At 68.6% G+C, this 56,348-nt stretch carries 51 protein-coding genes and 2 pseudogenes (2 of these 53 cut by a window edge); 24 read left to right on the top strand and 29 right to left on the bottom strand.

Going from position 1 to position 56,348, the window contains the following annotated elements:
• From hutG to AQ610_RS32850, 12 genes and pseudogenes are all read right to left on the bottom strand, one after another.
• Positions 1–426 carry the 5' portion of an N-formylglutamate deformylase gene (gene hutG / locus AQ610_RS06600; protein WP_009913019.1) on the bottom strand. The gene continues 381 nt to the left of window position 1, outside the view, so only the first 426 of its 807 coding nucleotides appear in the window; the start codon lies at positions 424–426; its stop codon lies off the left edge, out of view.
• A 173-nt stretch (positions 427–599) separates the two neighbouring features.
• Positions 600–1,982, bottom strand: a complete 1,383-nt coding sequence (locus AQ610_RS06595) for a formimidoylglutamate deiminase (RefSeq protein ID WP_006025903.1) — start codon at positions 1,980–1,982, stop codon at positions 600–602.
• Between the two features lie 13 nt (positions 1,983–1,995).
• On the bottom strand, positions 1,996–3,219 hold the full coding sequence (gene hutI / locus AQ610_RS06590) for an imidazolonepropionase (RefSeq protein WP_006025902.1): 1,224 nt from the start codon (positions 3,217–3,219) through the stop codon (positions 1,996–1,998).
• Positions 3,216–3,869, bottom strand: coding sequence for a HutD/Ves family protein (locus AQ610_RS06585; RefSeq protein ID WP_043282407.1), 654 nt, complete (start codon positions 3,867–3,869; stop codon positions 3,216–3,218). Before AQ610_RS06585 ends, hutI begins: the two co-directional genes overlap by 4 nt.
• Positions 3,869–5,557, bottom strand: coding sequence for a urocanate hydratase (gene hutU, locus AQ610_RS06580; protein WP_045554830.1), 1,689 nt, complete (start codon positions 5,555–5,557; stop codon positions 3,869–3,871). The genes AQ610_RS06585 and hutU overlap by 1 nt, the downstream gene beginning before the upstream one ends.
• Positions 5,558–5,599: 42 nt before the next feature.
• Positions 5,600–6,295: a histidine utilization transcriptional repressor HutC gene (hutC, locus tag AQ610_RS06575; RefSeq protein WP_006025899.1), complete on the bottom strand. Its 696-nt coding sequence runs from the start codon at positions 6,293–6,295 to the stop codon at positions 5,600–5,602.
• A gap of 4 nt (positions 6,296–6,299) precedes the next feature.
• Positions 6,300–7,823, bottom strand: coding sequence for a histidine ammonia-lyase (hutH, locus tag AQ610_RS06570; RefSeq protein ID WP_009913032.1), 1,524 nt, complete (start codon positions 7,821–7,823; stop codon positions 6,300–6,302).
• A gap of 320 nt (positions 7,824–8,143) precedes the next feature.
• Positions 8,144–8,935, bottom strand: a complete 792-nt coding sequence (locus tag AQ610_RS06565; protein ID WP_043282403.1) for a 4'-phosphopantetheinyl transferase family protein — start codon at positions 8,933–8,935, stop codon at positions 8,144–8,146.
• A gap of 99 nt (positions 8,936–9,034) precedes the next feature.
• Entirely contained in the window at positions 9,035–10,045 is a 1,011-nt protein-coding gene (locus AQ610_RS06560) for an alpha/beta hydrolase family protein (RefSeq protein WP_006025896.1), read from the bottom strand.
• A gap of 554 nt (positions 10,046–10,599) precedes the next feature.
• Complete coding sequence (locus tag AQ610_RS06550; RefSeq protein WP_009913036.1) at positions 10,600–11,313, bottom strand: autoinducer binding domain-containing protein; 714 nt, start codon at positions 11,311–11,313, stop codon at positions 10,600–10,602.
• 677 nt (positions 11,314–11,990) lie between these two features.
• Entirely contained in the window at positions 11,991–12,593 is a 603-nt protein-coding gene (gene cysC / locus AQ610_RS06545) for an adenylyl-sulfate kinase (RefSeq protein ID WP_006025893.1), read from the bottom strand.
• 99 nt (positions 12,594–12,692) lie between these two features.
• Positions 12,693–13,446 (bottom strand): annotated as a pseudogene (locus tag AQ610_RS32850) (FAD-binding domain-containing protein); the annotation flags it as partial.
• 454 nt (positions 13,447–13,900) lie between these two features.
• On the opposite strand from AQ610_RS32850, the gene AQ610_RS06530 reads away from it, so the two are divergent.
• The 8 genes from AQ610_RS06530 (at position 13,901) to AQ610_RS06495 (ending at position 23,863) form a co-directional block, all read left to right on the top strand.
• On the top strand, positions 13,901–15,067 hold the full coding sequence (locus AQ610_RS06530) for an alkane 1-monooxygenase (RefSeq protein ID WP_006025890.1): 1,167 nt from the start codon (positions 13,901–13,903) through the stop codon (positions 15,065–15,067).
• Positions 15,068–15,564: 497 nt separating this feature from the next.
• On the top strand, positions 15,565–17,853 hold the full coding sequence (locus AQ610_RS06525) for a nitric-oxide reductase large subunit (protein WP_006025889.1): 2,289 nt from the start codon (positions 15,565–15,567) through the stop codon (positions 17,851–17,853).
• 80 nt (positions 17,854–17,933) lie between these two features.
• Complete coding sequence (locus tag AQ610_RS06520; protein ID WP_006025888.1) at positions 17,934–18,260, top strand: metal-sulfur cluster assembly factor; 327 nt, start codon at positions 17,934–17,936, stop codon at positions 18,258–18,260.
• Positions 18,261–18,282: 22 nt separating this feature from the next.
• A complete protein-coding gene (locus tag AQ610_RS06515; protein ID WP_045554829.1) occupies positions 18,283–19,371 on the top strand; it encodes a DUF8744 domain-containing protein in 1,089 nt (362 codons plus the stop codon).
• Positions 19,372–19,524: 153 nt separating this feature from the next.
• Positions 19,525–20,748: an NnrS family protein gene (locus AQ610_RS06510; RefSeq protein ID WP_006025886.1), complete on the top strand. Its 1,224-nt coding sequence runs from the start codon at positions 19,525–19,527 to the stop codon at positions 20,746–20,748.
• Between the two features lie 383 nt (positions 20,749–21,131).
• Entirely contained in the window at positions 21,132–22,895 is a 1,764-nt protein-coding gene (locus tag AQ610_RS06505; RefSeq protein ID WP_006025885.1) for a ribonucleoside triphosphate reductase, read from the top strand.
• 2 nt (positions 22,896–22,897) lie between these two features.
• The gene (nrdD, locus tag AQ610_RS37875; protein ID WP_075644971.1) at positions 22,898–23,125 is read left to right on the top strand and encodes an anaerobic ribonucleoside-triphosphate reductase; all 228 of its coding nucleotides are present in this window, start codon (positions 22,898–22,900) and stop codon (positions 23,123–23,125) included.
• A gap of 18 nt (positions 23,126–23,143) precedes the next feature.
• A complete protein-coding gene (locus tag AQ610_RS06495) occupies positions 23,144–23,863 on the top strand; it encodes an anaerobic ribonucleoside-triphosphate reductase activating protein (RefSeq protein WP_009913049.1) in 720 nt (239 codons plus the stop codon).
• Between the two features lie 29 nt (positions 23,864–23,892).
• Here AQ610_RS06495 and AQ610_RS06490 read toward each other — a convergent pair whose 3' ends face one another.
• Genes AQ610_RS06490 through AQ610_RS06470 form a run of 6 tightly spaced genes read right to left on the bottom strand, consistent with a single transcriptional unit; the run spans position 23,893 to position 28,209 of the window.
• Positions 23,893–24,351, bottom strand: a complete 459-nt coding sequence (locus AQ610_RS06490; protein ID WP_043282482.1) for a putative zinc-binding protein — start codon at positions 24,349–24,351, stop codon at positions 23,893–23,895.
• Between the two features lie 54 nt (positions 24,352–24,405).
• Positions 24,406–24,885, bottom strand: coding sequence for a ubiquinone anaerobic biosynthesis accessory factor UbiT (ubiT, locus tag AQ610_RS06485; protein WP_009913050.1), 480 nt, complete (start codon positions 24,883–24,885; stop codon positions 24,406–24,408).
• Between the two features lie 55 nt (positions 24,886–24,940).
• A complete protein-coding gene (locus AQ610_RS06480) occupies positions 24,941–25,828 on the bottom strand; it encodes a U32 family peptidase (RefSeq protein ID WP_009913051.1) in 888 nt (295 codons plus the stop codon).
• Positions 25,829–25,868: 40 nt separating this feature from the next.
• The gene (gene ubiU / locus AQ610_RS06475) at positions 25,869–26,903 is read right to left on the bottom strand and encodes a ubiquinone anaerobic biosynthesis protein UbiU (protein ID WP_006025879.1); all 1,035 of its coding nucleotides are present in this window, start codon (positions 26,901–26,903) and stop codon (positions 25,869–25,871) included.
• Positions 26,900–26,995, bottom strand: a complete 96-nt coding sequence (locus tag AQ610_RS38065) for a dioxygenase (protein WP_080595009.1) — start codon at positions 26,993–26,995, stop codon at positions 26,900–26,902. Before AQ610_RS38065 ends, ubiU begins: the two co-directional genes overlap by 4 nt.
• Positions 26,992–28,209: an NAD(P)H-dependent flavin oxidoreductase gene (locus tag AQ610_RS06470; RefSeq protein ID WP_006025878.1), complete on the bottom strand. Its 1,218-nt coding sequence runs from the start codon at positions 28,207–28,209 to the stop codon at positions 26,992–26,994. The genes AQ610_RS38065 and AQ610_RS06470 overlap by 4 nt, the downstream gene beginning before the upstream one ends.
• Positions 28,210–28,442: 233 nt before the next feature.
• Between AQ610_RS06470 and AQ610_RS06465 the strand changes: the two genes are divergently transcribed.
• Positions 28,443–29,765 (top strand): hypothetical protein, encoded by a 1,323-nt coding sequence (locus AQ610_RS06465; RefSeq protein ID WP_043282481.1) that lies wholly within the window; start codon positions 28,443–28,445, stop codon positions 29,763–29,765.
• On the opposite strand, the gene AQ610_RS06460 is transcribed toward AQ610_RS06465, so the two are convergent.
• The 3 genes from AQ610_RS06460 to AQ610_RS06450 all read right to left on the bottom strand — a co-directional run bounded on the left by AQ610_RS06460 (position 29,742) and on the right by AQ610_RS06450 (position 34,034).
• Positions 29,742–30,431, bottom strand: coding sequence for a Crp/Fnr family transcriptional regulator (locus AQ610_RS06460; RefSeq protein WP_009913058.1), 690 nt, complete (start codon positions 30,429–30,431; stop codon positions 29,742–29,744). The two genes, AQ610_RS06465 and AQ610_RS06460, sit on opposite strands and share 24 nt — an antisense overlap.
• 69 nt (positions 30,432–30,500) lie before the next feature.
• Positions 30,501–31,952, bottom strand: a complete 1,452-nt coding sequence (gene hemN / locus AQ610_RS06455; protein WP_006025875.1) for an oxygen-independent coproporphyrinogen III oxidase — start codon at positions 31,950–31,952, stop codon at positions 30,501–30,503.
• Positions 31,953–32,111: 159 nt separating this feature from the next.
• Complete coding sequence (locus AQ610_RS06450; protein WP_006025874.1) at positions 32,112–34,034, bottom strand: methyl-accepting chemotaxis protein; 1,923 nt, start codon at positions 34,032–34,034, stop codon at positions 32,112–32,114.
• 434 nt (positions 34,035–34,468) lie between these two features.
• Here AQ610_RS06450 and AQ610_RS06445 point away from each other — a divergent pair, with 434 nt between their 5' ends.
• From AQ610_RS06445 to sufT, 7 genes are all read left to right on the top strand, one after another.
• Positions 34,469–35,665, top strand: a complete 1,197-nt coding sequence (locus AQ610_RS06445) for an NnrS family protein (protein WP_006025873.1) — start codon at positions 34,469–34,471, stop codon at positions 35,663–35,665.
• 356 nt (positions 35,666–36,021) lie between these two features.
• Positions 36,022–37,476 (top strand): Fe-S cluster assembly protein SufB, encoded by a 1,455-nt coding sequence (gene sufB, locus AQ610_RS06440; RefSeq protein ID WP_006025872.1) that lies wholly within the window; start codon positions 36,022–36,024, stop codon positions 37,474–37,476.
• Positions 37,477–37,506: 30 nt separating this feature from the next.
• Positions 37,507–38,277 (top strand): Fe-S cluster assembly ATPase SufC, encoded by a 771-nt coding sequence (gene sufC, locus AQ610_RS06435; protein WP_043282398.1) that lies wholly within the window; start codon positions 37,507–37,509, stop codon positions 38,275–38,277.
• 4 nt (positions 38,278–38,281) lie between these two features.
• Complete coding sequence (locus AQ610_RS06430; protein WP_006025870.1) at positions 38,282–39,520, top strand: SufD family Fe-S cluster assembly protein; 1,239 nt, start codon at positions 38,282–38,284, stop codon at positions 39,518–39,520.
• Positions 39,513–40,751, top strand: coding sequence for an aminotransferase class V-fold PLP-dependent enzyme (locus tag AQ610_RS06425; RefSeq protein WP_009913073.1), 1,239 nt, complete (start codon positions 39,513–39,515; stop codon positions 40,749–40,751). The genes AQ610_RS06430 and AQ610_RS06425 overlap by 8 nt, the downstream gene beginning before the upstream one ends.
• Complete coding sequence (sufU, locus tag AQ610_RS06420; protein WP_006025868.1) at positions 40,748–41,239, top strand: Fe-S cluster assembly sulfur transfer protein SufU; 492 nt, start codon at positions 40,748–40,750, stop codon at positions 41,237–41,239. Before AQ610_RS06425 ends, sufU begins: the two co-directional genes overlap by 4 nt.
• Complete coding sequence (sufT, locus tag AQ610_RS06415; RefSeq protein ID WP_009913074.1) at positions 41,236–41,784, top strand: putative Fe-S cluster assembly protein SufT; 549 nt, start codon at positions 41,236–41,238, stop codon at positions 41,782–41,784. Before sufU ends, sufT begins: the two co-directional genes overlap by 4 nt.
• Before the next feature lie 49 nt (positions 41,785–41,833).
• On the opposite strand, the pseudogene AQ610_RS31760 reads toward sufT, so the two are convergent.
• Positions 41,834–42,077, bottom strand: a pseudogene (locus tag AQ610_RS31760) (hypothetical protein).
• Positions 42,078–42,168: 91 nt separating this feature from the next.
• On the opposite strand from AQ610_RS31760, the gene AQ610_RS06410 reads away from it, so the two are divergent.
• Positions 42,169–42,654, top strand: coding sequence for an RrF2 family transcriptional regulator (locus AQ610_RS06410; protein ID WP_006025866.1), 486 nt, complete (start codon positions 42,169–42,171; stop codon positions 42,652–42,654).
• Between the two features lie 118 nt (positions 42,655–42,772).
• Here the strand turns inward: AQ610_RS06410 and AQ610_RS06405 are convergent, their stop codons facing one another.
• Complete coding sequence (locus tag AQ610_RS06405) at positions 42,773–43,198, bottom strand: bacteriohemerythrin (RefSeq protein ID WP_009913077.1); 426 nt, start codon at positions 43,196–43,198, stop codon at positions 42,773–42,775.
• A gap of 253 nt (positions 43,199–43,451) precedes the next feature.
• On the opposite strand from AQ610_RS06405, the gene AQ610_RS38060 reads away from it, so the two are divergent.
• The 6 genes from AQ610_RS38060 (at position 43,452) to AQ610_RS06380 (ending at position 48,783) form a co-directional block, all read left to right on the top strand.
• Entirely contained in the window at positions 43,452–43,601 is a 150-nt protein-coding gene (locus AQ610_RS38060) for a ubiquinol oxidase (protein ID WP_308411141.1), read from the top strand.
• A complete protein-coding gene (gene cyoA, locus AQ610_RS06400; protein ID WP_045554828.1) occupies positions 43,586–44,476 on the top strand; it encodes a ubiquinol oxidase subunit II in 891 nt (296 codons plus the stop codon). The genes AQ610_RS38060 and cyoA overlap by 16 nt, the downstream gene beginning before the upstream one ends.
• 3 nt (positions 44,477–44,479) lie before the next feature.
• Positions 44,480–46,492, top strand: coding sequence for a cytochrome o ubiquinol oxidase subunit I (gene cyoB / locus AQ610_RS06395; protein WP_006025863.1), 2,013 nt, complete (start codon positions 44,480–44,482; stop codon positions 46,490–46,492).
• Positions 46,492–47,097 (top strand): cytochrome o ubiquinol oxidase subunit III, encoded by a 606-nt coding sequence (gene cyoC / locus AQ610_RS06390; RefSeq protein WP_006025862.1) that lies wholly within the window; start codon positions 46,492–46,494, stop codon positions 47,095–47,097. Before cyoB ends, cyoC begins: the two co-directional genes overlap by 1 nt.
• Positions 47,098–47,430, top strand: coding sequence for a cytochrome o ubiquinol oxidase subunit IV (gene cyoD, locus AQ610_RS06385; RefSeq protein ID WP_006025861.1), 333 nt, complete (start codon positions 47,098–47,100; stop codon positions 47,428–47,430).
• A 189-nt stretch (positions 47,431–47,619) separates the two neighbouring features.
• Positions 47,620–48,783 (top strand): fatty acid desaturase, encoded by a 1,164-nt coding sequence (locus AQ610_RS06380; RefSeq protein ID WP_231748952.1) that lies wholly within the window; start codon positions 47,620–47,622, stop codon positions 48,781–48,783.
• A gap of 179 nt (positions 48,784–48,962) precedes the next feature.
• On the opposite strand, the gene AQ610_RS06375 is transcribed toward AQ610_RS06380, so the two are convergent.
• Together AQ610_RS06375 and AQ610_RS06370 are read right to left on the bottom strand one after the other, a co-directional pair.
• A complete protein-coding gene (locus AQ610_RS06375; protein WP_006025859.1) occupies positions 48,963–49,757 on the bottom strand; it encodes an ABC transporter substrate-binding protein in 795 nt (264 codons plus the stop codon).
• A gap of 267 nt (positions 49,758–50,024) precedes the next feature.
• Positions 50,025–50,933: a LysR family transcriptional regulator gene (locus AQ610_RS06370; RefSeq protein ID WP_006025858.1), complete on the bottom strand. Its 909-nt coding sequence runs from the start codon at positions 50,931–50,933 to the stop codon at positions 50,025–50,027.
• A gap of 120 nt (positions 50,934–51,053) precedes the next feature.
• Here AQ610_RS06370 and AQ610_RS06365 point away from each other — a divergent pair, with 120 nt between their 5' ends.
• Positions 51,054–51,665 carry a glutathione binding-like protein gene (locus tag AQ610_RS06365; protein ID WP_006025857.1) on the top strand — a complete coding sequence of 204 codons (612 nt, stop codon included), beginning with the start codon at positions 51,054–51,056 and terminating at the stop codon, positions 51,663–51,665.
• 51 nt (positions 51,666–51,716) lie between these two features.
• Here AQ610_RS06365 and astE read toward each other — a convergent pair whose 3' ends face one another.
• The 4 genes in view from astE to astA are tightly spaced (at most 13 nt apart) and all read right to left on the bottom strand, a layout consistent with a single transcriptional unit that may run on beyond the window.
• Positions 51,717–52,766, bottom strand: a complete 1,050-nt coding sequence (gene astE / locus AQ610_RS06360; protein ID WP_006025856.1) for a succinylglutamate desuccinylase — start codon at positions 52,764–52,766, stop codon at positions 51,717–51,719.
• Positions 52,750–54,090 carry an N-succinylarginine dihydrolase gene (gene astB, locus AQ610_RS06355; RefSeq protein ID WP_006025855.1) on the bottom strand — a complete coding sequence of 447 codons (1,341 nt, stop codon included), beginning with the start codon at positions 54,088–54,090 and terminating at the stop codon, positions 52,750–52,752. Before astB ends, astE begins: the two co-directional genes overlap by 17 nt.
• A 13-nt stretch (positions 54,091–54,103) precedes the next feature.
• Positions 54,104–55,567 (bottom strand): succinylglutamate-semialdehyde dehydrogenase, encoded by a 1,464-nt coding sequence (gene astD / locus AQ610_RS06350; RefSeq protein ID WP_006025854.1) that lies wholly within the window; start codon positions 55,565–55,567, stop codon positions 54,104–54,106.
• Positions 55,568–55,571: 4 nt separating this feature from the next.
• Positions 55,572–56,348, bottom strand: the 3' portion of a protein-coding gene (gene astA, locus AQ610_RS06345; protein WP_009913095.1) for an arginine N-succinyltransferase. Its footprint extends 273 nt past the window's final position; only the last 777 of its 1,050 coding nucleotides appear in the window; the start codon falls outside the window, past its right edge; its stop codon occupies positions 55,572–55,574.

The raw sequence follows: 56,348 nt of genomic DNA, 5'->3' as shown, positions 1-56,348 counted from the left end.
CTTCAGCCGCTGCAGCTCGCCCGCGAGCGCATCGTGATACGGCGCCCAGTAGCGCGCGCGGCGGCGCGCGATCTCGGTGACGGTCGGCTCGCTGCCGTGCGCGTACAGCGGCGCCTTGTCGAACGTATCGACAGGCACGAGGCCCGTCGTGTCCTGGCCCGGGTAGAGATTCGCATCATCGGGCGGACGGTTCAGGTCGACGACATAGCGCGCGTGCGACGGCACGAGCACCGACGCGCCGAGCCTCTTCGCGAAATCGTACAGACGCTCGAGATGCCAGTCGCAATCGTCGACGTGGCGCGCGACGGGCGTCATCGTCGCGGCGATGTCATCGGGAATGTGAGTGCCCGCGTGCGGTATCGACACGAGCAGCGGCAGCGTGCCGCGATGCAGCGTGAATACCGGCGGATGCGATGCGGTGTTCATGATCGTTCGACCTCGTTGATGATGCGGCGAGCCGCACGGCTCGCCGGCCATTCTTGCGGCGCACGCGGCGGCGGGCCGCCGCGCCGGATGCCGAACCTATCCTAACCGCGTTGCGAAGCGTCCGCGTTGCCGCCCCTTCGTAGCGCCCTGCGTTCGCGCAACGCGGCCGCGCTTTAGCTCAATAGCTGCGCAAGCGCCGCGCGGTATCCGGCATACGCCGCCTCTTCGTCACGATGCCGGCGCGCGCTCACCACCTGCTCGCCGCCGACGTACACGTCGAGCACCGGCGTGTCGCCATGCTCGGCGAACACCGCGCCCGACAGCCACGTGTCGCTGCCGTGCTCGGCGATCGACGGATGCGCGGGATCGAGCACGATCCAGTCGGCGCGCCGGCCTGCCTCGAGCGCGCCGACGGGGCGCCCGGCCGCGCGCGCGCCGCCCGCGAGCGACGCGGCGAACAGGCGGTCCGCCACGCGCGGCTGCGCCGCATCGGCAAGCACGTTGCGCTCGCGCCGCGCGAGCCGCTGCCCGTATTCGAAGAGCCGCAGCTCGGCGCGCCAGTCGACGCTCGCGTGGCTGTCCGAGCCGATGCCGATCGCGCCGCCCGCCGCGAGATAGTCGACCGCCGGAAAAATGCCGTCGCCGAGGTTCGCCTCGGTCGTCGGACACAGGCCCGCGATCGCGCCGCTGCGCGCGAGCGCGTGCGTCTCGGCGGCGTCGAGATGCGTCGCATGGACGAGACACCAGCGCGCGTTCACGTCGAAGCGGTCGATGAGCCACTGCACCGGCCGCGCGCCGTGCGCGCGCACGCAATCGTCGACTTCCGCGGTCTGCTCGGCGATGTGGATGTGCACCGGCGCGTCGGCCGGCAGCGCGCCGACCAGTTCGCGCAGCCCGCTCTCCGACACCGCGCGCAGCGAATGCGGCGCGATTCCGTAGCGCAGCCCGCCGTGCTCGGGCAGTTCGCCGCGCAGCGCGCCGAGAAGCGCGAGCAGCGCGTCCGGCGTGTTGATGAAGCGGCGCTGGTCGTCGCGCGGCGCACGCTCGCCGAAGCCGCTGTACTGATACGCGACGGGCAGCATCGTGATGCCGATGCCCGCGTCGCGCGCCGCGCCGACGACGCGCGCCGCCAGTTCCGCGAGCCGCGGATAGCGCGTGCCGTCCGGCGCGTGATGCACGTAATGGAATTCGCACACCGACGTGTAGCCGCTTTTCAGCATCTCGACATAGAGCCAGCGCGCGACCGCGGCGAGCGCGTCGGGCGTGATCTTCAGCGCGAAGCGGTACATCAGGTCGCGCCAGCTCCAGAACGTGTCGGACGGATTCGCGCGATATTCGGTGAGCCCCGCCATCGCGCGCTGGAACGCGTGCGAATGCAGGTTCGGCATGCCGGGCAAGAGCGGCCCGCTCGCGCGCGCGACGCGCGCGGGCGCCGCCGCGTTCGCGCTCACGTCGACGAGCGCGCCCGTCGCATCCCAGCGCAGCAGCACGTCGCGCTGCCAGCCGCCGGGCAGATACGCATGCTCGGCAAACAACATCGATTCGATCATCGTCATGCTCGTCTTCCGGTCAGCGCACTTCGCGCGCGAACACCGTCACGCCGCCCTTCACGACCCGCTCGCACAGCGGCCGGCCGAACCAGTACGCGAGCTCCGCGAGCGTCGATACCGCCCACACCGCGAAGTCCGCCTGCCGCCCCGGCGCGAGCGAGCCGTGCCGGTCGCCTGCGCCGAGCGCCGCCGCCGCATGGCGCGTGACGCCGAGCAGCGCCTCCTGCGCCGTCAGCTTGAAGAGCGTGCAGCCCATGTTCATCGTCAGCAGCAGCGACGTGAGCGGCGAGGTGCCCGGATTGTGGTCGGTCGCGAGCGCGATCGGCACGCCGTGGCGGCGCAGCAGATCGATCGGCGGCAGCTTCGTCTCGCGAATGAAGTAGTACGCGCCCGGCAGCAGCACGGCCGTCGTGCCCGATGCGCGCATCGCCGCGACGCCCGCCTCGTCCAGATATTCGAGATGATCGGCCGACAGCGCGCGATAACGCGCGGCGAGCGCGGCGCCGCCGCCATTTGACAATTGTTCCGCGTGCATCTTGACGGGCAGCCCGCGCCGCGCGGCCGCCTCGAACACGCGCTCGCTCTGCGCGAGCGTGAAGCCGATCCGTTCGCAGAACACGTCGACCGCGTCGACGAGCCCTTCGTCGGCGAGCGCGGGCAGCATCCGCTCGCAGACCTCGTCGACGTATTCGTCCGCGCGGCCCGCGTATTCCGGCGGCAGCGCGTGCGCGCCGAGGAACGTCGTGTAGACGCTCACCGGAAAGCGCTCGCCGAGCTGCCGCGCGACGCGCAGCATCCGGCGCTCGCTCGCGAGCTCGAGCCCGTAGCCGGACTTGATCTCGATCGCGGTCACGCCCTCGGCGAGAAGCGGCCGCAGCCGCGCGGCCGCCTGCTCGACGAGCGTCGCCTCGCTCGCGTCGCGCGTCGCGCGCACGGTCGACACGATCCCGCCGCCGCGCTGCGCGATCTCTTCGTAGCTCGCGCCCGCCAGGCGCTGCGCGAACTCGTCCGCGCGCTGGCCGCCGTAGACGAGGTGCGTATGGCAGTCGACGAGGCCGGGCGTCACCCATGCGCCGCGCAGGTCCTCGCGCGACCAGTGCACGTAGCCGGCCGGCACGTCGCTCGCGCGCCCGGTCCACGCGATCGTGCCGTCGCCGTTCACCGCGATCGCCGCGTCCGCGATCGTGTCGTTCGGGTCGCCGTGCGCGCACAGCTTCAGGTTGTGCCAGAGAGTCGATTTCATCCGCTCGAGCCTTGTGCATTGTCTTGAAGAAGCGTCACGCCGACCGCGAGGAGCGCGCCGTCGCCGCGAACCGCGCACCGCAGCTCGCCGTTCGCGGGCGCTGGCGCGTCGATGCGCAGCGTGTCGAACGCACCCAGCGCGACGCTCGCGCCGCCGCCGAGGTCGACGACGGGCGCGCCGCTCGCGCAGAACAGCAGCACGGTGTCCGCGCGCAGCGCGTGCGCCGCGCCGCCGCGCCATACGTCGACGCCGCCGCGCGCGGCGTCGCGCCGGATCATCAGATTGAAGTCGCGCGTCGGGCCGTCGTGCAGCTCGGCCGCGATCGCCGCCTCGCCCGCGAACGCGGCGCGATCGAGCGGCGCGCGCAGCGCGTGCCGCGCGCCGTCCGCGCCGACGAGCGTCATCCCCGCGCCCGCGAGCAGCACGAGCGTGCGGTCGACGCCGGGAAAGCGCGAGAACGGCCCCGGCTCCGCGACGTCCGCGACGCTCACGCGCCACGCGAACGCGTCGAGCGCGCCGTGGCCGGCGCCCTCGCGCGGCGGATGCGCGGCGATCTCGCGCGTCACCCCGCCGCCGTTCTTCCACGGCGACGCAACGAGCGCGTCCGCGCGGATCAGCGTCGCGCGCATCGGGGACGGCGCGGCCCGCATCAGCGTCCGAGCATCGGCAGCTTCAGGCCCGCTTCCTTCGCGGTGCGCTGCGCGAGCTCGTAGCCGGCGTCCGCGTGACGCATCACGCCCGTGGCCGGATCGTTGAACAGCACGCGGCCAAGGCGCTCGTGCGCGGCATCGGTGCCATCGGCGACGATCACGACGCCCGCATGCTGCGAGAAGCCCATGCCGACGCCGCCGCCGTGATGCAGCGACACCCACGACGCACCGCCCGCCGTGTTCAGCAGCGCGTTCAGCAGCGGCCAGTCGCTCACGGCATCCGAGCCGTCCTTCATCGCCTCCGTCTCGCGGTTCGGGCTCGCGACCGAGCCGGTGTCGAGGTGGTCGCGGCCGATCACGACCGGCGCCTTCAGCTCGCCGTTCCTCACCATCTCGTTGAACGCCTGGCCGAGGCGATAGCGATCCTTCACGCCGACCCAGCAGATCCGCGCGGGCAGCCCCTGGAACGCGATCCGCTCGCGCGCCATGTCGAGCCAGTTGTGCAGGTGCGCATCGTCGGGGATCAGTTCCTTGACCTTCGCATCGGTCTTGTAGATGTCCTCCGGATCGCCCGACAGCGCGACCCAGCGGAACGGCCCCTTGCCTTCGCAAAACAGCGGCCGGATGTACGCGGGCACGAAGCCCGGGAAGTCGAACGCGTTCTCGACGCCCATTTCCAGCGCCATCTGGCGGATGTTGTTGCCGTAGTCGAGCGTCGCCGCGCCGCGCGCCTGCAGCGTCAGCATCGCGCGCACCTGCGCCGCCATCGACTGCTTCGCCGCGCGCACGATGCTCTGCGGATCGACCTTCTGCGCCTCGCGCCACTGCTCGACGCTCCAGCCCTGCGGCAGGTAGCCGTTGATCGGATCGTGCGCGCTCGTCTGGTCGGTCACGCAGTCCGGCGTGATGCCGCGCGCGACGATCTCCGCGAACACGTCGGCCGCGTTGCCGAGGAGGCCCACCGACACCGGCTTGCCCGCGCGCTTCGCCTCGTCGATCATCGCGAGCGCTTCATCGAGCGTCTTCGCCTTCCTGTCGACGTAGCGCGTCTTCAGGCGGAAGTCGATCCGCGATTCGTCGCACTCGACCGCGATCATCGAGAAGCCCGCCATCGTCGCCGCGAGCGGCTGCGCGCCGCCCATGCCGCCGAGCCCGCCCGTCAGGATCCAGCGGCCCGCCGGATCGCCGTTGAAGTGCTGGTTCGCGACCGCGAAGAACGTCTCGTAGGTGCCCTGCACGATCCCCTGGCTGCCGATGTAGATCCAGCTACCCGCCGTCATCTGGCCGTACATCATCAGGCCCTTGCGGTCGAGCTCGTTGAAGTGGTCCCACGTCGCCCAGTGCGGCACGAGGTTCGAGTTCGCGATCAGCACGCGCGGCGCGTTCTCGTGCGTGCGGAACACCCCGACCGGCTTGCCCGATTGCACGAGCAGCGTCTCGTCGCCGTTCAGGTCTTTCAGCGACGCGAGGATCTGGTCGAAGCAGTCCCAGTTGCGCGCCGCGCGGCCGATGCCGCCGTAGACGACGAGCGCGTGCGGATGCTCGGCGACCTCCGGATCGAGATTGTTCTGGATCATCCGGTACGCGGCCTCGGCGAGCCAGTTCTTGCAGGTCTTCTCGCTGCCGCGCGGCGCTCGGATCACGCGGGTCGGATCGAGGCGCGGATCGATGTGTTTCGGGTGGTTCATCGCAACTGCTCCCGGAAAAGGATGTGAAGGTTCGTCAAGCGTTCAGAAATGGCCGGTGAAGCGATAGCGGCTGCCCGGATGCCAGAGGTTCGCGACCGAGGCGACGACGCCCTGCGACCACGTGCGCCGATGCAGCACGAGGCACGGTTCGGCTTCGCTCATCTCCAGCTCCTCGCGCATCGCGCGATCGGGCATCGCCGCCTCGATCCGGTACTCGACGCGCTGCAGCGGCGCGACACGCGTCAGGTACTGGTTCGGCGTGATCGCCGAGAAATCCTGCTCCGCGTAATCCGCGGCGACGGCCGGATTGACCCAGCGTTCCTCGAGCTGCACGGGCTCGTCGTTCTCGTAGTGCAGCATCACCGAGCGGAAGAGCCTCGTGTGGAGCGGCACCTGCATTTCGTCGGCGAGCGCCTCGTCGGCCTTCATCGTGACGAGGTCGAGCACGCGCGCATGATGCTTGTGGCCGCGCGCGGCGACTTCGTCGGAGATGCTGCGGATCGCGACGAGCGTCGATTCGTATTTCGGCCGCGCGACGAACGTGCCCGCCCCCTGGATGCGCGTGAGCACCTGCTCGGCCGTCAGCTCGCGCAGCGCGCGGTTGACGGTCATCCGCGCGACCTTGAACTCGCGCGCGAGCTCGTTCTCGGACGGCACCTGATCGCCTTCCGCCCATTCGCCGGCGTGAATGCGCGCGAGGATGAAGTCCTTGATTTCCTGATAGGCGGGTGTGCTCATCGTCTTATTGTTCCGATTCGAACGACAGCGGGCTCAGCGTCGCGAACGCGCGCTCGCGCACGCGCCGCGCGATCACCGCGATGTCGGGCGCGAAGTAATGGTCGAGATCGTAGTGCGCGACGTCCGCGCGGATCGTCTTCATCGCGTGCCGCAGCGCCGGGCTCGTTTCGTGCGGCGCGCGCAGGTCGACGCCCTGCGCGGCGGCGAGCAGCTCGATCGCGAGAATGTTCGCGACGTTCTCCGCGATGTCCGCGAGCTTGCGCGCGGCGAACGTCGCCATCGACACGTGGTCTTCCTGGTTCGCCGACGTCGGCAGCGAATCGACCGACGCCGGATGCGCGAGCGTCTTGTTCTCCGACGCGAGCGCGGCGGCCGTCACGTGCGCGATCATGAAGCCCGAGTTCACGCCGCCGTCCTTCACGAGGAAAGGCGGCAGGCCGGAGAGCGTCGCGTCGATCAGGAGCGCGATGCGGCGCTCGGCGAGCGCGCCGATCTCGGCCACCGCGATCGCGAGATTGTCGGCCGCGAACGCGACGGGCTCCGCGTGGAAGTTGCCGCCCGACAGCACCTCGCCCGTGTCCGGGAAGATCAGCGGGTTGTCCGACACCGCGTTCGCTTCGACGAGCAGCACGCCGGCCGCGTGGCGGATCTGGTCGAGGCACGCGCCCATCACCTGCGGCTGGCAGCGCAGGCTGTACGGGTCCTGCACCTTGCCGCAGTCGCGGTGCGACACGTTGATCGCCGAGCCGTCGAGGAGCGACCGGTACGCGGCGGCCGCGTCGATCTGGCCGCGATGGCCGCGCAGCTCGTGGATGCGCGCATCGAACGGCTTCACCGAGCCCGCCGCCGCGTCGACCGACAGCGCGCCCGACACGAGCGCCGTGCGGTACAGGTCTTCGATCGCGAACAGGTTGTCGAGCGCGAGCGCGGTCGACGCCTGCGTGCCGTTCAGGAGCGCGAGGCCCTCCTTCGCTTCGAGCGTGAGCGGCGCAAGGCCCGCGACGCGCAGCCCGTCCGTCGCGCTCGCGCGCTCGCCGCGGATGAACACGTCGCCGATGCCGAGCAGCACCGCCGACATGTGCGCGAGCGGCGAGAGATCGCCCGATGCGCCGACCGAGCCCTTGACCGGGATGAGCGGCAGCACGTCGGCGTTGAACAGCTTGACGAGCGCGTCCATCACGACGCGGCGGATGCCCGAGTGGCCGCGGCCGAGGCTCGACAGCTTGAGCGCCATCAGGAGGCGCACGGCGGGGCGCGCCATCGGCTCGCCGACGCCCACCGCATGCGACAGCACCAGGTTCTTCTGCAGCAGCTCGAGCTGATCGTGCGGGATGTGCGTGCTCGCGAGGCGTCCGAAGCCCGTGTTGATGCCGTACGCCGGCTCGCCCTTCGCGGCGATGTCGGCGACGGCCTGCGCACCCCGGTCGATCGCGGCGAAGCTCGCGGGGTCGAGCGCGATCTGCACGTTCTCGCGGGCGATCCGGCGCAGTTGCGGGAGAGTCAGGCGGCCTGGGGTCAGCGTGATCATGAAGGGGTCCTGTCTATACAAGTTTTCGGAATGAGACGAGTGTAGTGATTCGATGTTGTATAGACAACTTGTTTTTCAAAAACCGGGGCTAGGAGTTTCCCCTAGGGCCGGCGCGCTCGTGAGCGCAGTCGACGCCGCGATGATCCGCGATAGCTCGCGATCGCCGGTGATCGCCGGTGATCGCCCCTTGATGGCCGCACGCATCGCAATCGCCATGCAAGGCCGTGAGGAATCCGCCGGCCACGGAATGGCGCGGGGCATGGCGGGACGACACAACGGGGCGAACGCCGATGCCAATCTCGCGCCGCCGCGCACCGCGGCTAGAACGCCCCCTGCCCGGCGCGCCGCCACGCCAAGCAGGCCGCATAGCCTGCGGGCGCGTCGAGCCATGCGGCGTCGAACGCCGCCACGCCGCTCGCGGCCGACGTCGGATCGACGACGCCGACGACGGGCGCGCGGCCCGCGCCCGGCGGCGCGCCGCCGGCGAGCACCGAAAACGCGGTCAGGCCGCCGCCGATCCCCGTGCCGAGCGCCTTCAGCAGCGCCTCCTTCGCCGCCCATACGCGGTAGCACGCCGATTCGCGTTCGTCAGCGGGCAGCGCGTCGATCGCCGCGGCGTCCACGGGCGCGAACGCCGAGCGGCCGAGCGACCTCCAGTCGACGCCCGCCCGCCGCGCCTCGATGTCGACGCCGACACGCGCGGCGCGGCTCCATGCGATCAGCGCGTGCGCGCCCGAATGCGATACGTTGAAGTCGAGCGTCGGCGCGCGCGCCGCATGCTCGGGCGCGAGCCGCGGGCGGCCCGACGCGTCGGCGACGATCCGCAACTCGGCGGGCGGCAAGCCGAGCGCCGCGCCGATCACGCCGCGCACGACGGCGCGCGTCGCGGCGCTGCGCAGCGTGTCCTCCGCGCGCATGAAGCGGTGAGCGCGCTCGCGCTCGGCGTCGCTCAGCCACGCAAGCGCGCATGTGCGGTGCGCGGCGTCGAAATCGAAATCGAGCCGCACGAGCCGCACGCCGGCGCGTTGCGCCGCCGCGGGCGGCGACAGTTCGACGGCGCGAAAGGCGGCGTCGGTCGGGAACGGCAAGGCGGCGTCGGTCGATTGGCGCATCGGCGGCGGTGCACGTCGTGCAGGCGGTGGAAAGCGCTCGATGGTAACGGATCTTCGCGCGCGCCGGCCGCAGCCGGCCGCGGCCGTCTCTCGCGCCGCTCAGCCCGCGGCCGTCCGTCCTGCCGCTTCGTCGCGCGCCGCGAGCCCGCGCTCGGGCGGGGACGACTGCCGATAGACGTCGCCCGGCGTCCCGGGCGCGAGCGCGCCCGTCTTCAGCCAGCCGAGCGCGATCGGCCAGAGCGTCGGTTCGAAGCGGCTGTGGAAGAACGCGAAATGCCCGATCGACGCCGCGCCGATCTGCTCGGGCGCGATCCGCAGATGCGTGACCGCGCTGCGCGTGTAATAGCCGAGCAGGCGTTCGACCGCCTCGACGCTGCCGAACTCGTCGTCCGACAGGCCGATCGCGAGCATCGGCGCGGTGAGGCGCGTGAAGCGCTCGACGAGCTCGCGCCGCGCGTCGGGCGTCTCGTCGAGCGGCGCGCGCACGTACGCGTCCTCGAAGCGCGGCCGGCTGCGGCTCCACGACAGCGCGACGCCGCGCGGCGTATCCTCCATCCAGCCGAGCCGCTTGGCCGGAACGTAGCCGAACACGCGTGCGAGAACCGGCATCGCGAGATGCCATTTGATCAGCATCCGCAGCCGGTGCGAGCCCGCGTAATCGCGCCAGTACGCATATTGCGAGCCGACCGTGAGCACGCGGCGCACGAGCGGATTCGACGCCGCGAGCCCGAGCACGACGCCGCCGACGCTGTGCGCGACGACGTCGACTGGCTGGCCTGCAAACGTGCGCGCCGCATATTGCAGCACCGCGTCGCAATCGAGGCGGCCCCAGTCGAGCCAGGTCGCGTGAAAGCCGGCGAGCGAGGCGGGCCGCGATTCGCCGATGCCGCGATAGTCGTAGACGAGCACGTCGCTGCCGTGGCTGAACAGATACGCGGCGAAGCGGAAGTAATAGCGGCAGCGCACGGACGTCGCGCAATTGACGACCGTCACCGGCCTGCCCGCCGCAGGGCCGCGATGCCGCCACGCGAAACCGCGCACGGGAAAGCCGTCGGCGGCGGGCGCGATGAAGGGCTCGGGCGGAATGGCGTCGGGTTGCGGGTCCGGCATATCTATCGTCTCCTTATATCTTCGATTTGTCGGGGCGGGGCGCCGCGCGGCCGTCCGCTCTCGTCAGTCGGCCGCGGACCGGCGGATGCACGTCCGTCGATCGCCCGCCGCAATCGGGCGGCATCGCGATGCTGCGACGCCGCGCGGGCACGGCGACGCGCGCCGATGCGCCGCCGTCCGCTCAGGTTCCGCATTGCTGCGGCCCCGGATATCGCCGCGCGGACATCGCACGGCCGAATGGCCCGAATGGCCCGAATGGCCGCCGCCTGAATGGCCGCCGCGACGCAGCAACGATACGTTACTCGATTTGCGCGAAGCCGGCAGCGAGCCGCGCCCGGTCGGGAAACGGCGGCGCGCGGTGAGCGGAACGCGCGCGCGACCCAATATGCGCCGGCCCATACCTGCCGTCCCGAGCCGCGAGCGAACGGTGGCGATATTGCGCGGACGCCGAAACGCACGACGCGGCGCGGTGCGCCGAACGCCGCCGGCCGGAATCGTCGCCCGATGCCGGGTTGCGGCGGCGTACCGGTACGCCGGGCTTTGCCCGCCCCCGCTCAACTCAACAACCCGAGCATCGCCGCGCGCACGACGGCCGCGGTCTTGTTCGCGGTCCTGAGCTTCAGGATCGCGTTCTTCACGTGGAAGTTCACCGTATCGACGGAAATCGCGAGGATCTTCGAGATCTCGCCGGACGTCTTGCCGTCCGCCGCCCATTTGAGCACCTCGACCTCACGCTCGGTCAGCCCGCGCTCCGGGTCCGCCATCAGCTTCGGCAACATCATGCGGCCGAGCGCGGCGTGCGCGGTGCGCACGAGCCAGCGCATCCGGTATTCCTTCGCGTCGAGCTCCGCCTCCGTCACCGGCCCGCGCGAGCGGACGAGCGCGAGCATGCCCATGCCGCCGTATGCGTCGAAGCTCGATTGCGCCCAGCCGAACCGCAGTCCGAACGACTGCGCCTCGACCCACATCTGATGCGAGGACGCAAACAGCGTCTCGCTCAGGACGACCGGCTGCTGCGATCGGCGGCCGTGCGCGAGGATCGGATCGATGTCGAGAAAACCCGCCTCGACGTAGCGCCGCTTCCATTGCTCGGGAAAATTGCTGCGCGTCTCGATGCGCGGCCTGGACAGCGGCCAGGGCACGCGCAGCCCGTATGCGCAGTATTCGAAATCGAGGGCCGTCGTCGCGGTTTCGATGCTCCGAAACGCCTCTTCCTCGGATCGTGCGCTGTCGAGCCCCGCCAGCAGATCCTCTGCCCAATTCCCCATCGCCGCCCTCATCGGACCTCCATGCTCGGGCAAGCCGAAGTTTCTCGCGTAGCGGTACGATGCGCCGCGCCCGACGCGGCAATGCGAGGCAAGATCAACCGGCCCGAATGATCAGCATGTATTTATGATTGATTGTGCTTATGCGGTTTGCGTTTTCGTGTAATGCGATTCGAATTACACATGCGCGGCGACCTTCGGGCAAATGAGATTTTTTCATTCCCCAAAACGGCCCCATACGCTGCTCGAATAGCCGAAGAAATCGCTCAATGCTTGCTCGGATTATTCACGCGCGACGCCAGAACATCTCAAAAAAGCCTTTGTGCAGGCATCGGCGGAGCGGGCGAAAAGCGAGTGAAAAGTGGGCGAAAGATAATGGGTGCATCGACACGCGCAGCGAGTGCGGCTTGTGTGATATCGCAATTTTTAACCAAAAAGTAAATCGGCGCATTGCGACGCGAGGCACGCGCGACGCATTCGTCAGTTGAATGACGCGCGCCGCGTGCGAGTCGGCAGATGACGAACGTCTGCCGACGGACAGCGCGACACGCCTGCCGGCGGCGCGCGATCGAACGGGAACGAGCAGGAAAACGAGCGCTGCGGCAAGCGCCGGGAATGCGCCGCGTGATCCGCTGCGCGGGCGGCAAGCGAGCCCCCGCGCGTCGCGAATCGAACGTCCGTCAGCCGAGCGCCGTGGCGGGCGCGGATGCGGCGGCGGCGAGTTGCGCCGGCAACGCGTTCAGCCGCGCAAGCTGCGCCATGACTTCGGCGAGCGAAAAAGCGACGCTGCAGTTCGTCGTGTCGATCAGGATATCGGGAGCCACGGGCGGCTCGTACGCGCCCGACACGCCCGTGAACTGCATCAGCCGCCCCTGCTCGGCGCGCGCGTACATCCCCTTCGGGTCGCGCGAGCGGCACACTTCGAGCGACGTCGCCACGTAGGCCTCGAAGAAGCCTTTCCCGACGATCGAGCGCGCGAGATCGCGATGCGCCTGCAGCGGCGAGATCGTCGCGACGATCACGACATAGCCTTCGCGCTGGAACAGCTTGGCGACGTGCGCGAAGCGGCGGATGTTCTCCAGCCGGTCGGCGTCGGAAAAGCCGAGATCGGCGCAAAGGCCGGCGCGCAGCGCATCGCCGTCGAGCACGACCGCCTTCGCGCCGCCCTCGATCAGCCGGTTCAGCAGCGCGTTCGCCGTCGTCGTCTTGCCGGCCCCCGGCAGCCCCGTCATCCATACGACCGGAGCGACCGCCTCCGGCGGAAAACCGCCCATCATGTCCATGCGTTAGCCTCTTTCAAACTCCCTTTGGCACGAGGTGAGAGTTTAACCACTGAAAAAGATAAAAAATGCGCTCTTCCCGGATTATTGCAGACGAATTAATTACAAAAGATTAAATGCTCCAGCACCGGCTTCATCGGGTTGTCGCAAATGGAGTCGAGCGCGCGGCGTCGTGCGCCGGCGCGCGGCGTCGTGCGCGACGATCGGCATCGGATAGGTGTCGCCGAGCCGCACGCCCGCCGCGGCGAGCTGCGCGGGCGGCGCGGCCCAGGGCTCGCGGAGCGCGGCCGGCGGCAAGCCGGCCAGTTCGGACGCTCAGCGCCGCACGTAGGCGCCGTCCGGATCGAACCGCCTCCCCTGCGCGACCGGATTGAAGATCCGGAAGTACGGCGCGGCGTCCGCGTCGACGAGCGTGTCCCGGAACCACGCGTCGCCCACCCGCCAGTCGATCAGCAGATGCTTGACGAGGAACGACGTGCAAACCGTCCGCGCGCGATTGTGCATCCCGCCCGTCGCCCGGAGCTCGCGCATGCCGGCATCGACGAACGGATAACCCGTTGCGCCGCGCCGCCACGCGGCGAGCGCGGCGGGATCGTCGCGCCACGGCATCCCGTCGAGCGTGTGACGCAGGCTGCGGCGCGGCAGGTCCGGAAAACGATAGGGCTGAGCCCAGCAAAACTCCCGCCAGCCGAGCTCGCTCAGAAACGTGTCGAGATCCGCCTGCGTCGCCGCGCGGTGCGCGCGTCCTCGCCGAAACGCCACGCTTCGCGCAAACCGCCCGCCCAGTCCGGGCGCTCGGCTCGAGCCCGAGCGCGTCGAGCTCGATCACGGGGCGCCCCGACTCGGCGGCACGCGCGAGCGCGGGATGACGGTACACGCGCAGATCATCGCGAAACCCGACGACGGCGGGCGCGGCCGGGACGGATGAAGACAACGGACGGACTTCGATGAAAGACAAACGAAACAAAGTCAACGCGGACCGACCGTATCGGGCGCGGCGCCGCGCGCTCAAGCTTCGTGCACCGCCCCCCCAAAATTTACGGAATTACCCTCGGTTTTACGCGTCGTCCGTTCGGCAATCATGGAATACGCGGACGTTTGAATCGACCCCCGACGCAAGCGGTATCGCAACGCCTGCCGGCCGCGCCGATGTTTGGAGGCCGCGCCCTATTCCGAATGTTTGGCTGAACGATAATTGAACACGTATAAATCAGCGCAACGGGCATGAACCCGTCGGCGCGAACGGCGATCGCTTGCGCAAGCGATCGATCGGAGCGCAACAAAATCGGTACCCGACATGGAGGGAGACAATGGCAATCCGGCAACCGGCGTCGGCCGACTGGACCGACACGAAACGCTATTGGTGGCTGCTCGGCGCGCTGACGATCACGCTGCCGCTCCTCGCCGCGCTCCTCGCGCTGTCGACAGGCTGGCATATCTTCTGGTGGTTCGGGCCGCTCTTCGCGTTCGGCGTCATTCCGGTGCTCGATCTGCTGATCGGCGTCGACAGCGAGAATCCGCCCGAATCGATCGTGCCCCGGCTCGAAAGCGACCGCTACTATCGCCATGTCGTCTATCTCGCGACCTTCGTTGTCTACGTCGCATTCGCGGGCGCGATCTGGATCGTCGGCACGAAGCCGCTCGCATGGTACGACTATCTCGGCTTCGCGCTCTCGCTCGGCGCGGCGACCGGCATTTCGATCAACACCGCGCACGAGCTCGGCCACAAGACGAGCCCGCTCGAGCGCTGGCTCGCGAAGATCACGCTCGCGCCCGTCGCGTACGGCCACTTCTTCGTCGAGCACAATCGCGGGCACCACGTGCGCGTCGCGACGCCGAACGATCCCGCGAGCGCGCGCTACGGCGAATCGTTCTGGGCGTTCCTGCCGCGCACCGTGACGGGCAGCATCGCCTCCGCCTGGCGGCTCGAGCGGGAGCGTCTCGCGCGAGGCGGCCGCCCGGTCTGGTCGTGGCGCAACGAGGTGCTGCAGGCATGGGCGATGACGGTCGCGCTATGGAGCGCCGCGATCGCGTTCGGCGGCGCGAAGGTGGCGCCGTTCCTGCTGATCCAGGCGGCCTACGGCGCGTCGCTGCTCGAGGTCGTGAACTATGTCGAGCATTACGGACTCGGCCGCAAGCAGTTGCCGACCGGACGCTACGAGCGCTGCACGCCGCAGCATTCGTGGAACAGCAACCACGTCGTGACGAACCTGTTCCTCTATCAACTGCAACGCCACGCCGATCATCACGCGAATCCGACGCGCTCGTATCAGGCGCTGCGGCACTTCGACGATTCGCCGCAGTTGCCCGCCGGCTACGCGGCGATGATCCTGCTCGCGTACGTGCCGCCGCTGTGGTTCCGGGTGATGAATCCGCGGGTCGTTGCGCACTACGGCGCGGACATGGCGCAATCGAACATCAAGCCGTCGATCCGGCAGAAGGTGCTCGCGAATCTGGCGATCGCGAACACGCCATGATTCGATGACGCGCCGGGACGCCGCCCCACGGCGGCCCGGCGCGCGGACGCCGCGACGCTTTGCGTTCGCGTTTCGTTGCTTCGCCCGCATTGCTTCGCCCCTCTCGCGCTGAACGACCGCAACCGCCTCGCCTGAATCGCGCTTTTTCCGACCGCGAAACGCCGCCGTCCCTGGCATACACGGCGCTCACGTCGCACGCGCGCCCATCGCCGCCATACCTCGCGCCGCGACGTCGCGCCCGCCCGCGACCAATTGACACGCCGCCTTTCCCGCCACGCCCGGCGGCCCAATATCGGCGCGCCTGAGCGGCCCGCGCGATGCGGCGCGCAACGCCGTCGCGCCGCCCTGTCGCGGCATCGAGCCTTTACAAGCGCATGGCCGTCTCATACCATCCGCCAAAACATACATTCTTTGCACATGTTTAATCGACGGCCTGTCGCGCCACCGTCGCATTGAACGTTTTTCTCCACATTCACCCTCTTGAAAGGAGAGAGGTCATGCGCTCCACACGTCGTTCATGGGCATGGCTCGGGCTCGTCTGCCTCGCGTCATTCGCCGTCCTGCTATGGCTCGGCAGAGACATCTATCTCGCCGCGCCGCCGATACCGAACACGGTCGTCAGCGAAAATGGGCGCGTCATTTTCACTGGCGAGCAGATCAGGCTCGGTCAGCAGGTCTGGCTCGCATCGGGCGGCCAGCAACTCGGCACCGTCTGGGGGCACGGCAGCTACGTCGCGCCGGACTGGTCGGCGGACTGGCTGCATCGCGAAGCGCTCGAGCTGCGCGACGCGTGGGCGCGCCAGCAATTCGGCGCGCCGTACGAGAAGCTGCCCGTCGATCAGCAAGGCATGCTCGATGCGCGCCTGAAGCATGAAATGCGCGCGAACCGCTATGACGCCGCGAACGATCGCCTCACGCTGTCGGATGCGCGCGCGGCGGCGGCGCAGCGGGTCGCCGGGCACTACGAAGCATTGTTCGGCGCCGATCCGTCACTCGACACGCTGCGCGACCAGTACGCGATGACGGCAGGCTCGGTGCCGGGCGCGGCCGACCGCACCGCGCTCGCGTCGTTCTTCTTCTGGTCCGCGTGGTCGGCGACGACCGACCGTCCCGGCGAAACGGGCATCACGTATACGAACAACTGGCCGCACGAGCCGCTCGTCGGCAACACCCCGACCGCCGCGAACGGCATGTGGTCGATCGCGAGCGTGATCATCCTGCTCGGCGCGATCGCCGCGATGGTCTGGTATCACACCGCGCACGGCGAGCACGATGCGCCGCTCGCCGTCCCGACCAACGATCCGCTCTTCAACGTGAAGCCGACGCCGTCGATGCGCGCGACGAAGAAGTACTTCTACGTCGTGATCGGCCTGCTGCTCACGCAGGTCTTCATGGGCGCGATCACCGCGCACTATGCGGTGGAAGGCCACAGCTTCTTCGGCATTCCGCTCGCGGACGTGATGCCGTGGGTCGTGAGCCGCACGATCCATACGCAGTTCGGCGTCCGCTGGATCGCGACCGCGTGGCTCGCGACGGGCCTCTACATTTCGCCGCTTCTGTCCGGCCGCGAGCCGAAGCTGCAAAAGCTCGGCGTCGACGTGCTGTTCTGGGCGCTGATCTTCATCGTCGTCGGCTCGACCGTCACCGGCTGGCTCGGCTCGCTCAAGCATCTCGGCACGAACTTCTCGTTCTGGATCGGCAATCAGGGCCTCGCGTACACGAGCATGGGCCGCGTCTGGCAGATCCTGCTCTTCGTCGGCCTGCTGTTCTGGCTGTTCCTGATGGGCCGCGCGCTGATGCCCGCGCTGCGTAACAAGGCGACCGAAGGCCGCGGCCTGATCGGCATGGTGTTCCTGTCCGCCGCGTGCATCGGGCTCTTCTATGCGTCGTCGCTCGCGTGGGGGCAAAACACGCACTACTCGATGATCGAGTACTGGAGATGGTGGCTCGTGCACCTGTGGGTCGAAGGCTTCTTCGAAGTGTTCGCGACCGCGGTGATCGCCCTCATCTTCGCGCGCCTCGGCCTCATCCGCTTCGAAAGCGCGAACCGCGCGATCGTGATGGAGACGATCGTGTTCCTGTTCGGCGGCATTCTCGGCACGCTGCACCACCTGTACTTCACCGGCACGACGACGTCGATCATCGCGGTGGGCGCCGTGTTCTCCGCGTGCGAAGTGGTGCCGCTCGCGCTCGTCGGCTTCGAGGGCTGGCAGACGTATCGCAAGTCGCACGCCGCGCCGTGGATCCAGTCGTACAAGTGGGCGATCCTCTGCTTCGTCGCGGTGGGCGCGTGGAATACCGTCGGCGCGGGCCTGCTCGGCTTCTCGATCAATCCGCCGATTTCGCTCTACTACGTGCAGGGCCTGAACATGACGCCCGCGCACGGCCACGCCGCGCTGTTCGGCGTGTACGGGATGCTCGGCATCGGCCTGATGCTGTTCTGCCTGCGCGGCATGTCGGCGCGCGGCGCGTGGAGCGACGGCCTGCTCAAGCCCGCGTTCTGGCTGCTGAACGTCGGCCTCTTCATGATGGTGTTCGTGTCGATCCTGCCGTCGGGCATCTATGAAGCGTATGCGAGCGTGACGAAGGGCCTCTGGTACGCACGCTCGCCGGAAGTCGTGCACGCGCCGATCATGAACGCGCTCGTGTGGCTGCGCGTGCCGGGCGACATCGTGTTCGCGTTCGGCGTGCTGTATCTCGGCTGGTTCGCGCTTCGCCTGCTGCGCCGGCCCGCGCCGCCGCAGCCCGACGAGCGCGCCGTCGGCCAGGCCGCGCAACGCATGTAAGCGCCGCTCTCGCGCCGCCGGCGGGCCGGGCGCATCGCACGGCCCGCCGGCCTCCTCTCCTCCCTCCGTCCGGAGCAATCATGCCGAATGCCTCAGCAATCCGAAGCGAAACGCCCGACGAGCTCGCGCTGCGCGACGTCATCGATCCGGAGATCGGCGTCAACATCGTCGACCTCGGTCTCGTCTACCGGATCGAACGCACCGAAGAGCGCATCGTCGTGACGATGACGATGACGTCGCCCGCCTGTCCGATGGCGGGCGTCGTGATCGACGACGTGCAGGCGACGCTCGGCGACGCCACCTCCGATGCGCTGCCCGTCGACGTCGATCTCGTCTGGGAGCCGCCGTGGGCGCCGAAGATGATGAGCGACGCGGCGCGCGAGCAGATGGGCTGGCCGATCGCGTAACGCGCTTCACGCCCTCGACGTCGTGCCCGCCGCCATGCAACCGGCCGCTTCGTTCGCCCGCCCGATCGTCCGAGCGACGGCGGGCGGCGTGATCGTCGCGCTGCTCGCGTGCGGCGTCGCGACGGGTCTCGCGCGGCTCGGCGCGCCCGCGCCAGCGCATGCCGTATCGAGGCTCGCGTGGCACGGCGTGCTGATGATTCCGGTGTTCTTCGGCGCGGTGATCGGCATCGAGCGCGCGGTCGCGCTCGGCGCGCGCTGGGCGTATCTCGTGCCGGCGATGGCCGTCGCGGCCGGCATCACGTTGCTTGCAGGCGCGCCGCCGATGCTCGCCGCCGCGCTGCTGGCCGGCGCGGCAAGCGTCGCGCTCGCCGTCAACGCCGCGGTGCTGCGGCGGCAAACCGCGCTGTTCCTGTGGGTGCTCGCCGCGAGCGTCGGATGCTGGTGGGCGGGCGATGTCGTCTGGCTGCTGACGGGCGATCCGTTCGCGGCCGTTGCGTGGTGGCTCGCGTTCCTGATCCTGACGATCGCCGCCGAGCGGCTCGAGCTCACGCGCGTGCGCCCGCTGCCGCGCGGCGCGAGCGCCTGCTTCTGCGGCATCGCCGCGCTGCTGCCCGTCGCCGCCGCGCTTGCGCCGTGGCAGCCGCTGCCCGCGCTGCGGCTGTTCGGCGCGGGCGAACTGCTGCTCGCGTCGTGGCTGATCCGCTACGACGTCGCGCGCCGCACGGTGCGCCAGCGCGGCCTCACGCGCTTCATCGCCGTCTGCCTGCTGTCCGGCTACGGCTGGCTCGCGGTGAGCGGCGCACTCGGCCTGACCGGTGCGCTCGCGCCCGGCCATCCGGCGCACGACGCCGCACTGCACGCGCTCACGCTCGGCTTCGTGTTCTCGATGATCCTCGGGCACATGCCGATCATCGTGCCGGCAGTCACACGGCTGCGCGTCGCGTACCGGCCGTTCTTCCACGCGCCGCTCGCGCTCTTGCACGCAGCCGTCGCGCTGCGCGTCGCGGGCGGTCTCTTCGATGCGTTCGCGCTGCGGCGCGCGGGCGGCGAAATCGCCGCGCTCGCGCGCCGTTCGACGAGGCCTAGCAGCAACGGCAAGCGAGCCGGCTAGTTCACCGCATCTGTCGCGTCAACGCGCGAACGCGACAGCCTTGCGCGCGGACAAAGATGCGGCCGCGCAATCCAATCTTGTCGCAGCACATGCGCGCGCTTCTTCTCCTATCATGCATCACGAAAGCAACATATCGGAAAATGGAGGAACGCCATGCCGCTCGTCCGCTCGACGGACCACAACGCGCCCGCGCAGCCCGACGGCCGCCGCGCCGCGCTGTGGTCGACCGGCTTCCGGCCCTTCTATCTCGGCGGCGCCTCTTTCGGCGCGATCGCGATGCTCGCGTGGCTCGGCGCGCTCGCGGGCCGCGACTGGGCCGGCCACGCGCCGCCCGCGAGCGGCCTCTTCTGGCACGCGCACGAAATGGTCTTCGGCTTCGGCGGCGCGATCGTGTCCGGCTTCCTGCTGACGTCGGTGCGCACCTGGACGTCGACGAACCCCGCGCAAGGCCCGTCGCTCGCCGCGCTGTGGCTGCTGTGGCTCGCCGGCCGCGTGCTGATGTGGACGGGGCCCGGCTGGGCCGCGGCCGCGGTCGACGTCGCGTTCCTGCCGGCGATCGCCTATGCGCTCGTCCGCGCGCTGATCGGCGCGAGGAATCGGCACGGCATCTTCCTGCCCGTCGCGCTCGGCATGCTCGCCGTGCTCAACGCGCTCTTTCACCTGTGGCTCCGGCAAGGCCACGCCGACTGGGCGCTGCGCTGCGTCGAGCTCGCCGCGGGGTTGCTCGTGCTCTTTATCGTCATCATCGGCGGGCGCATCATTCCGTCGATCGCGACGGCCGCGCGGCCCGAGCTCACCATCGGGCAGTGGCGGATCGTCGAATCGTCGGTGATGCCGGTGACGCTCGCCGCGCTGATCGCCGACGCGACGGCCGCCCCCGCGCCCGCGATCGCCGCGCTCGCCGGGGCGGCGGCCGCGCTGCACGCGGCGCGGCTCGCCGGCTGGCGCTTCTGGGCGACCGGGCGGCGGCCGATGCTGTCGATCCTGCACGTCGCCTATGCATCGATCGCCGCCGGCTTCGCTCTGACGGCCTTGAGCGCATACGGGCTCGTCGCGCATTCGCTCGCGCTGCACACGTTCACGATGGGCGCGATCGGCTGCGCGATCATCGGGATGATCACGCGCACCGCGCTGGAACAGACGGCACGCGAGCCCGTCGCGAACTTCGCCGAGCGCGTCTGCTACGGACTGCTGATCGCAGCGACGCTCGCGCGCGTCGCAGGGCCGTGGCTCGCGCCCGCCGCGACCGCGCAATGGCTCGTCGTCGCGGGCGTCGCCTGGACGGCTGCGCTGCTCGTCTACGTCGCGCGCTATGCCGGACGCCTGGTTTCGCCTGCGTTGACCGCGCCCGGTTCGGACGCGAAGTCCGGCGAGTAGGCGCATTGCCGGACGTTAGTCGTTAGTCGCAAGTCGTTCGGCGAGACCTCGCTTTCTCGTCGGCGATGCCCGGTTCGCTCACCGCACCCGCCCGGCTGCGGACACGAGACGGCGCACACCGTGAGCGCCCGCTCTCCCGCCCGCCTCCCGTCACGCGTCAGAGCCGCATATTCGCGGCCGCGCGGCAAATCCTGCCATCCGCACGAGCGTCGCGCATTCGGTCCGCGCAACCGGCGATCGATGCCGCAGCCCGGATTCGCCTCGCCTTAATCGCCGTCAAGTGCGCGCCAAACTTCGGCGTCTCGGCGTTGACCAACACAACATCTGGTATTTAGCATTCACCACATCACCAGATTTTGTGTCATAAACGAGAGAGGCCCACGTTGTCCGAGACCATCCACCCTGGCGCCGCGTCGAATCCGGCACCGCGCGGCAAGCCGCTGATCGACGTCGAATCGTCGATCAACGAATACCTGGACCGGCAGGACTGGCGCGTCAACGCGAACGCGAACCAGGGCTATTCGCTCGGCGGCCTGATCCTGAACGTGTCCGGCAAGGTGATCGCGAACTACTGGCTGAGCCACGTCTACCCGAGCGCGATCGGCGAAGCGCACCGCAACGCGGATCTGCACATCCACGATCTCGACGTGCTGTCCGGCTACTGCGCGGGCTGGTCGCTGCGCACGCTGCTCGCCGAAGGGCTGAACGGCGTGCCCGGCAAGGTCGAGTCGGGGCCGCCGAAGCACCTGTCGAGCGCCGTCGGCCAGATCGTGAACTTCCTCGGCACGCTGCAGAACGAATGGGCGGGCGCGCAGGCGTTCAGCTCGTTCGACACGTACACGGCGCCGTTCGTGCGCCGCGACGCGCTCACCTACGCCGAAGTCAGGCAGTCCGTTCAGGAGCTGATCTACAACCTGAACGTGCCGTCGCGCTGGGGCACGCAGACGCCGTTCACGAACCTGACGTTCGACTGGACCTGCCCCGAGGATCTGCGCGAGCAGGTGCCCGTGATCGCCGGCGAAGAGATGCCGTTCACGTACGGCGATCTGCAGCCCGAAATGGACATGATCAACCAGGCGTACATCGAGGTGATGCAGACGGGCGACGCGGCGGGCCGCGTGTTCACGTTCCCGATCCCGACCTACAACATCACCGCCGATTTCGACTGGCACAGCCCGAATGCCGGGCGCCTGTTCGAGATGACCGCGCGCTACGGCCTGCCGTACTTCCAGAACTTCATCAATTCCGAGCTGAAGCCGAACATGATCCGCTCGATGTGCTGCCGGCTGCAACTCGACCTGCGCGAGCTGATGAAACGCGGCAACGGGCTCTTCGGCTCGGCCGAGCAGACGGGATCGATCGGCGTCGTCACCGTGAATTGCGCGCGGCTCGGCCATCTGCACGCGGGCGACGAGCGCGCGCTCTTCGCGCGGCTCGACACGCTGCTCGACTACGGCAAGGAGAGCCTCGAGATCAAGCGCGACGTGATTCAGCGCCACATGGACAACGGGCTCTTCCCGTACACGAAGCGCTATCTCGGCACGCTGCGCAATCACTTCTCGACGCTCGGCGTGAACGGCGTCAACGAGATGATCCGCAATTTCACGCACGACGCGCACGACCTGACGACCGACTGGGGCCATGCGTTCGCGCTGCGGCTGCTCGACCACGTGCGCGCGCGCATCGTCGAGTATCAGGAGGAAACAGGCCACATGTACAACCTCGAGGCGACGCCCGCCGAGGGCACGACGTACCGCTTCGCGAAAGAGGACCGCCGCCGCTATCCGGCCATCCTGCAGGCGGGCACGCCGCAGATGCCGTACTACACGAACTCGTCGCAGTTGCCGGTGGGCTTCACCGACGATCCGTTCGAGGCGCTCGAGCGCCAGGACGACCTGCAGCGCAAATACACGGGCGGCACGGTGCTGCATCTGTACATGACCGAGCCGCTGTCGTCCGCCGACGCGTGCCGCACGCTCGTGAAGCGCGCGCTCACCCGCTTCTCGCTGCCGTATCTGACCGTCACGCCGACCTTCTCGATCTGCCCGACGCACGGCTATCTCGCGGGCAGCCACCCGTTTTGCCCGAAGTGCGACGAAGCGCTGCTGCGTCGCAAACTGTCTCAATCCCAACCGATGGAAGCCTGAACATCATGACGACACTGCAAGCCAACCCACAAGCCGCCCTCGCCGCGATCGCGCTGCCCGACGACGAGCGCCAGCCGTGCGAAATCTGGACCCGCGTAATGGGCTACCATCGCCCGGTGTCGTCGTTCAACGTCGGCAAGCAAGGTGAATTCCACGAGCGCAGGTACTTCCGCGAGCGCGAAACGGGCGACGTCGAAGCGAGCGGCGTCGCCATGCGCGCGGCGGCGTAAGCGCGGCTCGCTCACGCGATGAACCTCGCCCTTCCCCGGCGTCGTTCGCTCAAGGTGGGCGGGCTCGTCCCGTTCACCGCGACCGACTATCCCGGCCAGTTCGCCGCGGTCGTGTTCGTGCAGGGCTGCCCGTGGCGTTGCGGGTATTGCCACAATCCGCACCTGCAGCCGCGCTCGCATCCGGCCGGGATCGAATGGGACGCGCTGCTCGCGTTCCTCGCGCGCCGCGTCGGGCTGATCGACGCGGTCGTGTTCAGCGGCGGCGAACCGTCGATCGATCCGGCGCTCGCCGCATCGATCGGCGACGTCAGGCAGCTCGGCTTCAAGATCGGCCTGCACAGCGCGGGCACGCATCCGCGGCGACTCACTCCCCTGCTGCCGTCGCTCGACTGGATCGGGCTCGACGTGAAAGCGCCGTTCGACGACTACGCGCGCACGACGCGCGTGCGCGCAAGCGGCGGCCATGCACGGCAGAGCCTCGAAGCAGTGCTCGCGAGCGGCATCGCATACGAATGCCGGACGACCGCGCATCCGGATCTGCTGCCCGAGCCGGCGCTGCTGCGCATCGCGCACGAACTCGCCGATCTCGGCGTCGAGCATTACGTGCTGCAAGTGTTTCGGGCGCAAGGATGCGGCGACGGCGCGCTGAACGCGGCGCATCTCGCCGGCTATCCGAGCGATGCGGTGCTCGGCCGGCTCGATCGCCTGTTTGCGAATTTCGCTATTCGGCGCGGTTGAGCCGGCGCGGCCGAATCGGCCGCGCATGGTCAGATCTTGCCGTGCAACGCGGCGTCGGCGCCCTCGTCGGCCTGCGTGAGCGTGAACGCATGCTCGTGCTCGCGCGCCGGCTCGCGTCGTGCGAGCCGCGCGGCTTCGCCTCGCGCGATCGCGAGAATGCGACTCGCGTCGTCCGGGTCGAAATCCTCGTGAAAGCGCTTCCTGACGCCATGCTCGCCGAGCTGCAAATGCGCGTCCGGCGCGATCCCGTGCCGCGCGAGGCTCTTCTTCGCGCACACGAGCGGGCAGCCGTCGATCGCGAGAATCAGCCGCCCCGAATGGGCGACCCTCAGGAGCGACGGCACGTCGCCGCCGACGCCCGCGATGCACGACATCTCCGCGTCGCCGCCGCGGTCGAGCCGCACCGCGACATGATTCGCGAGTTGCGCGACGTTCGAGCATCCCGAGCAGGAATAGACGATCGGCAGCGCTTTCGTTTCGTGATTCATTCCGGTCTCCTGATCGCCCGTTCGCCGGATCGCGCGCATCTCAGTCCGTCATCCTCAGTCCGACATCCCGCCGCGCCCGACCGGCTGCTGGCGGAACAGCCGCGACGGCAGCCATCGCTCGAGCGAAAACACCGACAGATCGATCGCGTCGAGCGAATTCTTCACGAGCAAACCCAGCTCGGTATCGCCTTCCATCGTCAGGCGCCGGCTGAAGAACAGCGTATCGGGATCTTCGCGGCGCTGCGACAGCAGATAGAAGTCGTACGCGGTCGCGCCGATCGTCAGCTCGACGTCTCGCCCGCCCGACAGCGCCGAAAACGTTCCGCGCCGGCAGACGAAATCGAACGCGACGCCCGCATCCTTCACCTGGATGCGCAGCGGACGATCGTCCAGCAGCGCGAGCGTCTCCGCGGGCAAATGCCGGCGCAGCACGAGATTGATCCCGCTCGCGAACAAGAGCGCGCCCGGATACGCGGGCAATTTCGACAGCAGCTTGCCGAGTGCGGGCGGCAATTGATAGATCGGGGCGTTCATCGGGGATTCCTCATCATCCAGTTCGAAGCGACGCGGCAAGGGCCGAGCCGCGGCTTCAATGCGCGACGCGCTCGAGGCCCGGCTTGCCGTACCAGTAACCGTTGCACGACGTCTCCGGCATCCTGTCGTGCAGCGCGGCGAGCGCGTCGCGCGCGCTCGCGCGGCCGTTCAGCACGCCGTGAAATGCGTCGACCACGTCGGCCATGTGCTGCGATTGCGGGCTCAACCGGACGACGTCGACGTTCAGCGCACGCAACGCGTCGATCTCGCCGATCAGGTTGTAGACGCGCGCGGACTGCGTCGAAACGCCATTGAGCACGAGGAAGGGCTCGCCTTCGCGCGTGTGCAGCGGCAGGCCGTCCGGGTGCTCCATGCACACGTACTGGCAGTTGTCCTTCGGGAAATTGCGATTGCGCGCGGTGAAGCAGCGCGCGGAAAACGCAAGCGGAATGCGCCCATAGGCGAACACTTCGGTTTCCAGATGCGCGGGCCGCTCGGCCTGCATCTGCGCGAGCCCCGCCTCGCTCATCTCGGGCGGCATCACCCAGCGCCGCGCGCCGAGCTCCGCGAGCATCGCGAGCGTCGGCGGGTTGTAGACGTTCAGCCACGGCCCCGCGACGAACGCGCGCGCCGCGCTGCGGCGCACGGCGCCCATGTCGTTCGCCTCGACCAGATAGCGGCCGTTCCCGGCGATCTCGCGCATCGCCTTCAGGTCCCGGCCCGATTCGAGCAGCACCTGCGTCGACAGCACGACTTCCTTGCCGGCCTCGGCGAGCATGTCGGCGATCTCGATCCAGTCCGCGAAGCGCAGCTCGTGCCGGCGCGCGCAGACGGTCTCGCCGAGATACACGATGTCGACGGGCGTCTCCGCCATCGCCTGATAGAACTGCATCGTCGCGACGCGCGGCCAGTAGTACTGCACCGGCCCCAAAGCAATTTTCATGATCCTGGCTCCCGCATTCAGGCGTGCGCCGTCGTGCGTGTCATTTCCACGGCCGATGGTAGGCGCCGAGCGTATGCTGCTGCCCTTCCGCGACCTTGTTCAGTTCCGTCATCCACGCCGGCTTCACGTAGTAGCGCGCGAGGTTCGCCGCGCACTGATCGATCGCTTCGCGCCACACGCGCGTCACCTGTGCGACGTACGCGGGGCTGCGCTGGCGGCCTTCGATCTTGATCGCGCGGATGCCGATCTGCATCAGCTTCGGCAGCAGCTCGAGCGTGTTCAGGCTCGTCGGCTCCTCGATCGCGTAGTAGCTCTCGTCCGCGACCTTGAAGCGCCCCTTGCAGAGCGTCGGGTAGCCGGCGTTCTCGCCGTCTTCGTAACGATCGATCAGCACGCCGTTCAGCCGCGATTCGAGGCCGTCGGGCGTCTTCTGCCAGCGCACCGCCTTCGCGGGCGAGCACACGCCGCGCGTGTTCGGCGATTCGCCCGTCGCGTACGACGACAGCGCGCAGCGCCCTTCGACCATCACGCACAGACTGCCGAAGCCGAACACCTCGATTTCGACCGGCGTGTTCTCGGCCACCTGCTCGACCTGCGCGAGCGACAGCACGCGCGGCAGCACCGCGCGCGACACGCCGAAGTGCTCGTGATAGAAGTTGATCGCCTCGTAGTTCGTTGCCGAGCCCTGCACCGACAGGTGCAGCCGCAGCTCCGGGTAGCGCTCGCGCGCGAAGCGCATGAGCCCCGGATCGGCGACGATGATCGCGTCGACACCCGCGTCGGCCGCGCGGCCCACCGCTTCCCGCCATGCGGTCCAGCCGTCCGGCTGCGGATACGTGTTGAGCGCGACGAGCACCTTGCGGCCGCGCTCGCGCGCATAGCGGATGCCGGCCGCGATCGCCTGCGCGTCGAAGTTCAGGCCGGCGAAGTTGCGCGCGTTCGTCGCGTCGCGAAAACCGAGATACACGCAGTCCGCGCCGTTGTCGACCGCGGCCTTCAGCGCGGGCAGGCTGCCCGCCGGGCACACGAGTTCGATCGGCGCGGCGCCCGTCGCGAAGTGACTGCTTTGCGTCATGGCATGACGGCTCCATCAAAGAAACGAGAAACCGCTCGCGGCATGCCGGCGAGCGGCGGAAACGGGCGTCGCCCGAAGCGAGGCGCCGTCAGCCGAGCGCGGGCAGCGGCGCACGCACCGGCTCGGGTGCGAGCGCCGCGGCGGCCGCGCGCCTGACGCCCGTGAGCAGATAGTCGATCAGCTCGCGCACGGAACGGATCTCGTGGCCGAACGGCAAAACTTCCGAGCCGCGGAAGAACAGCCCGCGCTTGATGTCGCCCGCGAGCGCGAACGCAAGCCGCGTGTCGATGCAGAACTGCCCGTGCTTCCCGATGCCGTCGCGCAGCCCGCATTGCTGCAGGCAATCGAAGCCGACGAGGCACTTGCGCGGCTTCGCCGCGCGCTGCAGCTTCCGTTGCCGTTCCAGATAGTTCGTGAGCCACGGCGTGCGCACCGCGCGCGCCGGCAGGCCCGCGACGCTCATGAACGTGACGATGTCGTCCGGCCCCGCCTCGACGAGCACTTTCTTGAAGTTCGGATGCGCGTCGCCCTCTTCGGTCACGGCGAACGGCGTGCCGAGCTGCACCGCGCTCGCGCCGAGCGCGAACAGTTGCCGCGCCTGCTCGTGGCTGTGGATGCCGCCCGCCGCGATCAGCGGAATCCGCTCGCGCTCGATGCCGAGCTCCCTGAACAGCGCGAACGTGCCTTCGAGCACCGCGGGAAACGCGAAATTCGGGTTGTTCAGGGTGTCTGTCGTCGGCGCGCCGAGATGGCCCGCCGCGTAGCGCGGGTTCTCGATGACGACGGCGTCGGGCAGGCGGTTCTTGCGCATCCACTTCTTCAGCACGAGCCCGATCCCACGCGCATCCGACAGGATCGGAATCAGCGCGACGTCGGGAAAATCGGCGGTCAGCTCGGGCAAGTCGAGCGGCAGACCCGCGCCGACGACGACCGCATGCGCGCCGCTCTCGCACGACTGGCGCACATACGACGCGTATTCGGACAACGCGCGCATCACGTTGACGGCGACGAGCCCGCATCCGTTCGCGAGCGACTTCGCCGCGCGGATCTCGCGATCGAGCGCTTCGAGGTTCGCCGCGTCGATGAGCGCGCGATCGCGCGAGCGGCCGGTGCGCGCCATCAGGTCGGGATGATGGCGGCGCAGGTCGACGCTCGAGATCGTCCCGAACGCGCCTAGCGACGCGACCGCGCCGGCAAGCCGGTGCGCGGACACGCCGACGCCCATCCCGCCTTGCACAATCGGCAGCAGCGACCTGCCCTTGATCACGAGATTCTTGAATGCGGTTTTGACGACGGACACGGACACGGCAAATTCCTGAAAGGGCGGCTTACGCCTGGTGCGTAAGTGTGCGGCCGAATGTGTTGGCATCGCCTTAATCGGCGTCAAGGTCTCGGTCCGGATCGCGCCTCGATCCGGGGTTATGATCAGAATGCCGAAACATGGGTGCGTCGCGTCGCCGCGCGTCGTTGATGCGCTGGCGCGCGATGCGCCGGCCGCCCCCGTTCGCGGCGCCCCTCGCCGAGCGCATTCTTTCCGCCATGCAGCGCAAACTCGAACTCGACCACTCCCCCGCGCTGAGCGTGCCGCTGCGCTTCTTCGTCAGCGCGCCGCTCTTCGCGATCGCCGCGGCAGGCTTGCTGCTGTGGGCCGGGCCGGATGCGCTCGCGTCGCGCTGGTCGCCCGCCGCGCTCGCGCTCACGCATCTGTGCGCGCTCGGGATGCTCGCGACAACGATGGTCGGCGCGATGATTCAGATCATGTCGGTCGCAACCGGCATCCGGATCGCATCGCCCGTCGCAAACGCAACCGCGATCCACGCGTGCCTGACGCTCGGCACGCTGATGCTCGCGGTGGCGTTCGCGGGCGCGGCGCCCGTGTTGTTCGCGCCCGCCGCGCTGCTGCTCGGTGCGGCGCTCCTGTGGTTCCTGCTCATCTGCGCGCTCGGCTTCGCGCAACATCGGCGGCGCATGCCGGCAGGCGCCGCAAGCGTGTTGCGCACCGTGCGCCTCGCGTGGCTCGCGCTCGCGGGAACCGGCGCGCTCGGCGTGTCGCTCGGGTTCGCGCTCGGCGGGCATCTGCCCTTCTTCTCGATCGGACTCGTCGATCTGCACGCGACCTGGGGGCTGGCCGGCTGGGTCGGGCTGCTGACGGCCGGCATCTCGTACCAGTTGATCCCGATGTTCCAGGCGACCGAGCCCTATCCGCGCGCCGCCGCGCGGTGGTTCGGCCCAGGCGTGTTCGCGGCGCTCGTTGCGGCATCGGCCGCCGCGTTCGGTCCGGGCGATCGCCGCGGCTTCGCCTCCGACGCGATCCGGCTCACGCTCTACGCGCTGTACGCGGGATACGCCGCGTGGACCTTTTACCTGCTCTGGACGCGCAAGCGCCCCGAAGCCGACACGACGACGCTGTTCTGGCGCACCGCGACGGCGAGCGTCGGATGCGCGAGCGTGCTGTGGATCGCGAACGCGGCCGCGGGCGGCCGAGACGTCGCGGTGACGGTCGGCGTGCTGCTGATGGTGGGCGGCGCGTGGTCGGCGATCAACGGGATGCTCTACAAGATCATCCCGTTCCTGCTGTGGTATCACGCGCAAAAGTCGAGCGAGACGACGATTCCCGCGATGCCGAAGGTCAAGGACATGTTGCCGGAGCGCGCCGCGCGCCCGCAGTTCCTCGCGCACGTCGCCGCGTTGCTGCTGCTCGCCGCCGCGAGCGTCGCGCCGGCGCCGTTCGCGCGGCCGGCCGCCGTCGCGCTCGGCGTGTCGGCCGGCTGGCTCGCGCTCAACATGCTCGGTGCATGGCGGCGCTACGCGCGAATCCGGCGGCGCGTCGCGTCGGCGTCAGTACTGCATCTCCGAGCGTAGCCGGTCGACGTCGGGAATGAAGATGTCGCGGCCGTTGACGACGACGAGCTCGCGCGTGCACAGATCGCGCAGCACGCGCGAGAAATGCTCGGGCGTGAGATTCAGGCGCGACGCAATCGCCTTCTTGCCCGTCTCGAGCCGGATCTGCAGGCCGGATTCCGCGGGCGCGTCGGTCTGCTCGAGCAGGTAGCTGATCACGCGCTGCGTGCCCGAGCGCAGCGAATACGTCTCGACATCGACGACGAGCTGATGCAGGCGCATGCTGAGGCTCGCGAGCATCCGGCGCGCGAACGCCGGGTTGTGATCGAGCTCCTCGGTCACGACGGCCTTCGTCACGTGCAGGAGCAGCGTGTCGGAGAGCGCTTTCGCCGTCACCGCATACGGCTTGTCCATGAACATCACCGCTTCGCCGAAGCTGTCGCCCGGCCCGAGCAGGCGCACGATCTTCTCGATGCCGAGCGGCGAGAACGAGCTCAGCTTGATCTGGCCGTAGACGATCATGTGAAAGCCGCCGCAAGGATCGCCGCGGCTGAACACTGTCTGCCCGCGCGGCACCTGCACGCGCATCGTGCCGCGCGCGAGATTGTCGAGCTCGCCGCGCGACAGCACGCTGAAAATCGGCAACCGCGCGAGAAAGTCCTGCACGGGAATCTTGCTTTCCTTCATCACGCCACCTTCATCACCAGGGTCTGTTGACATACGGAACGCACATGCGATTTCGTATGTCAACAGACCCTAGATCAACTTCGAATAGGACGCCGAGGCGGGCCGGCCGAGATACGCGTCGAACACCATGCCGATCGCGCGCACGAACATGCGCCCCTTCGGCGTCACGGCGATGCGCTCCGCGTCGATCGTGAGCAGCCCCGCGTCGCGATAGGGCTCGAGCTGCGCGAGCTCGGACGCGAAATACCGCGTGAAATCGATGCCGTGCCGGCGGCCGATCTCCGCGAAATCGACGGGCGTGCTGCACATCACCGTCATGATGACTTCGCGGCGCAGCAGATCGTCGGGCGTCAGCGCAAAGCCGCGCTCGATCGGCAGGCGTCCGGCGTCGAGCTGGCGGTAATACGTCTTCAGCGAGCGCGTCGACTGGCTGTACGATGCGCCGACCTTGCCGATCGCCGACACGCCGAAGCCGACCAGGTCGCATTCGGCCTGCGTCGTATAGCCCTGGAAATTGCGGTGCAGGCTGCGCTCGCGCAACGCGTTGCTGAGTTCGTCGACCGGCTTCGCGAAGTGATCGAGCCCGATGTACACGTAACCGGCGTCGAGCAGCCGCCGCGTCGATTCGATGAAGATGCGCAGCCGGTCTTCGGCGGCCGGCAGCTCCGATTCGACGATCAGGCGCTGCGCCTTGAAGCGGCTCGGCAGATGCGCGTAGTTGTAGACCGCGATGCGATCGGGCGACAGCCGGATCACCTCGTCGAGCGTGCGCGAGAAGCTCGCGGGCGTCTGCCGCGGCAGCCCGTAGATCAGATCGATGTTGACCGATTCGAACCCGGCCGCGCGGCTCGCTGCGAGCGCGCGCTCGACCATCGGCAGCGGCTGGATTCGATGCACCGCCTCCTGCACCGACGGATCGAAGTCCTGCACGCCGAAGCTCGTCCGGTTGAAGCCGAGCGCCGCGAGCGACTGCAGCGTGCGCTCGTCGACCGTGCGCGGATCGATCTCGACGCCGAGCTCCGCATGCGGCGCGAATTCGAAATGGCCACGCAGCGCGCGCATCAGGCGCGCGAGCTCGTCGATCGCGAAGAACGTCGGCGAGCCGCCGCCCAGATGCAGTTGCGTCGTCAGACGGTCGCGGCCGAGGTCCGGCGCGACGAGCTCCATTTCACGGATCAGGTAGTCGACATACGCGCTCGTCCGGGTGTGATCCTGCGTGATGATCTTGTTGCACGCGCAGAAGTAACAGAGCGACTCGCAAAACGGCAGATGCAGGTAGACCGACAACGGCGGGTTGCGCTCGGCCGACGCCCGGCGCGACAGATGCTCGCGGTAAGCGTGTTCGTCGAATGCGTCGGAAAACCGGTCGGCCGTCGGATAGGACGTATAGCGCGGCCCTTGCCGGTCGAAGCGCCGGATCAGCGCTTCGGAGATCTGAACGTCCGCGAACGCGGACACGTCGTGGTGGAGAGCGGGCGCGATCGTATCCGCGCCGTCATTCGAATGCGTTGTCATGTCCATCTGCTTGTACCCTGGCTATACCCTGGCATGCCGCGCGAAACGCCAGCGTTCCATTGTCGGGCGCGCGGCTCGGACGGACTTGACGCAAATCAACCTCCGATGTCGCGCGCGTGCCGCCGACCGGGCGGCACACGTATACGCTGACGAGCTGTCCGCCCGCTACGCGAGCACGAAGCGCCCGACGAGTTTTCCCATGTGCTCGGCCTGTTCGCGCAGCGACGCGCTCGCGGCCGCCGATTCCTCGACGAGCGCCGCATTGCGCTGCGTCACTTCGTCCATCTGCGTGATCGCCGCGTTGACCTGCTCGATCCCGTCGCTTTGCTGCTCGGACGCCTTCGCGATTTCGCTGACGACGGTGTCGACGCTCCTGATCGAGGCGTTCACGCTGCGGATCGCATCGTCCGCGCGCGTGAACAGCGACGCGCCGTCCGTCACGTGACGAATCGATTCGTGAATCAGCTCCTTCACGTCCTTGGCGGCGGTCGCGCTGCGGTGCGCAAGCGCGCGCACCTCGCCCGCGACCACCGCGAAGCCCTTGCCCTGCTTGCCCGCGCGCGCCGCCTCGACGGCCGCGTTCAGCGCGAGGATGTTGGTCTGGAACGCGATGCCTTCGATCACCGATACGATCTCCGCCATCCGGCTCGAACTGTCGTGGATCTTCGTCATCAGCGCCACCGCGTGCGTCACGATCCGCCCGGTGTCCGCCGCGCGCTCGGACGCCTCGGCGCTCAGCGTGCTCGCATGCGATGCGTTCGATGCATTGTGGCGCACGGTCGACGTCAGCTCCTCCATGCTCGCCGCCGTCTGCTCGAGCGACGCCGCCTGCGTCTCGGTGCGGCCCGACAGATCGAGATTGCCGGCTGCGATCTGCTGGCTGCCGACCATCACCGAATCGGCAACACGCCGCGTCTCGGTCAGCGTCTGCGCCCAGACGTCGAGCAGCGCGTTGAAGCCGCGCTTGATGAAAGCGAATTCGTCGCCGCCGCGCACCGCGAGGCGCGCGCGCAAATCGCCGTCGCCCGCCGCGCGCATGCAGCCGGACAACTGCGCGACGTCCTCGTGCGTCGACATCGCGAAAGCGACGAAAAGATAGAGCGCGCATGCAACCAGCACGACGCTCAGCGTCATGATCGCGGCCACCTTCATCTGCTCGGCGTGCGCGCGCGCCGCGAGGCGCTCGCGTAGCTGCTGCGCGAGCGCGCCGTGCACGCGATACAGCGCGTCGATCGCATCGCTGCCCTGCTGGAAATAGCTCTTCGCGTCGATCGACGCACCGCCGCCCGCGAGCGACGCCGCCGCGCGCTGAAATGCCGCAACCGCGCCGAGATCGACGCCATCCAGCGTGTTTGCGCCGAGCATGTTCTTCACGCGCTCGAGATGATGGCGAATCATGCTCATCTGCTCGGCGAGGCCGCCCGCGCGCACGGCGAGCTCGCGCCTGTCCGCGTCGCCGAGCGAGCCGCCGCTCAGCGCGGCCGATCCCTTGCCGCGCAGCACGCCGACCGTCTCGGCCGTGCCCGGCAGCACGAACAACACCGAGTCGATCAGGTGATAGTTCGACGCATCCGGATCGGCGCCGAGCTGCGACGCGACCGCCAGGTCCTTCTCGAACAGGAAGATCGCGTGGATCACGTCGGTGTGCGAATCGAACAGCGCGGCGGCGGACGTGCCGAGCCCGCCCGTCGCCGCGTGTCCGTACCGGCTCGCGAGCGCGCCCACGGGCGCGACGACGTCGAACCGGCCGGTGCCGCGCACCTGCTGCTCGAGCGTCGCGACGAGACGATCGGCGCTCGCGCTCGCCGCATCGAACTTCGCGCGCATCGCCTCGTTGCCCGCGAGCACCGAGGCGCCCGCGCCGCGCCGCACCTGCACCGCCTTCAACAGATCCTGCGTCGTTTCGAGGATCGAGATGCCGTCGCGCTCGCCCTGCGTCGTCGCATAGGCGTGCAGAGCGACGGCGAGCGTCGCATAGAGTGCGGCGACGAGCGGCGCGATGAACAGCACGGCGAGAATCGCGAGCTTCCTGGGCAGCTTCATGCGCGCCATCAGGCGCATTCCAGGTCCAAATACTTGCTTGCTCATTCTTGCCCCTTTTCGATGTGATAAGACGACCGTTCCGGTCTCGTTTCTGTATACGGATCGTTCGGCCCGATACTTAAGCGAGATCAATCGTCAACCACGACATCGAAATCTTCCCCACGCCGCACCAATTGCGCGACGCCCGCGCGCTATCGCAACCGCGCGCGATGCATGTCGCCTGCAAACGCCTATGGCGCGACTCGCGCGCGTTGTGCCATTTGTTCGAGTCCGTGCGGCGCTTTCGCATTCATGCGGCGCTGTGCCGCACGTGCGCCATGATCCGTTTTCCTGACCATCGTTTGATGCGGATCAAAATTGCCGCAATGCCGGATATCGACGGCGTCTTCGCCGCCGACATCTCCATGCGCGCGAGCATTGGACCCGCATCGATTCACGCATTAAGATACATAATAAATACATCTTACTGGAGAGCCAACTTGAAGATTCCGCTCGCGCCCCCGCAACCGTTTCGACAACCCACCGGCCTGCCGGTGCTGCGACTCGGCTTCAGGCCGTTCTATCTCGGCGGCGCCTATTTCGGAATCGTTTCGATCGCGCTCTGGCTCGCGTCGCTGCGCGGCCATCCGGTTGCCGGCCTGTCGCCCACGATGAGCGGCCTCGCGTGGCACGTCCATGAAATGGTGTTCGGATTCTCCGCGGCGATCATCGTCGGCTTCCTGCTCACGGCAATCCGCGCGTGGACCTCGCGCGACACGCCGCACGGCGCGCAGCTCGCCGCACTATGGCTGCTGTGGGCGGCCGGCCGCCTGCTCGTCTGGGCGGGACCGGAGCCGCTCGCCGCCGTCGTCGACTCCGCGTTCCTGCCGATCACCGCGATCATCCTGCTGCGCGTGCTGCTCGCCGCGCGCAATCATCGCAACGTGTTCCTGACCGTCGCGCTCTTTCTGTTCGGCGCGCTCAACGCGCTCTTCCACTGGTGGGCCGCGCAGGGGCGCCTCGATCTCGCGCTGCAGGCCGCGTATGCGGCCGTCGGCTTCGTCATGCTGTTCGTCGTCGTGATTGCGGGCCGCATCGTGCCGACCTTCACGATGAACGCGATTCCCGGCTTCACCGCGAAGCGCTGGAAATTCGTCGAGACGCTCGCCGCCCCGGTCACGGTGCTCGCGCTCTGCGCGGACGCGGCCCGATTGCCGGGTGCGATCGTCGCGGCCGTCGCGTTTGCCGCGGCGGCGCTGCACGCAACGCGCATCGTTGGCTGGCGTTCGTGGCGCGTCGGCGCGCGGCCGATCCTGTGGATCCTGCACGTTGCGTATGCGTGGGTGCCGGTGGGTTTCGCGATGCTCGCGCTCGCCGCGCTCGGCGTTGCGCCGCATTCGCTCGCGATCCATGCGCTGACGGTTGGCGTGATCGGCGGCGCGATCGTCGCGATGATCACACGCACCGCGCTCGGCCATACGGGCCGGCCGCTGCGCGCGGGGCCGGCCGAAATCGCGTGTTACTGGCTGCTGATCGCGGCCGCGCTCGTGCGCGTGTTCGCACCGTGGATCGCGCCCGGCGCGACGCGTGTCTGGATCGACATCGCCGGCGCGTGCTGGATAGCGGCATTCGCCGTGTATGCGCTGCGCTACACCGGCTATCTGACGTCGCCGCGCATCGACGGCATGGCCGGTTGAACCGCCGGAGCGCCGCTCGATCGAGACGGACTCCGAAGTTGTTCCGGCTCGGCCGTTTTCGTCGCGACGTCCGGCGAGAAACCGCGTCGCCCGGATACGCATTCCCCGTGCATGGCGTCAAGAGGCCGCGCCGCTTCGTTTTCCGATCACTTTCCGGCCGCTTCTCAGCCACTTCTCAGCCGCTTCTCGGCGATAAAGACACGACTCGAAGCAGGGTCTCCATCCCGCAGCTTGCGGCCCGCCAAATAGATGCATAATATATACCACAATTAAGGCTACAGACCGAACCGAGTCGCGCCGCGCGTTGCACATCGAATCGCACGGAGGCGGCCGCCCTGCTCTACACGGATTCGCCCATGCTCAACGTCGATCAACCCACGCCGCTCGCGAGAGCGCTCGAACAAACGTATCGGCACGGATTCGTGACCGACATCGAATCCGACTCGCTGCCGCCCGGCCTCGACGAAGACGTCGTTCGCGAGATCTCGCGCCGCAAGCGCGAACCGGCGTTCCTGCTGAAATGGCGGCTCGCCGCATTCGAGCGCTGGCTCGCGATGTCGCCGCCCGATTGGGGCAAGCTGCGCATCGCGCCGATCGATTTCCAGGCGCAGTCGTACTATTCGGCGCCGAAATCGCTGAAGGACCGCCCGAAGAGCCTCGACGACCTCGACCCGAAGCTGCTCGAAACCTACGAGAAGCTGAACGTGCCGCTGCACGAGCGCGCCCGGCTCGCGGGCGTCGCAGTCGACGCGGTGTTCGATTCGGTGTCGGTCGGCACGACGTTTCGCGAGCAGCTCGCCGAAGCGGGCGTGATCTTCTGTTCGTTCTCGCACGCGGTCGAGCATCACCCCGAGCTGATCGAGCGCTATCTCGGCACCGTCGTGCCGCCCGCCGACAATTTCTACGCGGCGCTGAACTCGGCCGTGTTCTCCGACGGCTCGTTCGTCTACGTGCCGGAAGGCGTGCGCTGCCCGATGGAGCTGTCGTCGTACTTCCGGATCAACGCGCAGAACACCGGCCAGTTCGAACGCACGCTGATCATCGCCGAGCCCGGCAGTCACGTCAGCTACCTCGAAGGCTGCACGGCGCCGCAGCGCGACGAGCACCAACTGCACGCGGCCGTCGTCGAGCTCGTCGCGCACGACGACGCGCACATCAAGTACTCGACCGTGCAGAACTGGTATCCGGGCGATGCGAACGGCGTCGGCGGCATCTACAACTTCGTGACGAAGCGCGGGCTCTGCGCGGGCGCGCGCTCGCGGATCGCATGGACGCAGATCGAGACGGGCTCCGCGATTACGTGGAAGTATCCGAGCGTCGTGCTGCGCGGCGACGAATCGAGCGGCGAGTTCCATTCGATCGCCGTATCGAACCACTGCCAGCAGGCCGACACCGGCACGAAGATGATCCATCTCGGCCGCAACACGCGCAGCCGGATCGTCTCGAAAGGCATCAGCGCGGGCCGCGCGCAGAACAGCTACCGGGGGCTCGTGCGCGTCGCGCGCACGGCCGAAGGCGCGCGCAACCATACGCAGTGCGACTCGCTGCTGATCGGCCCGCGATGCGGCGCGCACACGTTCCCGTATGTCGAGAGCGCGCGCGGCGACGCCGTCGTCGAGCACGAGGCGACGACGACGCGCATCTCCGAAGATCGCCTCTTCTATTGCCAGCAGCGCGGCATCGATCCGCAGGAAGCGGCGGCGCTCATCGTCGGCGGCTTCTGCCAGGCGGTGCTCGAAGCGCTGCCGATGGAGTTCGCGCTCGAGGCGAAGGCGTTGCTCGCGGTGTCGCTCGAAGGCGCCGTCGGCTGATCCCCACCCATGACGAACGAAGGAATCACCATGAATCGATCCGAACCCTTGCTGCAGGCATTCGACCTGAGCGTGGACGTCGCGAAGCGCCGCGTGCTGCAATCGGTGTCGCTCGCCGTGCCGGCAGGCGCGCTCGTCGTGCTGATGGGCGCGAACGGCAGCGGCAAGAGCACGCTCGGCATGACGCTCGCGGGCCATCCCGCGTATCGCGTGACGCACGGCCACGTGCGGTTCGGCGGGCAGGACCTGCTCGCGATGAGCGTGCAGGAGCGCGCGCGCGCCGGCCTGTTCCTGTCGTTCCAGGCGCCGCCCGACATTCCCGGCGTGAAAAACAATCTCTTCATTCGCACGGCGCTCAACGCGGTGCGCGAGGCGCGCGGCGACACCGCGCTCGACGCGCTCGACTTTCTCGGCGACGCGCGCGCGGCCGCCGCGCGCGTCGGGCTGCCGGACGCGATGCTCAACCGTTCGATGAACGAAGGTTTCTCGGGCGGCGAGCGCAAGCGCAACGAGCTGTTGCAGCTCGCGCTGCTGCGCCCGCGGCTCGCGATGCTCGACGAGATCGACTCGGGGATGGACGTCGACGGCGTGCGCGCGGCGGTCGACCTGATCGGCCGGCTGCGCGAGCAAGGCACCGCGTTCGTGATCGTGTCGCATTATCTGCAGATGATCGAATCGCTCGCGCCCGATGCGGTATTGCTGCTCGATCGCGGGCGCATCGCCGAATCCGGCGACCTCGCCCTCGCCCGCGACATCGCGGCAAAGGGCTTCGTTCGCACGGACGCGCTCGCGCAGGCCTGACACGATGACGACGACAGACACCGAACGGATCGCCGCGCGAACGCGGCTCGCGGAACACGGCTGGATCTCGCGCCGCAACGAATCGTTCCGCCATCTGCCGCCGCCCGCGGCCGACGCATGGCTCGGCGGCGAAGCCGGCCACGCGCGCGCGGCCCAACCGCCGCGCGCCGCCGCGCACGCCGGCTGGCTGCTCGCGCCCGTCGGCTCCGGCTCGCTCGAACAGGTCGACGCATGCTGGCTCAGCGCCGCGGATTGCGCCGAGCGCGCCGCATTGTTCGCAGACCTGCCGACGTCGTCCGAAGACGACGCCGCACCGTTTTTCTGGGCACATCGCGCGCTGTGCGAAGCAGGCTTGCGTCTGCGCGTCGGCAGCGGCCCAGCGCATCGCGCGCCCGTGATGCTGCAATTGCGGCTGCTGCCGCAGGCGAGCGTCGAAGCGCCGCTTGTCGTGATCGACGTGCTGCCCGGCGGGCATTGCGTGCTCGTCGAATCGCACGAGCACGATGCCGCCGGCCGCGACGGCCCGATCACGCAGAACCTGCATGCATACGTGCGGCTCGGCGCCGGCGCGTCGCTCGACCATCTGCGCGTTGCGACGCCCGGCGCACGCGACCGGATCTCGCATCATGTGCACGTGCGGCTCGAGCGCGACGCGCAATACCGGCAATCGCTGCTCGCGTCGGGCAGCGAGTACCACCTGCAACGCACGGTGCTCGATCTGCGCGGCGAGCGCGCGCTGGGCCGCGCATCCGGCGCGCTGTTCGCGTCCGCGCATGCGAAGCTCGAACAGCAGGTGCGCGCCATGCATGCGTCGCCGAATACGCAAAGCGCGATCGATACGCTCGCGCTCGCGAGCGGCCATGCGCAGATCGTCGCGAACGCGTTCTCGTCGATCGCCGCCGGCGCGTCGGGCGCCGACCTCCGGCAACGCCTGAGCGGCATTCCGACGGGCGGCGAGCCGCGCGTCGTGCTGCGGCCGCATCTCGACATTCATCACGACGACGTGCAGGCCGCGCATGGCGCGACGTGGGGCGCGCTGCCCGGCGACGCGCTCTTCTACGCGTGCCAGCGCGGCCTCGCTCGCCGCGACGCGCTGGCGATGATCGTCGCGGGCATGGCGCACGCGGCGCTCGCGCGCGGCATCGACACGCCGGGCAGGCTGGAGGCGCTCGGCGGCGACGCGCTGCTCGCGCGCGAGGTCGCCCGGCATCTCGCCGAACAAGCGGAGGCGCATCATGGGTGACACGCTGCGTTCGGCCACGATGGCGAGCGCGTTCCCGGCGCTCGCGCAGCGCGTGAACGGCGCGCCGCTCGCCTACCTCGACAACGCGGCGACGACGCACGTGCCGCAGCCCGTCCTCGCCGCGATCCGCGGCTTCGACGAGCGCGACCGCGCGAACGTTCACCGCGGCGTCCACACGCTCAGCCAGCGCGCCACCGACGCTTACGAGCGCGCGCGCGACACGCTCGCGCGCTTCGTCGGCGCGAGCGACGATCACCTGCTCGTCTTCACGTCGGGCACGACCGATGCGCTGAATCTCGTCGCGCACGGGCTGTCGCTCGCGGGCCACGCGCGCGCCGTGCTGCAGGAAGGCGACGAGATCGTCGTCAGCGCGCTCGAGCATCACGCGAATCTCGTGCCGTGGCAGATGGCCGCGCGCCGTTGCGGCGCGCAACTACGAATCCTGCATCCCGATCCGCAAGGCCGCCTGCATGTGCGGGATCTCGAACGATTGCTGACGCCGCGCACGCGCGTGTTCGCGGTCACGGCGTGCTCGAACGCGACGGGCGAGCGGCCGCCCTATGAAGCGCTGCTCGCCATCGCGCGAGCGGCCGGCGCGCTGACGGTGCTCGACGCCGCACAGGCGGTCGGCCACGACGTGCCGGACTTGTCGGCGCTCGCGTGCGACTTCGCCGCGTTCTCCGGCCACAAGATGTACGGGCCGATGGGAACGGGCGCGCTCGTCGGCCGCCGGGACGCGCTCGAGCGGCTCGTTCCGCTGCGCTTCGGCGGCGACATGGTGAGCTGGGTCGGCGAGACGGACGCGACGTTCGACGCGCTGCCCGCGCGGCTCGAAGGCGGCACGCCGAACGTGGCCGGCGCGGTCGGAATCGCGGCCGCCGCCGACTATATCGACGCGATCGGCCGCGCCCGCATCGACGCCCACGTGCGCGCGCTGCGCGCGCACGCGGCGGCGGGCCTCGCGGCGCTCGACGGCGTGACCGTACTCGCGCCGCACACGCCGTCGGCGATCGTGTCGTTCGTCGCCGACGGCGCGCATCCGCACGACATCGGCACGTTGCTCGACGAGCGCGGCATCGCCGTGCGCACGGGCTTTCACTGCGCGCAGCCGCTCCTCGACCGGCTCGGCTGCGGGCCGACGACGCGCGCGTCGTTCGCGCTGTACAACACGCACGACGAAGTCGAGCGCCTCGTCGCGGGCGTCGCGCAAGCACTGAAGGTACTGAGATGAATCCGGCTGCGTCCCACACCGTTCCCGATGATGCGCAAAGCACGCTCTATCAGGAGCTCGTCGTCGAGCACAAGCGTGCGCCGCGCCACTTCGGCAGGCTTGCCGAGCCGACGCACGAAGCGCGCGGACACAATCCGCAATGCGGCGACGATCTGAAAGTCCAGTTGCGCATCGAAGGCGGCCGGATCGGCGACATCCGCTTCGACGGCCACGGCTGCGCGATCTGCATCGCGTCCGCGTCGATGATGACCGAGGCCGTGATCGGGCGTGACGTCGAAGCCGCGCGCGAGCTCCAGCAGCGTTTCCGCGCGGTGCTCACCGGCCAGGCCGTGCACGACGAAGCGTCTCTCGGCAAGCTCGAGAGCCTCGTCGCGGTGCAACGCTACCCGAGCCGGATCAAATGCGCGCTGCTCGGCTGGCATGCGCTCGCGCACGCGCTCGACACGCGCGTGGCCGCCCCTTCCGAAGCGGAGCCGCGCGCATCATGAGACATTCGAGAGAAGCAGTCGTCCTGCGGCGGCGGGTGCGGGTCGAATGCGTGCCGTCCGGCGCGCCGCTCGATTTGCCCGCGGGCACCGTCGCCGACATCACGCAGGCGCTCGGCACGAACTTCACGCTCGTCGTCGGCGGCCAGATGGTGCGGCTGCGCGGCGACGACGCCGACGCGATCGGCAGGCCGCCGCCCGAGCCGGCCGACGCGCCGGACGGCCCCGTGTCGCCCGACGACGCGCAAGCATTCGTCTGGCGGACGCTGAAGACCTGCTACGACCCGGAGATCCCGGTCGACATCGTCGAGCTCGGGCTGATCTACGGCTGCACGATCGAGCCTGCCGAGCACGACCGCGTGAAAGTGTCGATCAGGATGACGCTGACCGCGCCCGGCTGCGGAATGGGCGAAACGCTCGCCGACGAAGTCGCCGACAAGGTGCTCGCGCTGCCGTTCGTCGGCGAAGTCAACGTCGACATGGTGTTCGATCCGCCGTGGGACCGGTCGCGCATGTCGGAGACGGCGATGCTGACGCTCGGTCTCTGACGCGGCGCCGCCCGCGGGCACCGCGCCGCATCCCGTCGCGACGTGCGTCTTAACCGCCGCAGCCGCCGCCCGGGCAGCAGCTTTCGCCCGCGTCGCGTCCGAACCCGCCGTCGCGCTTCGCGATCTGCACGCGCCACTGCGACGGTCCCGCCTCCAGATACGTCCATTCGAACGAATCGGCCGCGCGCTCTTCGAGCCATGGTCCTTGAAGGAGGAAGACGCGGCGCGCGACCGGTGCGGAACGCCCGCCATTCGCCGGAAGACGCGCACAGCGTTCGCCCGGCTTGCAACATGCAGCCGTTCACTATATAAAGTGCATATATTGAGCATGTTATAGCGCGCCACACTCGACAGCAACATAAGACACGCATCTTTTTGCCACGTATGCGACTCTCTGAATACACGGACTACACGCTGCGCGTGCTGATGTACTGCGCGGCGAATCCGGATCGGCTCATCACGATCGCGGAGCTCGCCGAACGCCACGCCGTGTCGAAGAATCACCTGACGAAAATCGTCAACAGCCTCGCACGCCAGGGCACGCTCGAGACGACGCGCGGCCGGGGCGGCGGCGTACGCCTCGCGATGCCGCCCGCGCGCATCGGCATCGGCGACGTGATTCGCGCATCCGAAACGGACTTCCGCCTCGTCGAGTGCTTCGACCGGAACACGAACACGTGCATGCTCGCCGCGAAATGCCGGCTCGAGCGGCTGCTCGACAGCGCCTTGCGCGCGTACTTCAAGGAACTCGACGGCGCGACGCTCGCGGATCTCGTCGGCCCGCCGCCGAAGAACGGATTGAGCCCGGCCGAGAAGATGCATGAATTCACGGTCGCGATGCCGTCGAAATCGATCGCGCGAGCGCGCTGAAGGCTCGCGCCCGAATGCCGATCGCCGCTGCGCGTTCGTCCCGCGCGGACGCGGCGGCCGAGCGCCGCGCCCTCGCCCTGGCCCTCGCGATGTCGCGATCGACGAAAGCGGAATCGCTTCAGACCTCGGTCGGCGCGTCGACCATCACGAAGTTCAGCATCTTCAGGTGGGAGACCATCATCGAGTCCATCGTCCGGACGTGATGGTCGAACCATTCCGATACCTCCGTCAGCAACCGGCGGCCCAATTCGAATTGCGCGTCGCGCGCAACCTTGTCGCGCACGGCCGACGCCACCTTCAGCACCTCGTCGTGATCGGCCGCATGGCAATACTGCGGGCCGAACTTCGTGCTCGCCATCCAGCGCTCTTCGCGCTCGAAGTGCTGCCGGCAGTGATCGATCCAGGCGTCGTACGCCTGCAGGAAATGCGCGTCGTCCGCGCGCGCGGCTGCGTCGAGCAACTGGACGAATTCCGCGTGAACGGCATCGACGAACGGATCGTCGAGCTTCAGCTCGGGTTTCAGCTCGGTTGAAAGGTCTTGCATCGGAAGGACGGAATGGTTCGTGATTCGGGACGCGGCCTGACGGGTCGCCTCTTCGAAGGTACATGCCGCGGCCGCCGTTCGCTCGCCGATCTTCATTCCCGTTGATTCAGCACAAGATTGCCGGGCCGCGGGCGCGCGTGCGCGGCGCGCGCCCGGCGCGTCGGCATTTTCTCCGGTACCGCGTTCCGATGCGCATTTTCGTCTCGCATCGGGTTCGTCTGAACGCAGATCAAGACCTTGCCCTACTTGTTGTTTGCGAATCGTCAACATGCGCCCCGCGGATTTCCGCTACATTCCGCCGCCAAAGCGACTGGATGTCGCATCGCATGCGCCGAATGCGTTTCGGCGCCTCGGTAGGCCCGCTTCATCACAACTCAGGCAAATTCAATGGTCCGAAGAATAACGAGTAGAGCGTCCGCGATCCTGCGATTAGGGCTCGTCGCGGGACTTTCCGGATGCAGCGAGCTGCACGTGCTCGATCCGAAAGGCGCGGTGGGCGCCGCGGAGAAGTCGCTGATCGCGACGTCGACGTGGGCGATGCTGATCGTGGTCGTGCCGGTGATCCTCCTCACGCTGCTGTTCGCGTGGCGCTACCGCGCATCGAACCGCAACGCGACCTACGCGCCGAAGTGGGCGCATTCCACCGCGATCGAGATCGTGATCTGGACGGTTCCGTCGCTGATCATCCTGTTTCTCGGCATCCTCACGTGGCAGACGACGCACGCGCTCGACCCGTACCGGCCGCTCGAATCGTCGGTGAAGCCGATCAACGTCGAGGTCGTCGCGCTCGACTGGAAATGGCTCTTCGTCTATCCCGATCTCGGCATTGCTTCGGTGAACCAACTGGCGGTGCCCGTCGGCACGCCGATCAATTTCCGGATCACGTCCGATTCGGTGATGAACTCGTTCTTCATTCCGCAGCTCGGCACGCAGGTCTACGCGATGGCCGGCATGCAGACGCGCCTGCACCTGATCGCCGACGAGCCGGGCGATTTCGCCGGCATTTCCGCGAACTACAGCGGCCGCGGCTTCTCGGACATGAAGTTCCGCACGCTCGCGACATCGCGCGACGCGTTCGACGCTTGGGTCGCGAAGGTGCGCGCATCGGCCGACCGGCTCGACATGACCGCATACGGCCAGCTCGCGCAGCCGAGCGAGAAGCAGCCCGTGCGCTACTACTCGACGGTCGATTCGCGGCTCTTTCACAACATCATCGCGAAGTACAACAACGGCCACGTCCTCGACCTGACGGACGCCGCCTGTCGGACGAAGGGGTAATGCATGTTCGGTAAATTGACGCTTTCTGCCATCCCGTTCGATCAGCCGATCGTCATGGGCGCGGCCGCGTTCATGGCGCTCGTCGCGCTGTCGGTCGTCGGCACGCTGACCTACACGAAGCGCTGGAAATGGCTATGGACCGAGTGGCTCACGTCGGTCGACCACAAGAAGATCGGCGTGATGTACATCATCGTCGCAGTGCTGATGCTGCTGCGCGGCTTCGCGGACGCGGTGATGATGCGCCTGCAGCTCGCGCTCGCGTACAACGGCCCCGGCTATCTGCCGCCGCACCACTACGACCAGATCTTCACCGCGCACGGCGTCATCATGATCTTCTTCATGGCGATGGCGCTGCTCGTCGGGCTCTTCAACCTGATCGTGCCGCTGCAGATCGGCGCGCGCGACGTCGCGTTCCCGTTCCTGAACTCGCTGAGCTTCTGGATGACGGCCGTCGCCGCTCTGCTGATGAACGTGTCGCTCATCGTCGGCGAGTTCGCGCAGACGGGCTGGCTCGCGTATCCGCCGCTGTCGGAGTTGCAGTTCAGTCCGGGCGTGGGCGTCGATTACTATTTGTGGGCGCTGCAGATATCCGGCGTCGGCACGCTGATCACCGCGATCAACTTCTTCGTGACGATCCTGCGGATGCGCGCGCCCGGCATGACGATGATGAAGATGCCCGTGTTCACGTGGACTGCGCTCTGCTCGAACGTCCTCATCATGGCGACGTTCCCGATCCTGACGGTTGCGCTCGCCCTCCTCGCGCTCGACCGCTACCTCGGCATGCACTTCTTCACGAACGACGCCGGCGGCAACGCGATGGTGTACCTGAACCTGATCTGGGCGTGGGGCCATCCGGAGGTGTACATCCTCGTGCTGCCCGCGTTCGGCATCTATTCGGAAGTGATCGCGACGTTCTCGAAAAAGCCGCTGTTCGGCTACAAGACGATGGTCTATGCGTCGTGCGTGATCATGGTGCTCGCGTTCCTCGTGTGGCTGCACCACTTCTTCACGATGGGCTCGGGCGCGAACGTGAACGCGTTCTTCGGGATCATGACGATGGTGATCGCGATCCCGACCGGCGTGAAGATCTTCAACTGGCTGTTCACGATGTACCGCGGCCGCATCGAGTTCACCGCGCCCGTGCTGTGGACGATCGGCTTCATGGTGACGTTCACGCTCGGCGGGATGACGGGCGTGATGATGGCGATTCCGGGCGCGGACTTCGTGCTGCACAACAGCCTGTTCCTGATCGCGCACTTCCATAACGCGATCATCGGCGGCGTCGTGTTCGGCTATCTCGCCGGCTTCCACTACTGGTTCCCGAAGGCGTTCGGCTTCAAGCTCGACGAAAAGCTCGGCAAGCGTGCGTTCTGGTGCTGGTTCATCGGCTTCTACGTGTCGTTCGTGCCGCTCTACGTGCTCGGCTTCATGGGCATGACGCGCCGCCTGAACCACTACGACAACCCCGCATGGCATCCGTGGCTCATCGTCGCCGCGTGCGGCGTCGCGTTGATCGCGATCGGCGTGCTGCACCAGGTTGCGCAGGTGTGGGTTGCGGTGCGCAACCGCAATGAGCCCGGCTATCGCGACACGACGGGCGACCCGTGGGGCGGCCGCACGCTCGAATGGGCGACGTCGTCGCCGCCCGCCGTCTACAACTTCGCGGTGATCCCGACCGTGCACGCGCTCGACGAGCTCGCATACCGCAAGGAGCACGGCATCGGCATCGGCGCCGGCAAGAACGTCGTCTACCAGGACATCCACATGCCGTCGAACACGGGTGCGGGCTTCGTCATCGGCGTGCTCAGCCTCGTGCTCGGCTTCGCGCTCGTCTGGCATATCTGGTGGCTCGCGATCGCGTCGCTCGTCGGCATCGTCGCGACGGTAGTCCTGTATAGCGCGGGCGACAACGACGGCTACTACATCCCGGCCGACACCGTCCGCAAGATCGAAGAAAAGCGCGCCGGCGCGCGCGTTGCCGCGCAGCCGGCCGAAGTCGAACTGGAGGTCAACTGATGTCGCACAACACGATGATGCTCGACCACGCGGCATCGCACGATCATCCGCCGTCGCATTCGGTGTTCGGCTTCTGGCTGTACCTGATGACCGACTGCGTGCTCTTTGCCGCGCTGTTCGCGACGTTCGCGGTGCTCGGCAACCAGTTCGCGGGCGGCCCGACCGGCCGGGATCTGTTCGACATTCCCGGCGTCGCGCTCGAAACCGCCGCGCTGCTGCTCTCGAGCATCACGTACGGCTTCGCGATGATCGGCGCGCACAAGCGGCAGCGCGGCGCGGTGTTCGGCTGGCTCGCGGTGACGTTCGTGCTCGGCGCGGCGTTCCTCGCGATGGAACTGCGCGAGTTCTCGCACCTGATCGCCGAGGGCGCGGGCCCGCAGCGCAGCGCGTTCCTGTCGTCGTTCTTCACGCTCGTCGGCACGCACGGGCTGCACGTGACGGCGGGCCTCCTGTGGATGGTCGTGCTCGCCGCGCAGGCGCTGCGCCGCCCCGAGCTGACCGAGCGCGACATCCGCCGGCTCACCTGCCTCAGCCTCTTCTGGCACTTCCTCGACATCGTCTGGATCTGCGTCTTTACCTTTGTCTACCTTGCGAGCGTGATCTAAATGGCCCATTCGCATCCTTCCCACGGCGATGAAGCGCACGGCACCGTCGGCGGCTATATCGCGGGCTTCCTGCTGTCGGTGCTGCTCACGGCCGCGTCGTTCGGCCTCGTGATGGGCGGCGTGCTGCCGCCGCGCGAGGCGCTCGTGTCGCTCGCCGTGCTCGCCGCCGTGCAGATCGTCGTGCACCTCGTGTACTTCCTGCACATGAACACGTCATCGAGCCAGCGCTGGAACGTGATGGCGTTCAGCTACACGGTGCTGACCGCGCTGATCCTGATCTTCGGCACGGTCTGGGTCATGCACAACGTCGGCATGAACATGATGTCCCGATAGGCGAGCCGTTTTGCCTGTCGCCAATGCCGTCCCGCGCGGGACGGCATTGCTTTTGTTGCAGCCGGATCGCGCGGGGGTTCGATTCCCGCGCGGGCCGGCCGCTTGTTTGCTTGCCGGACGCGTCGCGCCGCGATCGCCCGCCGCCGCGATTTCGCCGCGGAACGCGGAGCAAGGGGAAACGGCGCATCGATGTCTCTTTGTGTGATCGATTCCATGAACGACTCTTCCAACCCCATTCGCGTCGACGAGCCGATGCCGCACCGCAAGGTCATCCGCTCATGGATCACGCCGTTCGGCGAACGCGTGATCGCGCGCTCGATCGTGCTGCTCGCCGTCGACTATCTGCTGCTCCTCGCCGCGTTGGCGGGCGCGCTGCTCGCCGCGTCGAGCATCGTGAAGATCGTCTGCGGGATGGCGGCCGGCTTCATCACCGGGCGTCTTTTCATCATCGGCCACGATGCATGCCACCAGAGCCTCACGCCGAATCACCGGCTCAACCGCTGGCTCGGCCGCATCGCGTTCCTGCCGTCGCTCACGCCGTACAGCCTGTGGGAGGTCGGCCACAACGTCGTCCACCACGGCTACACGAACCTGAAAGGTTTCGATTTCGTATGGGCGCCGCGCACGCCCGACGAATACGCGGCGCTGTCGCCCACGCAGCGCTTCCTCGATCGCATCTATCGCAGCGGCTGGGCGCCGGGGCTCTACTATCTCGTCGAAATCTGGTGGCTGCGGATGTACTTTCCGACGAAGGCCTACCTCGGCGCGTCGCGGCCGATCTTCCGGCGCGACTGCCTGCTCGTCACGGGCTTCGCCGCGCTGTGGATCGGCGCGGTGGTCTGGATCGCCGCGGCGACGCAGCAGTCGACGCTCCTGCTGCTCGTCACGGGCGTTGCCGTGCCGTTCCTGTTCTGGTGCTCGATGATCGGCTTCGTCGTCTACGTTCACCACACCGATCCGCGCATCTCGTGGCACGCGAACCGCGCCGAGTGGTCGCGCGCCGCGCCGTTCGTGTCGACGACGCTGCACCTCACGTTCTCGTACGGCATCGGCGGCCTGCTGCATCACATCATGGAGCACACCGCGCACCACGTCGACATGAGCATTCCGCTGTACGGGCTGAAGGACGCGCAGGCGAAGCTCGAGGCGATGCTGCCGGGGCGCATCGTCGTGCAGCACTTCAGTTGGCGCTGGTACTTCGATACCGCGCGGCGCTGCAAGCTCTACGATACCGATCGCAAGTGCTGGACCGACTATCGCGGCCGCGCGACGAGCGACGCGCATCTGCGCGCGGATGCGCCGATGGCCGAGCAGCGGCCGATCGACACGCCGAACGGGCTGAGCGGCGCGTGACGCCGGTGGCTACGTGGCTGCGCGGCCGCATGGCTGCGCCCGTCGCTCGCTCGCCGCTCGCCCACTCGCGGCGATCGCCCCACGCTGCCGCACCACGCCCCTGAAACAAGACCGGCCGCTTGCGCGGCCGGCCGGTTCGAGCCCATCGCGGCGCGGCGGCGAGCCGCCCGCCGGGCGCATTACTTGAGCGTCACGGGCACGCTGAAGTACTTCTTCGCGAGGCCGTCGATCGTGCCGTCGGCTTTCAGTTCCTTCAGCGCCTGATTGACGGCGCTCTTCAGTTGCGCGTCGTGCTTGCGCAGACCGAAGCCGACGCCCGTGCCGAGGATCTCGGCATCGCTCACGTGATCGCCCGCGAACGCGAAGCCCGCGCCCTGCGGCTTCGACAGGAAGCCCTTCGCGCCGGCTTCCGAATCCTGGAACGTCGCGTCGAGGCGGCCCGACTTCAGGTCTTCATACGCGAGATCCTGCGTCTGGTACGGCACGACTTCGACGCCCGCCGGCGCCCAGCGCTTCTTCGCATACGCTTCCTGGATCGTGCCCTGCAGCACGCCGATGCGCTTGCCCTTCAGCGACGCCACCGTCGGCAGCAGGCCGCTGCCCTTCTTCGCGATCAACTGGTTCGGGATCGTGTAGATCGGATCGGTGAAATCGATCGCCTTCCGACGCTGCTCGGTGATCGTCATGTCGGAGTTGATCGCGTCGAACTTGCGCGCCTGCAGCGCCGGGATCAGGCCGTCGAACGCGTTCTCCACCCACACGCACCTGACCTTCAGCTTCGTGCACACCGCGTTGCCGATGTCGATGTCGAAGCCCGCCAGCTTGCCGTCCGGCGTCTTGTACTCGAACGGCGCATACGACGCCTCGACGCCGAAGCGGATTTCCTTCGGGTCGGCGGCGAACGCGCTGCCTGCCGCCAAGGCCGTGGCCGTCACCACCGCGTGCGCGGCCATCTTCCGCCAGTTCAACTTCATCAGGTGTTCTCCTCGCTTTGAATGAACAATGTCAGTCAACGACCGGACCGCCGCATCATTGCAGCGCCGAAATTTCCGGACAAACGCGCGGGGCGGCCGTGATGCGGCGCAACAGCCGCAAGGTCGCGATTGTACCGTCTCGCGCGGGCCGAGCCGTCGAACCCTCGCTCGAGCGCCGCCGCAACGCATGCGCCGCGCGGCCCGGGCGGAAGTCGCAAGAGGATGTCGCAATCGCGCAAGGCGTGCATGCGCCGCGCGCTCGCCCGGCTATGCGTCGCCGCCGTCGTCGGCGAGCGCGTCGGCAAGCGTCGCGCACAGATGCGAGTAGACGGCCGACACGTGCGGCAGGTGACGCGCGTCCGGATGCGCGAGCACCCAGAGCTGCGATTGCGCGTCGTCGAGCGGCGGGCTGATCCGCCGGATGCCCGGGTACGCCTTCGCGAGAAAAATCGGCAGCACGCCGATCGCCAGGCCCGCCGCGACGAGCTCGCACACCGACACGACGCTGTTCACGCGATAGCGCGGCTCGACGTCCGGATAGCGGCGGCGGCGCCAGCCCACCGACGGATGGTTCGACAGCGCGAGGTCGGGCGCCGCCCAATCGCATTGCGCGAGCGCGTCGAAATCGCCGGCGCGCAGCGGGCTCGACGCGTGCGCGAACACCGCGATGCGCAGCGGGCCGACCGCGCGGCCGATCAGATGCCCAGGCGCGCGCTTCGTCGCGCGCACCGCGATGTCCGCGTCGCGCCGCGTGAGGCTCGCGAGGCCGTTGCTCGTGTCGAGATCGAAGCGCAGCGCCGGATGCCGCGCGGCAAGCCCGCCGAGCGCGTTCAGCAGCGGCCCGGACAGCACGCTGTCCGTCGTCGTCACATGGACCGTGCCCGTCAGCGCGGCCGTATCCGTGCCCGCCGCGACGCGCGCGGCGTCGAGCTCCGCCTCGATCCGCTCGCCGTGCTGAGCGAGCCGGCTGCCGAGCGGCGTCGGCCGGTAGCCGCGCTTCGAGCGCTCGAAGAGCCGCTGCCCGAGGCCGCGCTCGATGCGCTGCACCGTGCGGAACACGGTCGACGCATCGAGATTCATCCGTCGCGCCGCCTCCGCGAGCGTGCCCGCGCGCACGAGCGCGAGCACGGTCTGCATGTCGATGGCCGTCAGTTCGTATTGCGTTTCTGCATGCATCGTTTGGCGTCTTGCCGGTTATCGCCGGAGTCGGTCGCTGCTATTTTAACGGCGTATTCCGGGCGCGCCGTCGCGGCCGCCCTCCCCGGCTCAATCGTCACGACAAGGAAACGCTCACTCATGAAGCTCTATTACTCGCCCGGCGCATGCTCGCTCGCCATCCGCATCGCGCTCACCGAAGCCGGCCTGCCGTTCGAAAGCGTCAAGGTCGATCTGTCGAAGCATCGCATCGCCTCCGACGGCAGCGACTACTACGCGGTGTCGCCGCGCGGCTACGTGCCGCTCGTCGAGCTCGACGACGGCACGCGCCATACCGAGGCGGCCGCGCTGCTGCAGCGCGTCGGCGACCTCGCGGGCGCCGGCGCGCTGATTCCCGCGCACGGCACGGCGTCGCGCTACGAGGTGATCGAATGGCTGACGTTCGTCAGCTCCGAGTTGGGCAAGACGTACAGCCCGTGGCTCTTTCGCGCCGACACCGCCGACTCGACGCGGCAGCAATGTCTCGACAAGCTCGACCGTCGCCTGAAGGAAGTCGACGTGCACCTCGCGACGCGCGACTATCTGACGGGCGGCTTCACGGTCGCGGATGCCTATCTGTTCGCGGTCGCGAACTGGTCGAATCTCCTGCGCATCCCGCTCGCGCCGTACCCGCATCTCGTCGCGTTCATGGAGCGGGTGGCCGCGCGGCCGAAGGTCAAGGAGGCGCTCGCGGCCGAAGGTCTCGGCCGCTGACCCGCGAGACACGCCGGGCCGGATCGGGCCGGGCCCGGTGTGTCCCGCGCTTCACGCGAGCGCCGCGTACGTGTCGCGTGTCGTCTCGACGACGAGCAGCCCCGCGCGCAGGCCGGGCTTCACCGACGGATTCGGAAACACGATGCGCTCCTGCGCGTGCCGCACCGCGTAGCGGTAATCGCCGTCGCGCGCGAGCAGCGTGCCCTGCTCAAAAGGCGTGAAATTCGGCACGTCCTTCGCGACGAACAGTTCGAGCGCATCGCTTCGCTTCGTGATCTGATCGACGACCGTGAACACGCGCGGCAGCGCCCCGCGCGCCGCTTCGCGGCGGCCGGACACGAGATTGCGCACCGCCGCGTCGGCAGGCGCGAAGCGCGACAGATCGTTCGCGCCGAACGGCATTACCTTGCCGAGCTCGAGCGTGCACGCGAGCGCGCCGCACGTCTGCGCGCTGAAGTGCGAGAACGTGCTGCCCTGCGTGGTATGCAGCAGCACCGCCGCAATCTTCGCTTCGCCGAGCCACTCGAACATCGTGCGCGTCGGCGGCTCGCCCGTGTGCGGCAGCAGCGCGAACTGCTCGAAGACCGACGCGCGGATCGCCGTGTGCATGTCGATGTGCCAGCGCGCGCCGCGCGCGCGGCCCGCCGTCGCGAAAAACGCCGACGCGGCCGCCTCCAGTTGCGCGGCGCGCGGCGCTTCGCGACTCGTCGCGAGCGACGCGTGCCGGCCGCCGAACAGCCGGTTCAGATCGTCGTCGAGATAGCGCTCGCCCGCGCGCATCGCCCCCGGATTGCCGAGCGCGACGAGGAGCCGGCAGCGCAGCGGCAGCGCGCCGCGCGCGATGTCGCGCACGAGCATCGACAGCAGCTCGATCGGCGCGGTTTCGTCGCCGTGCACGCCCGCCGAAACGAGCACGCTCTGCATGCGCTGCGCCGCGTCGACAGGCTCGAGCTGCAGCAGGCCGTCGCCGAGCCAGCGCCAGCGCACCGCGTGCGCCGCGCACTCGCCCGCATCCGCGCGCGGCGCTTCGCCCGCGAGCGTCAGCGCGAGGAAATCGTCGAGCCAGGCGGCGTCGCGGCCGGAATCAGCGCTGGAAGTCATAGAGCGAGCCGAGGCCGAGAATGTGCGTCAGTTCGTCGAGCGCGGTGCGCGATTCGTCGAGGAGCGCGGGATCGGCGAGATCGGCGGGCGACAGCCGGTCGCGGTAGTGCTTGTCGATCCATGCGTCGAGCGACGCGAACAGCGTGTCGCCGATCCACACGTTCGGCTTCACCGCCGCGCGCTCGTCGTCGCTCAGCACGACGCGCAGCCGCAGGCACGCGGGCCCGCCGCCGTTCTTCATGCTCTCGCGCAGATCGAACACGCGCACGTCGCGAATCGGCCCGTTGCCGGCGGCGAGCGAGTCGAGATACGCGGCTACGTTCGCGTTCTCGCGGCACTCCTGCGGCACGACGAGCAGTTGCTGGCCGTCCTCGCGCGTGAGCAACTGGCTGTTGAACAGGTACGAGCCCACCGCGTCGGCGACGCTCACCGCGCGATCCGGCACCTCGATCACGTTCAGCCGCGCGCCGAGCGCGCCGAGCGACGCGGTGAGCGCGTCGTACACGGCCGCTTTGTCGACGAACGCGCGCTCGTGGCAGAACAGCGTGTCGCGGTTGCCGACCGCGATCACGTCGTTGTGGAACACGCCCGCGTCGATCACGTCCGGGCTCTGCTGCGCGTAGATCGTCGCCGCCTCGCGCAGGCCGTGGCGATGCGCGACCGCGCGGCTCGCCTCGAAGGTCTGGCGCGCCGGGAAGCGTGTCGGCTCCGGCCCGCGGCGATATTCGGCGCGGCCGTACACGAAGAACTCGACGCCGGGCGCGCCGTATTCCGCGCAAAAGCGCGTGTGGTTCGCGGCGCCCTCGTCGCCGAGCGCCGGCGTGCCGGGCAACGCGTCGTGCACCGCGAAGCGCGTTTCGTCCGCGAAGATCGCGGCGAGCGTGCGGCGTGTCGCTTCATGCTCGATCGCGCGATGCAGCTTGCTGCACAGGTTGGCCGGCGTGAAGTGCACGCGGCCGTCGCTCGTGTCGGCGGACGGACTCACCGTCGCCGCGTTCGCGGTCCACATCGCCGACGCGGAGCTCGCGGCGGCGAGCAGCTCGGGCGCCTGCTTCGCGGCCTTCGCGATCACGTCGGCGTCCTTGCCGGAGAAGCCGAGCTCGCGCAACAGGCGCAGCGACGGCCGCTCCTGCGGCGGCAGCACGCCCTGCGCGAAGCCGAGGTCGGCGAGCTGCTTCATCTTGCGCAGCCCCTGCTTCGCGGCCGCCTTCGGGTTCGCGTCGGACTTCTCGTTCGACAGCGACGCGACGTTGCCGAACGACAGCCCCGCGTAGTTATGGGTCGGGCCGACGAGCCCGTCGAAATTGGCTTCCTTAGCGTTCATCGTCGCATCCTGCTCAGAAATGAAGGCCCGGCGACAGGCTCGCGGGCATCTGCAATTGCGCGCTCTCGACCGACGCCATCGGATACGCGCAGTAATCGGCCGCGTAGTACGCGCTCGGGCGATGGTTGCCCGAGCGGCCCGCGCCGCCGAACGGCGCCGCCGACGACGCGCCGTTGGTCGGCCGGTTCCAGTTCACGATGCCGGCGCGGATCGCGCGGCGGAACGTGTCCCAGGCTTTTTCGTCGTCGGCGAGCAGGCCCGCCGACAGGCCGAACGCGGTATCGTTCGCGCGCGCGATCGCATCGTCGAGATCCGTGTAGCGAACGATCTGCGCAAGCGGGCCGAAGTGCTCCTCGTCGGGCAGCTCGCGCACGGGCGTGACGTCGAGGATCGACGCGTTGACGAAGCCGAGCGCCGGATCGCGCTGCCTCATCTCGATGATGGGCGCGGCGCCCAGCCCGACGAGCTTCGCCTGCGCGGCGACGAGGCGCGACGCCGCGCGCGCGGAGATCACCGCGCCCATGAACGGCTGCGGATCGGCGTCGTAGACATCGGCCGTGATCTTCGATGCGACGTCCGCGAAGCGCGCGAGGAAGCGCTCGCCGAACGCGCCGTGCGGCACGAGGATCCGGCGCGCGCACGTGCAGCGCTGCCCCGCCGACAGGAACGCCGACTGGATCGCGTGGTGAACGGCCGCGTCGATGTCCTCGACGTCGGCGACGACGAGCGGATTGTTGCCGCCCATCTCGAGCGCTAGCACGATCTCGGGCCGGCCGCCGAACTGCCGGTGCAGCAGCGTGCCCGTGTCGGAGCTGCCGGTGAAGAAGAGGCCGTCGATCTGCCGATGGTTCGCGAGTGCGACGCCCGTGTCCTTCTCGCCCTGCACGAGGTTCAGCACGCCCGCGGGCAGCCCAGCGTCGCGCCAGGTCTCGACGGTGGCGCGCGCGACGCCGGGCGCGAGCTCCGACGGCTTGAACACGACAGTGTTCCCCGCGATGAGCGCGGGCACGATGTGCCCGTTCGGCAGGTGGCCCGGGAAGTTGTACGGACCGAACACCGCGACGACGCCGTGCGGACGGTGCCGCAGCACCGCGACGCCGTCCGCCATCGGCGTGCGCTTCTCGCCGGTGCGCTCGTGATATGCGGCGATCGAAATGTCGACCTTCGCGGCCATCGACGCAACCTCGGTGCGCGCCTCCCACAGCGGCTTGCCGGTCTCGCGGCCGATCATCGTCGCGAGCGCTTCCTTGTGCTCGACGAGGAGCGCGGCGAAGCGCTTGACGATCGCGCAGCGCGCGTCGAGATCGAGCGCGGACCACGCGGCGAACGCGCGGCGCGCGCTCGCGACCGCGCGCTCGACGTCGTCCGCCGACGCGCTCGCGCCTTCCCACACGCGCTCGTTCGTGCCGGGGTTGCGCGAAGCGAAGACGGGGCCCGCGCCGTCGCGCCAGGCGCCGTCGATGAAGAGTTCAGTCATTTCGTTATCCCTGTTTCGGTTTGAGCGGCAGCACGCGCACGGGATCGCCCGCGCTCACGCGCAGCGCGGCGGCGTCCTCGGCCGACAGCGTGAACGCGCCTTCGTCGACGAGCCCCGGCGCGATGCCGACGCGAAAATCGGTGAGCGACGTGTTCGACACGAGCGAGCGCGGCGCGTTGTCTTGCCCTTCGCGCCCTTCGCGCCCTTCGCGCGAGCCGATCGCGACCGGCACGACGACGCTCTCGCGCACCGTGCGCAGATCCGACACGTGGCATTCGAGCACGGGGCCCGCGTCGAAGATGTCGACATGGTTCTGATAGCGCAGCCCTTCCGCTTCGAGCATCTTGCGCGCGGGCAGCGTGTCGCGGTGCGTGACGCCGATCACGTCCTGCGCGTCCTGCGGCAGCAGGTCGACGTACACCGGAAAGCGCGGCATCAGCTCCGCGAGGAACGACTTGCGGCCATGCGAGCTCAGATAGTCGGCGGCGTTGAAGTCGATCTGATAGAAATGCGAACCGACCGCGCGCCAGAACGGCGACGTGCCGTCGTCGTCGAAGTGCCCGCGCAGCTCCGCGCAGATGCGCTCCGGAAAGCGTTCGCGAAACTGCGTGATGAACATGAAGCGCGAGCGCGACAGGAGGCCGCCGACGCCGCCCGTGCGGTAGCGCGGGCTCAGGAACAGCGAGCACACTTCCGCGTAGCCCGTCAGGTCGTGCGAGATGTTCAGCAGCGACATCTTCGTCCACACGCCGAGATCCTGGCTCGCGTGGACGACGGTGCT

Origin of the sequence: Burkholderia humptydooensis (assembly GCF_001513745.1) — a bacterium.
Classification (GTDB): domain Bacteria; phylum Pseudomonadota; class Gammaproteobacteria; order Burkholderiales; family Burkholderiaceae; genus Burkholderia; species Burkholderia humptydooensis.
The sequence above is the reverse complement of the archived record's forward strand: the minus strand, read 5'-3'. Positions and strand labels throughout refer to the sequence as shown.

What these genes read in the sequence shown, in the direction of transcription:
- AQ610_RS06595 (WP_006025903.1), bottom strand. Translation starts at nt 1,982, where the DNA reads ATGACGATGATCGAATCGATGTTGTTTGCCGAGCATGCGTATCTGCCC.
- hutI (WP_006025902.1), bottom strand. Translation starts at nt 3,219, where the DNA reads ATGAAATCGACTCTCTGGCACAACCTGAAGCTGTGCGCGCACGGCGAC.
- AQ610_RS06585 (WP_043282407.1), bottom strand. Translation starts at nt 3,869, where the DNA reads ATGCGGGCCGCGCCGTCCCCGATGCGCGCGACGCTGATCCGCGCGGAC.
- hutU (WP_045554830.1), bottom strand. Translation starts at nt 5,557, where the DNA reads ATGAACCACCCGAAACACATCGATCCGCGCCTCGATCCGACCCGCGTG.
- hutC (WP_006025899.1), bottom strand. Translation starts at nt 6,295, where the DNA reads ATGAGCACACCCGCCTATCAGGAAATCAAGGACTTCATCCTCGCGCGC.
- hutH (WP_009913032.1), bottom strand. Translation starts at nt 7,823, where the DNA reads ATGATCACGCTGACCCCAGGCCGCCTGACTCTCCCGCAACTGCGCCGG.
- AQ610_RS06565 (WP_043282403.1), bottom strand. Translation starts at nt 8,935, where the DNA reads ATGCGCCAATCGACCGACGCCGCCTTGCCGTTCCCGACCGACGCCGCC.
- AQ610_RS06560 (WP_006025896.1), bottom strand. Translation starts at nt 10,045, where the DNA reads ATGCCGGACCCGCAACCCGACGCCATTCCGCCCGAGCCCTTCATCGCG.
- AQ610_RS06550 (WP_009913036.1), bottom strand. Translation starts at nt 11,313, where the DNA reads ATGGGGAATTGGGCAGAGGATCTGCTGGCGGGGCTCGACAGCGCACGA.
- cysC (WP_006025893.1), bottom strand. Translation starts at nt 12,593, where the DNA reads ATGGACATGATGGGCGGTTTTCCGCCGGAGGCGGTCGCTCCGGTCGTA.
- AQ610_RS06530 (WP_006025890.1), top strand. Translation starts at nt 13,901, where the DNA reads ATGGCAATCCGGCAACCGGCGTCGGCCGACTGGACCGACACGAAACGC.
- AQ610_RS06525 (WP_006025889.1), top strand. Translation starts at nt 15,565, where the DNA reads ATGCGCTCCACACGTCGTTCATGGGCATGGCTCGGGCTCGTCTGCCTC.
- AQ610_RS06520 (WP_006025888.1), top strand. Translation starts at nt 17,934, where the DNA reads ATGCCGAATGCCTCAGCAATCCGAAGCGAAACGCCCGACGAGCTCGCG.
- AQ610_RS06510 (WP_006025886.1), top strand. Translation starts at nt 19,525, where the DNA reads ATGCCGCTCGTCCGCTCGACGGACCACAACGCGCCCGCGCAGCCCGAC.
- AQ610_RS06495 (WP_009913049.1), top strand. Translation starts at nt 23,144, where the DNA reads ATGAACCTCGCCCTTCCCCGGCGTCGTTCGCTCAAGGTGGGCGGGCTC.
- AQ610_RS06490 (WP_043282482.1), bottom strand. Translation starts at nt 24,351, where the DNA reads ATGAATCACGAAACGAAAGCGCTGCCGATCGTCTATTCCTGCTCGGGA.
- ubiT (WP_009913050.1), bottom strand. Translation starts at nt 24,885, where the DNA reads ATGAACGCCCCGATCTATCAATTGCCGCCCGCACTCGGCAAGCTGCTG.
- AQ610_RS06480 (WP_009913051.1), bottom strand. Translation starts at nt 25,828, where the DNA reads ATGAAAATTGCTTTGGGGCCGGTGCAGTACTACTGGCCGCGCGTCGCG.
- ubiU (WP_006025879.1), bottom strand. Translation starts at nt 26,903, where the DNA reads ATGACGCAAAGCAGTCACTTCGCGACGGGCGCCGCGCCGATCGAACTC.
- AQ610_RS06465 (WP_043282481.1), top strand. Translation starts at nt 28,443, where the DNA reads ATGCAGCGCAAACTCGAACTCGACCACTCCCCCGCGCTGAGCGTGCCG.
- AQ610_RS06460 (WP_009913058.1), bottom strand. Translation starts at nt 30,431, where the DNA reads ATGAAGGAAAGCAAGATTCCCGTGCAGGACTTTCTCGCGCGGTTGCCG.
- hemN (WP_006025875.1), bottom strand. Translation starts at nt 31,952, where the DNA reads ATGGACATGACAACGCATTCGAATGACGGCGCGGATACGATCGCGCCC.
- AQ610_RS06450 (WP_006025874.1), bottom strand. Translation starts at nt 34,034, where the DNA reads ATGAGCAAGCAAGTATTTGGACCTGGAATGCGCCTGATGGCGCGCATG.
- sufB (WP_006025872.1), top strand. Translation starts at nt 36,022, where the DNA reads ATGCTCAACGTCGATCAACCCACGCCGCTCGCGAGAGCGCTCGAACAA.
- sufC (WP_043282398.1), top strand. Translation starts at nt 37,507, where the DNA reads ATGAATCGATCCGAACCCTTGCTGCAGGCATTCGACCTGAGCGTGGAC.
- AQ610_RS06430 (WP_006025870.1), top strand. Translation starts at nt 38,282, where the DNA reads ATGACGACGACAGACACCGAACGGATCGCCGCGCGAACGCGGCTCGCG.
- AQ610_RS06425 (WP_009913073.1), top strand. Translation starts at nt 39,513, where the DNA reads ATGGGTGACACGCTGCGTTCGGCCACGATGGCGAGCGCGTTCCCGGCG.
- sufU (WP_006025868.1), top strand. Translation starts at nt 40,748, where the DNA reads ATGAATCCGGCTGCGTCCCACACCGTTCCCGATGATGCGCAAAGCACG.
- sufT (WP_009913074.1), top strand. Translation starts at nt 41,236, where the DNA reads ATGAGACATTCGAGAGAAGCAGTCGTCCTGCGGCGGCGGGTGCGGGTC.
- AQ610_RS06410 (WP_006025866.1), top strand. Translation starts at nt 42,169, where the DNA reads ATGCGACTCTCTGAATACACGGACTACACGCTGCGCGTGCTGATGTAC.
- AQ610_RS06405 (WP_009913077.1), bottom strand. Translation starts at nt 43,198, where the DNA reads ATGCAAGACCTTTCAACCGAGCTGAAACCCGAGCTGAAGCTCGACGAT.
- cyoA (WP_045554828.1), top strand. Translation starts at nt 43,586, where the DNA reads ATGGTCCGAAGAATAACGAGTAGAGCGTCCGCGATCCTGCGATTAGGG.
- cyoB (WP_006025863.1), top strand. Translation starts at nt 44,480, where the DNA reads ATGTTCGGTAAATTGACGCTTTCTGCCATCCCGTTCGATCAGCCGATC.
- cyoC (WP_006025862.1), top strand. Translation starts at nt 46,492, where the DNA reads ATGTCGCACAACACGATGATGCTCGACCACGCGGCATCGCACGATCAT.
- cyoD (WP_006025861.1), top strand. Translation starts at nt 47,098, where the DNA reads ATGGCCCATTCGCATCCTTCCCACGGCGATGAAGCGCACGGCACCGTC.
- AQ610_RS06380 (WP_231748952.1), top strand. Translation starts at nt 47,620, where the DNA reads ATGTCTCTTTGTGTGATCGATTCCATGAACGACTCTTCCAACCCCATT.
- AQ610_RS06375 (WP_006025859.1), bottom strand. Translation starts at nt 49,757, where the DNA reads ATGAAGTTGAACTGGCGGAAGATGGCCGCGCACGCGGTGGTGACGGCC.
- AQ610_RS06370 (WP_006025858.1), bottom strand. Translation starts at nt 50,933, where the DNA reads ATGCATGCAGAAACGCAATACGAACTGACGGCCATCGACATGCAGACC.
- AQ610_RS06365 (WP_006025857.1), top strand. Translation starts at nt 51,054, where the DNA reads ATGAAGCTCTATTACTCGCCCGGCGCATGCTCGCTCGCCATCCGCATC.
- astE (WP_006025856.1), bottom strand. Translation starts at nt 52,766, where the DNA reads ATGACTTCCAGCGCTGATTCCGGCCGCGACGCCGCCTGGCTCGACGAT.
- astB (WP_006025855.1), bottom strand. Translation starts at nt 54,090, where the DNA reads ATGAACGCTAAGGAAGCCAATTTCGACGGGCTCGTCGGCCCGACCCAT.
- astD (WP_006025854.1), bottom strand. Translation starts at nt 55,567, where the DNA reads ATGACTGAACTCTTCATCGACGGCGCCTGGCGCGACGGCGCGGGCCCC.